At 62.2% G+C, this 55,323-nt stretch carries 55 protein-coding genes and 1 tRNA gene; 33 read left to right on the forward strand and 23 right to left on the reverse strand.

Annotated elements, in window-relative coordinates; genetic code table 11:
* Positions 1-375 precede the first annotated feature (375 nt).
* The 5 genes from BQ8482_RS20015 to BQ8482_RS20035 form a co-directional block, all read right to left on the reverse strand.
* The gene (locus tag BQ8482_RS20015; RefSeq protein ID WP_123149199.1) at positions 376-816 is read right to left on the reverse strand and encodes a hypothetical protein; all 441 of its coding nucleotides are present in this window, start codon (positions 814-816) and stop codon (positions 376-378) included.
* A 195-nt stretch (positions 817-1,011) separates the two neighbouring features.
* The gene (locus BQ8482_RS20020) at positions 1,012-2,457 is read right to left on the reverse strand and encodes an ATP-binding protein (protein ID WP_123149200.1); all 1,446 of its coding nucleotides are present in this window, start codon (positions 2,455-2,457) and stop codon (positions 1,012-1,014) included.
* On the reverse strand, positions 2,441-3,106 hold the full coding sequence (locus BQ8482_RS20025) for a response regulator transcription factor (protein ID WP_023800820.1): 666 nt from the start codon (positions 3,104-3,106) through the stop codon (positions 2,441-2,443). Before BQ8482_RS20025 ends, BQ8482_RS20020 begins: the two co-directional genes overlap by 17 nt.
* A 105-nt stretch (positions 3,107-3,211) precedes the next feature.
* A complete protein-coding gene (locus tag BQ8482_RS20030) occupies positions 3,212-3,511 on the reverse strand; it encodes a hypothetical protein (protein WP_123149201.1) in 300 nt (99 codons plus the stop codon).
* Between the two features lie 177 nt (positions 3,512-3,688).
* A complete protein-coding gene (locus BQ8482_RS20035) occupies positions 3,689-4,102 on the reverse strand; it encodes a DUF3168 domain-containing protein (protein ID WP_342210968.1) in 414 nt (137 codons plus the stop codon).
* Positions 4,103-4,289: 187 nt separating this feature from the next.
* Between BQ8482_RS20035 and BQ8482_RS20040 the strand changes: the two genes are divergently transcribed.
* Positions 4,290-4,538 carry a hypothetical protein gene (locus BQ8482_RS20040; protein WP_244602891.1) on the forward strand — a complete coding sequence of 83 codons (249 nt, stop codon included), beginning with the start codon at positions 4,290-4,292 and terminating at the stop codon, positions 4,536-4,538.
* Positions 4,539-4,586: 48 nt separating this feature from the next.
* Complete coding sequence (locus tag BQ8482_RS20045; RefSeq protein WP_123149202.1) at positions 4,587-4,778, forward strand: hypothetical protein; 192 nt, start codon at positions 4,587-4,589, stop codon at positions 4,776-4,778.
* Positions 4,779-4,850: 72 nt separating this feature from the next.
* On the opposite strand, the gene BQ8482_RS20050 is transcribed toward BQ8482_RS20045, so the two are convergent.
* On the reverse strand, positions 4,851-5,117 hold the full coding sequence (locus tag BQ8482_RS20050) for a DUF1488 family protein (RefSeq protein ID WP_077381973.1): 267 nt from the start codon (positions 5,115-5,117) through the stop codon (positions 4,851-4,853).
* The gene (locus BQ8482_RS20055; protein WP_123149203.1) at positions 5,114-5,386 is read right to left on the reverse strand and encodes a hypothetical protein; all 273 of its coding nucleotides are present in this window, start codon (positions 5,384-5,386) and stop codon (positions 5,114-5,116) included. Before BQ8482_RS20055 ends, BQ8482_RS20050 begins: the two co-directional genes overlap by 4 nt.
* 245 nt (positions 5,387-5,631) lie before the next feature.
* Between BQ8482_RS20055 and BQ8482_RS20060 the strand changes: the two genes are divergently transcribed.
* The 4 genes from BQ8482_RS20060 (at position 5,632) to BQ8482_RS38185 (ending at position 8,482) form a co-directional block, all read left to right on the forward strand.
* Positions 5,632-5,946: a co-chaperone GroES gene (locus BQ8482_RS20060; protein ID WP_123149204.1), complete on the forward strand. Its 315-nt coding sequence runs from the start codon at positions 5,632-5,634 to the stop codon at positions 5,944-5,946.
* 178 nt (positions 5,947-6,124) lie between these two features.
* Entirely contained in the window at positions 6,125-7,744 is a 1,620-nt protein-coding gene (gene groL / locus BQ8482_RS20065) for a chaperonin GroEL (protein WP_123149205.1), read from the forward strand.
* Positions 7,745-7,824: 80 nt separating this feature from the next.
* A complete protein-coding gene (locus tag BQ8482_RS20070) occupies positions 7,825-8,217 on the forward strand; it encodes a hypothetical protein (protein WP_123149206.1) in 393 nt (130 codons plus the stop codon).
* Between the two features lie 103 nt (positions 8,218-8,320).
* A complete protein-coding gene (locus BQ8482_RS38185; protein ID WP_165848639.1) occupies positions 8,321-8,482 on the forward strand; it encodes a hypothetical protein in 162 nt (53 codons plus the stop codon).
* Positions 8,483-8,501: 19 nt separating this feature from the next.
* On the opposite strand, the gene BQ8482_RS20075 is transcribed toward BQ8482_RS38185, so the two are convergent.
* Entirely contained in the window at positions 8,502-10,055 is a 1,554-nt protein-coding gene (locus BQ8482_RS20075) for a trimethylamine methyltransferase family protein (RefSeq protein ID WP_123149207.1), read from the reverse strand.
* 187 nt (positions 10,056-10,242) lie between these two features.
* Here BQ8482_RS20075 and BQ8482_RS20080 point away from each other — a divergent pair, with 187 nt between their 5' ends.
* The 5 genes from BQ8482_RS20080 (at position 10,243) to BQ8482_RS20105 (ending at position 15,989) form a co-directional block, all read left to right on the forward strand.
* Positions 10,243-10,881, forward strand: a complete 639-nt coding sequence (locus BQ8482_RS20080; RefSeq protein WP_123149208.1) for a TetR/AcrR family transcriptional regulator — start codon at positions 10,243-10,245, stop codon at positions 10,879-10,881.
* A gap of 156 nt (positions 10,882-11,037) precedes the next feature.
* Positions 11,038-13,197 (forward strand): transglycosylase domain-containing protein, encoded by a 2,160-nt coding sequence (locus BQ8482_RS20085; protein ID WP_123149209.1) that lies wholly within the window; start codon positions 11,038-11,040, stop codon positions 13,195-13,197.
* Positions 13,198-13,315: 118 nt separating this feature from the next.
* Positions 13,316-13,900 carry a DUF1214 domain-containing protein gene (locus BQ8482_RS20090; protein WP_123149210.1) on the forward strand — a complete coding sequence of 195 codons (585 nt, stop codon included), beginning with the start codon at positions 13,316-13,318 and terminating at the stop codon, positions 13,898-13,900.
* Entirely contained in the window at positions 13,893-14,441 is a 549-nt protein-coding gene (locus BQ8482_RS20095; protein WP_123149211.1) for a DUF1254 domain-containing protein, read from the forward strand. The genes BQ8482_RS20090 and BQ8482_RS20095 overlap by 8 nt, the downstream gene beginning before the upstream one ends.
* A 528-nt stretch (positions 14,442-14,969) precedes the next feature.
* Positions 14,970-15,989 (forward strand): hypothetical protein, encoded by a 1,020-nt coding sequence (locus BQ8482_RS20105; protein ID WP_123149213.1) that lies wholly within the window; start codon positions 14,970-14,972, stop codon positions 15,987-15,989.
* Between the two features lie 149 nt (positions 15,990-16,138).
* On the opposite strand, the gene BQ8482_RS20110 is transcribed toward BQ8482_RS20105, so the two are convergent.
* The 3 genes from BQ8482_RS20110 to BQ8482_RS20120 all read right to left on the reverse strand — a co-directional run bounded on the left by BQ8482_RS20110 (position 16,139) and on the right by BQ8482_RS20120 (position 19,044).
* Complete coding sequence (locus BQ8482_RS20110; RefSeq protein WP_123149214.1) at positions 16,139-16,486, reverse strand: DUF1491 family protein; 348 nt, start codon at positions 16,484-16,486, stop codon at positions 16,139-16,141.
* 79 nt (positions 16,487-16,565) lie between these two features.
* Positions 16,566-17,333: a peptidoglycan-binding domain-containing protein gene (locus BQ8482_RS20115; protein WP_123149215.1), complete on the reverse strand. Its 768-nt coding sequence runs from the start codon at positions 17,331-17,333 to the stop codon at positions 16,566-16,568.
* Positions 17,308-19,044, reverse strand: coding sequence for a PAS domain-containing sensor histidine kinase (locus BQ8482_RS20120; protein WP_123149216.1), 1,737 nt, complete (start codon positions 19,042-19,044; stop codon positions 17,308-17,310). Before BQ8482_RS20120 ends, BQ8482_RS20115 begins: the two co-directional genes overlap by 26 nt.
* 534 nt (positions 19,045-19,578) lie before the next feature.
* On the opposite strand from BQ8482_RS20120, the gene BQ8482_RS20125 reads away from it, so the two are divergent.
* Together BQ8482_RS20125 and BQ8482_RS20130 are read left to right on the forward strand one after the other, a co-directional pair.
* A complete protein-coding gene (locus BQ8482_RS20125) occupies positions 19,579-19,947 on the forward strand; it encodes a DUF5330 domain-containing protein (RefSeq protein WP_123149217.1) in 369 nt (122 codons plus the stop codon).
* Positions 19,948-20,058: 111 nt separating this feature from the next.
* Positions 20,059-20,487 carry a SufE family protein gene (locus BQ8482_RS20130; RefSeq protein ID WP_123149279.1) on the forward strand — a complete coding sequence of 143 codons (429 nt, stop codon included), beginning with the start codon at positions 20,059-20,061 and terminating at the stop codon, positions 20,485-20,487.
* 139 nt (positions 20,488-20,626) lie between these two features.
* On the opposite strand, the gene BQ8482_RS20135 is transcribed toward BQ8482_RS20130, so the two are convergent.
* Both BQ8482_RS20135 and BQ8482_RS20150 read right to left on the reverse strand, forming a co-directional pair.
* Positions 20,627-21,052 carry a Ros/MucR family transcriptional regulator gene (locus BQ8482_RS20135; protein ID WP_023800837.1) on the reverse strand — a complete coding sequence of 142 codons (426 nt, stop codon included), beginning with the start codon at positions 21,050-21,052 and terminating at the stop codon, positions 20,627-20,629.
* A 603-nt stretch (positions 21,053-21,655) separates the two neighbouring features.
* On the reverse strand, positions 21,656-21,952 hold the full coding sequence (locus tag BQ8482_RS20150; protein WP_244602892.1) for an SH3 domain-containing protein: 297 nt from the start codon (positions 21,950-21,952) through the stop codon (positions 21,656-21,658).
* Positions 21,953-22,070: 118 nt separating this feature from the next.
* On the opposite strand from BQ8482_RS20150, the gene BQ8482_RS20155 reads away from it, so the two are divergent.
* Entirely contained in the window at positions 22,071-24,221 is a 2,151-nt protein-coding gene (locus BQ8482_RS20155) for a S9 family peptidase (protein WP_123149219.1), read from the forward strand.
* Positions 24,222-24,382: 161 nt separating this feature from the next.
* Complete coding sequence (locus BQ8482_RS20160) at positions 24,383-24,766, forward strand: SET domain-containing protein (RefSeq protein ID WP_123149280.1); 384 nt, start codon at positions 24,383-24,385, stop codon at positions 24,764-24,766.
* A 40-nt stretch (positions 24,767-24,806) separates the two neighbouring features.
* Here BQ8482_RS20160 and BQ8482_RS20165 read toward each other — a convergent pair whose 3' ends face one another.
* From BQ8482_RS20165 to BQ8482_RS20180, 4 genes are all read right to left on the reverse strand, one after another.
* A complete protein-coding gene (locus tag BQ8482_RS20165; RefSeq protein WP_123149220.1) occupies positions 24,807-25,745 on the reverse strand; it encodes a cytochrome c in 939 nt (312 codons plus the stop codon).
* Between the two features lie 9 nt (positions 25,746-25,754).
* Positions 25,755-26,198: a c-type cytochrome gene (locus BQ8482_RS20170; RefSeq protein WP_123149221.1), complete on the reverse strand. Its 444-nt coding sequence runs from the start codon at positions 26,196-26,198 to the stop codon at positions 25,755-25,757.
* A gap of 203 nt (positions 26,199-26,401) precedes the next feature.
* The gene (locus BQ8482_RS20175) at positions 26,402-26,998 is read right to left on the reverse strand and encodes a superoxide dismutase (RefSeq protein ID WP_029354634.1); all 597 of its coding nucleotides are present in this window, start codon (positions 26,996-26,998) and stop codon (positions 26,402-26,404) included.
* A gap of 105 nt (positions 26,999-27,103) precedes the next feature.
* Positions 27,104-27,982: a branched-chain amino acid aminotransferase gene (locus tag BQ8482_RS20180; RefSeq protein ID WP_123149222.1), complete on the reverse strand. Its 879-nt coding sequence runs from the start codon at positions 27,980-27,982 to the stop codon at positions 27,104-27,106.
* A gap of 154 nt (positions 27,983-28,136) precedes the next feature.
* On the opposite strand from BQ8482_RS20180, the gene BQ8482_RS20185 reads away from it, so the two are divergent.
* Both BQ8482_RS20185 and BQ8482_RS20190 read left to right on the forward strand, forming a co-directional pair.
* Entirely contained in the window at positions 28,137-28,799 is a 663-nt protein-coding gene (locus BQ8482_RS20185) for a haloacid dehalogenase type II (protein WP_123149223.1), read from the forward strand.
* Between the two features lie 270 nt (positions 28,800-29,069).
* Positions 29,070-29,894, forward strand: a complete 825-nt coding sequence (locus BQ8482_RS20190) for a L,D-transpeptidase (protein ID WP_123149224.1) — start codon at positions 29,070-29,072, stop codon at positions 29,892-29,894.
* Positions 29,895-30,013: 119 nt separating this feature from the next.
* Here BQ8482_RS20190 and BQ8482_RS20195 read toward each other — a convergent pair whose 3' ends face one another.
* Complete coding sequence (locus BQ8482_RS20195; protein WP_123149225.1) at positions 30,014-31,561, reverse strand: helicase HerA-like C-terminal domain-containing protein; 1,548 nt, start codon at positions 31,559-31,561, stop codon at positions 30,014-30,016.
* A 260-nt stretch (positions 31,562-31,821) separates the two neighbouring features.
* On the opposite strand from BQ8482_RS20195, the gene BQ8482_RS20200 reads away from it, so the two are divergent.
* The 4 genes from BQ8482_RS20200 (at position 31,822) to BQ8482_RS20215 (ending at position 36,062) form a co-directional block, all read left to right on the forward strand.
* Positions 31,822-33,264 carry a methylmalonyl-CoA mutase subunit beta gene (locus BQ8482_RS20200; RefSeq protein WP_123149226.1) on the forward strand — a complete coding sequence of 481 codons (1,443 nt, stop codon included), beginning with the start codon at positions 31,822-31,824 and terminating at the stop codon, positions 33,262-33,264.
* Positions 33,261-35,384 (forward strand): methylmalonyl-CoA mutase, encoded by a 2,124-nt coding sequence (gene scpA / locus BQ8482_RS20205; protein WP_123149227.1) that lies wholly within the window; start codon positions 33,261-33,263, stop codon positions 35,382-35,384. The genes BQ8482_RS20200 and scpA overlap by 4 nt, the downstream gene beginning before the upstream one ends.
* A gap of 70 nt (positions 35,385-35,454) precedes the next feature.
* Positions 35,455-35,676 carry an AbrB/MazE/SpoVT family DNA-binding domain-containing protein gene (locus BQ8482_RS20210; protein WP_123149228.1) on the forward strand — a complete coding sequence of 74 codons (222 nt, stop codon included), beginning with the start codon at positions 35,455-35,457 and terminating at the stop codon, positions 35,674-35,676.
* Entirely contained in the window at positions 35,673-36,062 is a 390-nt protein-coding gene (locus tag BQ8482_RS20215) for a type II toxin-antitoxin system death-on-curing family toxin (RefSeq protein WP_123149229.1), read from the forward strand. Before BQ8482_RS20210 ends, BQ8482_RS20215 begins: the two co-directional genes overlap by 4 nt.
* Here the strand turns inward: BQ8482_RS20215 and greA are convergent.
* Positions 36,059-36,532 carry a transcription elongation factor GreA gene (greA, locus tag BQ8482_RS20220; protein WP_123149230.1) on the reverse strand — a complete coding sequence of 158 codons (474 nt, stop codon included), beginning with the start codon at positions 36,530-36,532 and terminating at the stop codon, positions 36,059-36,061. The genes BQ8482_RS20215 and greA overlap by 4 nt on opposite strands.
* A gap of 117 nt (positions 36,533-36,649) precedes the next feature.
* On the opposite strand from greA, the gene BQ8482_RS20225 reads away from it, so the two are divergent.
* Positions 36,650-38,023, forward strand: coding sequence for a TIGR03808 family TAT-translocated repetitive protein (locus tag BQ8482_RS20225; protein ID WP_123149281.1), 1,374 nt, complete (start codon positions 36,650-36,652; stop codon positions 38,021-38,023).
* On the opposite strand, the gene BQ8482_RS20230 is transcribed toward BQ8482_RS20225, so the two are convergent.
* Positions 38,011-39,033 carry an asparaginase gene (locus BQ8482_RS20230; RefSeq protein WP_123149231.1) on the reverse strand — a complete coding sequence of 341 codons (1,023 nt, stop codon included), beginning with the start codon at positions 39,031-39,033 and terminating at the stop codon, positions 38,011-38,013. The genes BQ8482_RS20225 and BQ8482_RS20230 overlap by 13 nt on opposite strands.
* A 106-nt stretch (positions 39,034-39,139) precedes the next feature.
* Complete coding sequence (locus tag BQ8482_RS20235; RefSeq protein WP_123149282.1) at positions 39,140-40,306, reverse strand: acetyl-CoA acetyltransferase; 1,167 nt, start codon at positions 40,304-40,306, stop codon at positions 39,140-39,142.
* Positions 40,307-40,529: 223 nt separating this feature from the next.
* Here BQ8482_RS20235 and betI point away from each other — a divergent pair, with 223 nt between their 5' ends.
* The 5 genes from betI (at position 40,530) to betB (ending at position 46,833) form a co-directional block, all read left to right on the forward strand.
* The gene (gene betI, locus BQ8482_RS20240) at positions 40,530-41,120 is read left to right on the forward strand and encodes a choline-binding transcriptional repressor BetI (protein WP_123149232.1); all 591 of its coding nucleotides are present in this window, start codon (positions 40,530-40,532) and stop codon (positions 41,118-41,120) included.
* Positions 41,117-42,646, forward strand: a complete 1,530-nt coding sequence (gene betC / locus BQ8482_RS20245) for a choline-sulfatase (protein WP_123149233.1) — start codon at positions 41,117-41,119, stop codon at positions 42,644-42,646. Before betI ends, betC begins: the two co-directional genes overlap by 4 nt.
* Positions 42,643-43,650 carry a threonine/serine dehydratase family protein gene (locus BQ8482_RS20250; RefSeq protein WP_123149234.1) on the forward strand — a complete coding sequence of 336 codons (1,008 nt, stop codon included), beginning with the start codon at positions 42,643-42,645 and terminating at the stop codon, positions 43,648-43,650. Before betC ends, BQ8482_RS20250 begins: the two co-directional genes overlap by 4 nt.
* Before the next feature lie 3 nt (positions 43,651-43,653).
* Positions 43,654-45,306 carry a choline dehydrogenase gene (betA, locus tag BQ8482_RS20255; protein ID WP_123149235.1) on the forward strand — a complete coding sequence of 551 codons (1,653 nt, stop codon included), beginning with the start codon at positions 43,654-43,656 and terminating at the stop codon, positions 45,304-45,306.
* Between the two features lie 63 nt (positions 45,307-45,369).
* The gene (gene betB / locus BQ8482_RS20260; protein WP_123149236.1) at positions 45,370-46,833 is read left to right on the forward strand and encodes a betaine-aldehyde dehydrogenase; all 1,464 of its coding nucleotides are present in this window, start codon (positions 45,370-45,372) and stop codon (positions 46,831-46,833) included.
* 28 nt (positions 46,834-46,861) lie between these two features.
* On the opposite strand, the gene BQ8482_RS20265 is transcribed toward betB, so the two are convergent.
* Positions 46,862-48,400 carry a phosphomannomutase/phosphoglucomutase gene (locus BQ8482_RS20265; RefSeq protein ID WP_244602893.1) on the reverse strand — a complete coding sequence of 513 codons (1,539 nt, stop codon included), beginning with the start codon at positions 48,398-48,400 and terminating at the stop codon, positions 46,862-46,864.
* Between the two features lie 204 nt (positions 48,401-48,604).
* Here BQ8482_RS20265 and BQ8482_RS20270 point away from each other — a divergent pair.
* Positions 48,605-48,681, forward strand: a tRNA-Pro gene (locus tag BQ8482_RS20270).
* A 125-nt stretch (positions 48,682-48,806) separates the two neighbouring features.
* Here BQ8482_RS20270 and BQ8482_RS20275 read toward each other — a convergent pair.
* The gene (locus tag BQ8482_RS20275) at positions 48,807-49,643 is read right to left on the reverse strand and encodes a universal stress protein (RefSeq protein WP_123149237.1); all 837 of its coding nucleotides are present in this window, start codon (positions 49,641-49,643) and stop codon (positions 48,807-48,809) included.
* 324 nt (positions 49,644-49,967) lie between these two features.
* Between BQ8482_RS20275 and BQ8482_RS20280 the strand changes: the two genes are divergently transcribed.
* The 5 genes from BQ8482_RS20280 to kdgD all read left to right on the forward strand — a co-directional run bounded on the left by BQ8482_RS20280 (position 49,968) and on the right by kdgD (position 55,272).
* Positions 49,968-51,530, forward strand: a complete 1,563-nt coding sequence (locus BQ8482_RS20280; protein ID WP_123149238.1) for a bifunctional aminoglycoside phosphotransferase/ATP-binding protein — start codon at positions 49,968-49,970, stop codon at positions 51,528-51,530.
* 31 nt (positions 51,531-51,561) lie between these two features.
* Positions 51,562-52,011 (forward strand): thioredoxin TrxC, encoded by a 450-nt coding sequence (gene trxC / locus BQ8482_RS20285; protein WP_123149284.1) that lies wholly within the window; start codon positions 51,562-51,564, stop codon positions 52,009-52,011.
* 13 nt (positions 52,012-52,024) lie between these two features.
* Positions 52,025-53,278 (forward strand): MgtC/SapB family protein, encoded by a 1,254-nt coding sequence (locus tag BQ8482_RS20290; RefSeq protein WP_123149239.1) that lies wholly within the window; start codon positions 52,025-52,027, stop codon positions 53,276-53,278.
* A gap of 273 nt (positions 53,279-53,551) precedes the next feature.
* Complete coding sequence (locus BQ8482_RS20300; protein WP_123149241.1) at positions 53,552-54,304, forward strand: FadR/GntR family transcriptional regulator; 753 nt, start codon at positions 53,552-53,554, stop codon at positions 54,302-54,304.
* Between the two features lie 62 nt (positions 54,305-54,366).
* Positions 54,367-55,272 carry a 5-dehydro-4-deoxyglucarate dehydratase gene (kdgD, locus tag BQ8482_RS20305; protein WP_123149242.1) on the forward strand — a complete coding sequence of 302 codons (906 nt, stop codon included), beginning with the start codon at positions 54,367-54,369 and terminating at the stop codon, positions 55,270-55,272.
* The last annotated feature ends 51 nt before the right edge of the window (positions 55,273-55,323 follow it).

Below are 55,323 nucleotides of genomic sequence, written 5' to 3' on the forward strand. Positions count from 1 at the left end.
CAGAACTTGACGCACACAACTCCCTTCGGGCTGCCGGCCAGCGGCAGCAGAACCGCCAGGCTTGCACCCAGCGTGAGAATGGCAGCTATGACCCAGAACAGCATGCTTCTTCCAATAACGGCAGAGCCCTGCCCTGCCAACACAGCCGTCCTGCGACGCTTTGACGGCAGATGCGTCGCATGTCCTTGATTGATGTCAACCGGACCTAAAGCGCGTCGCGTTCGACCGGCCTCATGCGACGCGCTTTAGGTTGTTGTTTTCATGCATGTCGTTATCGCAAAACCGCTACACACTTTACGCGAGTTCTTGTTTTTATGCGTCGTTATCGCAACACCGCTGCGCACTTTTGCGCGACATGCATTATCCGGCCGGTCGTTACGTCAATGGCGTCCAGCTGCCATCGGCGTTGCGGCAAGCGGTTCCGCGCGCGGTGGCGCCGGCAGCGCCGGTAAAGACCGTATGCGTGTATTGCCGGCAGTCCTGCGAGCCGACACGATAGGGCTGGGCAGGCACGACTTCGCCGTGATGCGCCGACCGATCGCTCTTCCATGTCACCTTGTGGCCGCTCGCCGTGTACTCGAGCGCCCTGTATTCCGCTTCCAGCGCCTTGCGCTTTTCCGGATCGCTCAAGCCGGTACCGATGGATCCGCTGACGAGGCCGCCCCCCATGGCGGAAATGATCGTCGTCGCGATCTTGCCGTCACTTGGCGGCGTGGCGGCCGGCTGCGGCGGCACCGTCGGGCCAGGGCTATTGCCCAGCGTCGTGCAGCCGGATACGGCCAGCAGTGCGGAAACGAGCGCGACGCAAATCTTCATGCCAACAACCGGTTTGAGTTAGAGCTGGGAGCCGCGCCATCGGGGAAGTCGGCGTGGCCATAGTGTCGATGTTTGTCGGAAATTTGGCCGCGGCCGACGGCTCCGGGACCAGTCGACATGCCGCAATATCACGCACCGTCGATCAATGTCGACTGGCCCCAGCAAAAGCAGACTGGCCCCAGCAAAAGCATAAGTCTAGTGAAGGCTCCGCAATCGAACCACCGCCTTCAACCCGCCCATGCTCGACCGTTCCAGAGCCAGAACGCCTCCATACTCGTTGACCAGGTCGGCGACAATGGCAAGTCCCAGCCCGGTGCCCGGCTTTGTCTCGTCGAGACGCCGTCCGCGCTTCAGCGCCTCGCGTGCCTTGTCCTCTGGAATGCCCGGGCCGTCATCCTCGATGCTGATCTCGAACAGTACACCCTCCTTGCCGGCGCCACTCTTCTTGTCGGAAACTGGCGCCACCGACACGGCGACCGCGCTCTTTGCCCATTTCATGGCGTTGTCGAGCAAATTGCCAAGCAATTCTTCCAGATCCTCGCGTTCTCCGGCAAAGACGATATCGACTGCCGGCAGCGAAAGCGAGAGAGCCGTCTGCGGATTGAGTTTTTGCAGCACGCGCACCATGCGCTGGACCAGCGGCGCCACCGGCGTGCGGTAGACGACGCTGTCGCGTTGCGCCGCAACGCGGGCGCGCTGCAGATAATGGTCAACCTGCTTCTGCATAGAGGCGGCCTGCTCGGCTATGAGCTGGCCCTTGGCGCCGCCGAGCGCCCGCCCCTCATTGATCAGCACCGCCAGCGGCGTCTTCAGCGAATGGGCGAGGTTGCCGACCTGCGTCCGCGAGCGCTCGACGATACGCTTGTTGTTTTCGATCAGCGCGTTGGTCTCGTTGGCGAGCGGCTCGATCTCGGCGGGGAAGCGACCGTCGAGCCTTTGCGCGGTTCCTTCGCGCACCATGGCGAGAGCGTTCCTGACCCGGCGCAATGGCTGCAGGCCCAGCAGGATGGCGATGGCGTTGATGGCGATCATGCCGACGCCGAACAGGGAAAGATAGGTCAGCAGGCGACGCTGGAAGGCGCCTATCTCCTGCTCGAGCTCGGTCTTGTTGCCCATGACACGGAAGCGCGCTGCGCGATTTTTCGCGTCGAGAACGAATTCGCTCTCGAACACTTCCAGTTCCTCGCCATCGATGCCTTCTGTCGCATAGCTGCGCTGGAAGCTGGCATTGAAGGGAACCTCGGCGACGCTTGGCGACAGGATCGCGTTGGTCATCGAGGAGGAGTGCAACTCACCACTCACGCCTTCCGACGCAGGCTCCACCGACCAGTACCAGCCGGAATTCGGCTCCGAGAACCGAAGGTCGCCCAGGTCGGGAGCGCCGGTCAGCGAACCGCCTTCGGACACGCCGACCGAGCCGATCAGGTTGAACAGATGCGCGGACAACAAGCTGTCGAAACCGCGCTCGCTCGCTTGGCGATAGAGGGTCGTGATCAGCGTGAAGATGACAATCAGGGTGAGTATCGCCCAGACCGTGGAAAAGGCGATCACCCGGAACGCCAGCGAACGCGGCCAGAACCGCAGTGAAAGCGGCGTTCTTGCAGTCTGTTTGAGCGGTTCCGCCTTACGCCTCCGGCTCACGCATTCGATAGCCCATGCCGCGAACGGTTTCTATCATGTCGATGCCCATCTTCTTGCGAAGCCGCCCGACAAAGACCTCGATTGTGTTGGAATCGCGGTCGAAATCCTGATCGTAAAGGTGCTCGACCAACTCGGTCCGGGACACGACCTCGCCCATATGGTGCATCAAATAGGCAAGCAGGCGAAATTCGTGCGACGTCAACTTGAGCGGCACGCCGTCGACATCGGCCTTGGAGGCCTTGGTGTCGAGCCGCAGCGGCCCGCATGTCAGCTCGGACGACGCATGGCCGGCCGCGCGCCGGATGAGCGCCCGAACCCTGGCCAGCACCTCTTCGATGTGGAACGGCTTGGTGACATAATCGTCGGCGCCGGCGTCGATGCCGGATACCTTGTCGCTCCAGCGATCGCGCGCCGTCAGAATCAGGACCGGCATCTTGCGGCCGCCGCGCCGCCAGCGCTCGACCACGCTGATGCCGTCCATCTGCGGCAAGCCAATGTCGAGCACCACGGCGTCATAGGGTTCGGTATCGCCGAGGAAATGCCCTTCCTCACCGTCGAAAGCCCGGTCGACGACATAGCCGGCATCGACCAGCGCGTCCGATATCTGCCGGTTGAGATCCTTGTCATCTTCGACGACGAGTACGCGCATGCGGGGATCATACCCTGTTGAAGATCTGGCCTGTTGAAGAGCTGCCCTGTTGAGAAGCTGGGCGTCAGATATAGGCCGATTCCAGCGCTTGGGAAACGGCAGGGATCAGTTCAGCGGAACGACGATCTCGGTGCGGCGCGGACGCTGCCCGTCCTTGCCCGGGACCAACACGACGATGACGCAGACCGGCTGGCCACCGCGCGTCGACTGCGACGCCTTGGCCAGCGTGCCGCCATTCTGCTCGGCAACCTGCTGACCGATCGCGTAGCAGTCGGAGGAAGCCAGGACGATCGGCCGGTTCTGCTCGGGCACGACGACCGGCAGCGCCGTCGCCTGCGACGCAAACAGACCGGCAGCGCAGAGCGCCAGTGTCGCGGTTCGGAAATGGGAGCGAAGCGTTTTCATGATCAGCGTCCTAACGCATCGGTGCTGAACGTGAAATGAACAGTGAACGCCTGCAACACATGCCTATCTCACCCCCCTGAAACGCGAGACAACCGACCTTATGATTTTGGCCGACCCAACCCGGCAAATTCATCCAAGCGCCAGTCTAGACTGTGTTGCAGCCAGATTGAAAGCGCGTCAGGCGTTTTCTTCCGTCACGGCGCGAAAGCGCAGCAGCCCGTGATAGGCTGAAAGGTCCTCGTCGTAACGGGCCTCGGTGAATTCGAGCCTGAGATTGATGCGGTGATGCTTGTCGAGCGCGAGCGCCGCATTCTGGAGGCGGGTGCTGACAAGGTCCATTGCATCGAGCATTTCTTTCCTGGCCTCGGACTTCGACCAGAAATGCAGCGTGAAAAGCTGCTCGGCATCGTTCTCCATGCCGGTTGTCCAGTCGTAGACGCTGGTCCGGCCGTAGGTGACATAGGGAAATGGAACATTTTCCGGGACATGATCGAACAGTTTTGCGCCGCCCAATGCCGCTGACAGGGAACCGTCACCGTTCAGCGCTTCAAATAAGGCCTTCTGCAGCGCGGCGGCCGGCGCGGTCATCATCTTCTCCCTCGCCCATCACGGCTGAGCAGGCCTTTGCGCCGCCAGCGATTCCTGCTTGCAGCGTAGCTGCATTGAAATTCTGGCGCCAGATCACGGGACCCCAATGACGCGGCCTTTCGAGTCAGGGATGTCTTTACGGTTGGTGACCTCTCCCATTTGGCATGCAAGGCGTTTAAAAAACGGTGCTATGAAGGTGCTCGGTTTTCTCCGGACATTCGAGGTTATTTTCGTGCGCGAGCCATCGCTGCTGCCTGTCTTTGGAAAGCTTGGGATCAAGCCGCCAGCAGCCATTGCTGCGGCGCCGACCGTGTCGAAGAACATGGTGATCCGCATTCGGAAGCTTTTGTCTTCACACGGGGCCCTGGCCTTGAAGCTGTCCGTCGTTGTGTGGACGGTCCTTGTACTGGCGGCAGTGTTCTTCATTACGCAGGCCTGACCAATCGACATCCATCGATCGGGGGCAGAAACGAAAAAGGATGCCGGGATGGCAAACCGCTACGCACTGCGCATGGAGCATCCGAACAGCTGGACCGTCTTCGATGTCTTCACCGGCCAGCCCGTCGAGCTGAAGCACCAGGTCATGGTTGGCATGAACACACGCGATGCGGACGCGATGGTCGATCGGCTGAACAGCCGAGACGTCAAGCGGCGGGCAAAGGCGGACGGCAAATCCTGAGCCGGCCTCAGGCGGCATTTGCGCCAAGGTAGGAATCTGGCGTGTTGGCCCCGATCGCGCAGGCGGTCGGGATTAGCGAAAATCGGCCGCGGTCAGCACATATATGCTCTTGCGAGTGCGGGCATAGGCATTTCTGGCGATTTCATGGATGGAACTGGAGGCGGTGTCGAACGCCGCCAGATAGGTGGCTTCAGCAGTTGGTGCCTCTGATGGTGCCTTCGAGATGGCATCAGTGGCGACAGAGAAGGAAATCTGGAACATGCCGTCATGGCCGACGAAGCGGATGCGTTTGCCCGCCTCGTCGTAGCTGCGGCTTCGATTGGGAAATGTCAGGCTCATGACTTGACCTCCGTTGATGCAACGTCTGCTTTCTTGACCGCCCGCGACACCCGCTTTTTCTTGGGGGCGACGGGATTGAGGGCCTCCGCGGCGCGGTCGGCCTCTTCCTTGGCCAGCCGCAACGCCCGCAATCTTGCCGTCTTAATGGTCCTGGCCTTGGCCTCGGAAACATATTCGGCCGTTGCCTGGTTGCGTTCCGCGGCTTTCTTCTGCTTCTCCATGAAGCGCGCTTCAGCTTTTTCCATGATGTTCTGGCTAGATTCCGCCATTGATAAAATCTCCTTTTGACCGAAATTATGAAAGTGAATTTCCCATCTAAAATAGGAACTCGGAACGAAAAATTCAACTTCCGGATTATTTTGAATTGGTGGAAATTCTGAAAATGAAACAGCAAAATAATACTATTCAATAGTTTCCGACAGAGCATGAATATTTTTTGGCACTCCTATCAATCGAGTGCCAACGGGCCTATAGAAGGGAGCGGCCGCCTAAGCCGGCCCCAGAAAGAGTTCCCATGAAATTCCGGCCCCTCCACGATCGCGTCGTCATTCGGCGCGCCGAAAGCGACACCAAATCCAAGGGCGGCATCATCATTCCCGACAATGCCAAGGAAAAGCCGCAGGAAGGCGAAGTGATCGCCGTCGGGCCGGGCGCGCGTGACGAAAGCGGCGCGCTGATCGCGCTCGACGTCAAGGCCGGCGACCTCATCCTGTTTGGCAAATGGTCGGGAACCGAGGTCAAGATAGATGGCGAGGACCTTCTGATCATGAAGGAGGCCGACATCATGGGCATCATCGAGAGGACCATCACTGCCAAGAAGGCCGCCTGATTGGAGCGCCGCGCGTCCTCTTGGACGCGCAAAGGACGCTCCAAGTTTTTGAATCTACGCATCGTGCTTTTCCGAAAATCGATTCCGATTTTCGAGCCGATGCTTCAGGCGGAACGCCGAAGTCTTTCTGGTTCCAAAGCGAACGGGCCTACTCCACACACAAACGGGATGAAAAATCATGTCTGCCAAGGAAATCAAATTCTCCACCGATGCGCGTGACCGCATGCTGCGCGGTGTCGAAATCCTCAACAACGCCGTCAAGGTGACGCTCGGCCCCAAGGGCCGCAACGTCGTCATCGACAAGGCCTATGGCGCACCGCGCATCACCAAGGACGGGGTGGCGGTAGCCAAGGAAATCGAGCTTTCCGACAAGTTCGAGAACATGGGCGCGCAGATGGTGCGCGAAGTGGCGTCGAAGACCAACGACCTTGCCGGCGACGGTACCACCACCGCCACGGTGCTTGCCGCTTCCATCTTGCGCGAGGGCGCCAAATTCGTTGCCGCCGGCATGAACCCGATGGACCTCAAGCGCGGCATCGACCTTGCCGTTACCGCTGTCGTCAAGGAAATCCAGGCACGCGCCAAGAAGGTCAAATCTCCCGGTGAAATCGCGCAGGTCGGCACCATTGCCGCCAATGGCGACACCACCGTCGGCGCCATGATCGCCAAGGCGATGGACAAGGTCGGCAATGACGGCGTCATCACCGTCGAGGAAGCCAAGACCGCCGACACCGAACTCGACGTCGTCGAGGGCATGCAGTTCGACCGTGGCTATCTCAGCCCCTATTTCGTCACCAATGCCGAGAAGATGCGCGCGGAGCTGGAGGACCCTTACGTCCTCATCCATGAAAAGAAGCTCGGTAATCTGCAGGCGATGCTGCCGATCCTCGAAGCCGTAGTGCAAAGCGGCAAGCCGCTGGTGATCATCTCCGAGGACGTCGAGGGCGAAGCACTGGCGACGCTGGTCGTCAACAAATTGCGCGGTGGGCTCAAGGTTGCGGCCGTCAAGGCGCCGGGTTTCGGTGACCGCCGCAAGGCGATGCTGGAAGACATCGCCGTGCTCACTGCCGGCCAGATGATCTCGGAAGACCTCGGCATCAAGCTCGAAAACATCACCATCGACATGCTCGGCCGCGCCAAGCGCGTGCTGATCGAGAAGGACACGACGACGATCATCGACGGTGCAGGCGAGAAGGCCACGATCCAGGCGCGTGTCCAGCAGATCAAGGGGCAGATCGAGGAAACCACTTCCGACTACGACAAGGAGAAGCTGCAGGAGCGGCTGGCCAAGCTCGCCGGCGGCGTCGCGGTCATTCGCGTCGGTGGTGCGACCGAGTCCGAGGTCAAGGAAAAGAAGGACCGTATCGACGATGCGCTGAACGCTACGCGCGCGGCGGTGGAAGAAGGGATCGTTCCCGGCGGCGGTGTCGCGCTGCTGCGCGCCAAGGCCGTGCTGAACGGGCTGACCGGAGCCAATGCCGATGTCACGGCGGGCATTTCGATCGTGTCGAGAGCGCTCGAAGCGCCACTCCGCCAGATCGCCGAGAACTCCGGCGTCGAAGGTTCGATCGTTGTCGGCAGGCTCATAGACAGCAAGGATCACAATCAGGGCTTCGATGCCCAGAACGAGATCTATGTCGACATGATCAAGGTCGGCATAGTCGACCCGGCAAAGGTGGTGCGGACCGCGCTCCAGGATGCCGGTTCGATCGCGGCATTGCTGATCACTGCGGAAGCCATGATTACCGACATTCCAGCCAAGGATGTCGCGCCTGCGGCCGGCATGGGCGGCTACTGACCATCGCCTAGACAAGCCTGCAGCGCCCGGCCGGAAAGGCCGGGCGACCGATCCAACATCAACCAGGAAGGAACTGTTCCGTGGCCACACAAAGCAGCAGCAAGCCATCTCTCGCGCGTCGATGGGAAGATTACCAGCCGGCCAAATCCACGCTTTTGTGGGCATGTGCGGCAACCGTCGTCGCAACGCTGATCATCGGTTTCAACTGGGGTGGCTGGGTGACCGGTGGCACCTCACGCGCGCTGGCGGCAACCGCCGGCGATGTGGCGCGCGGCGAGTTGGCCTCGGCGGTCTGCGTCGATCGCTTCAACACAGCGCCCGATGCGGCCGCCAAGCTTGTCGAGTTCAAGGCCCTGACCGACAGCTACAAGAAGCGGCAGTTCATCGAGACGGGCGGCTGGGCGACCATGCCCGGGAAAACCTCGCCCGACAAGCTGGGTGCGCAAAGCTGTGCGGTCGCTCTCGCCGCCTGATATCTTCGAGCTCTCCGAAAGAAGAGATATCTTCACGAGAGCCTGAAAGACTGCCGCCGGGGCATTTTCCCCGGCGCCAGCCCAGCGGCAAGGAGATCGATCCATGATCGCATTCGTCCCGAAGCCAAATGCGGCGGCGAAGACCAAAGTGGCTGAAGAAAGCCGCTTCGATCGCATTCGCAGACTTGCCGACAAGCACAGGAAATCCGAGGTCGGCCCGATACGCCGCGACCCGCAAAAGACCCGGGATAAGCCTCCCATGTGACGCATGTGGCTGAACTGCATCAAGAGATCGGCGCGGCCCCGTCCTCTTCCGTGCGCCGCGCTATGAATTCGTCGAGGACGCCTGATGTGGCAGCGGCAGAAGCCGGCGGCTGGAAGTCGGTCAGCAGCCGTTTCCAGATGCCGGTGGCGCGCTCGGTCGCGGTTCTTGACCCGGCCTGCGTCCAGTTGCCGAAATTCGACCAATCGGCGACCAGCGGCTCGTAGAAAGCGGTGCGGTAGCGCGCCATTGTGTGCCCGGCCGAAAAGAAATGCCCGCCCGGCTGCACTTCGGCGATAGCCTCGAAGCCGATCGCGGCCTCGTCTCCGGGCGTCGCCGCGCAGAGTTCGGCGACCGTCTGCAGTGCCTCGATATCGGTGATCAGCTTCTCGAATGAAACGCTCAAGCCGCCTTCGAGCCAGCCCGCGGCATGGATGCAGACCGTTGCACCCGCAAGCACCGAGCCCCACAGAGCGAACTGCGCTTCGTGGGCCGCCTGCGCGTCCGATATGTTGGCGGCGCTGCCGCCGCCGGACCGCCAGGGAAGCCCGGTGAAGCGTGCAAGCTGACCGGCGCCGAGCGTCGCCTTGATGTGCTCCGGCGTGCCGAACGCCGGCGCCCCGGACTTCATGTCGACATTGGAGGAGAAGGAGCCATAGACGACCGGCGCGCCCGGCTGCACGGTCTGGGCCAGCGTCAGCCCGGCCAGCGCTTCGGCGTGCTGCAGCGTCAGCGCGCCGGCCACGGTGATCGGCGCCATGGCGCCGGCCAGGCAGAAGGGCGTGATGATCAGCACCTGCCCCGACTTGGCAAAGTCGATGATGCCTTGCGCCATCGGAATGTCGAGCTGACGCGGCGAATTGGTGTTGATGACGGTGTAGCAATGAGCGCCCGAAAGGAATTCGGCCTCGGACAAGCCGCGCGCCAGCCGCAGCATCTCGAAGCCGTCCTCGACCTGCGGCGTGCCGCGCGCGAAGACGAACGGCAGCTTGTCCGACAGCGTCAGCTGCGCGCGGTTGACGGCATAGTGGCGGAAGCGGTTGTCGACGTCCTGTGGCTCGATGCAAGGTCCCAGCATGTGCAGCACGTCGAAATGCTGCACCAGCCGGATGAGATCCTCGAAAGCGGCAAGCGTTCCCGGCCGCCGGCCGCGCTCTAGATCGGTGACGTTCGGCGCCCCGGATCCCGCCAGGAACGTCATCGAGCCAAGCTCGAGCGTCAGGTCGCGGGCACGGTCACCAGCGTGCGCCCGGATCGATTTCGGCGCCGAGGCCAGCGCCGCCGCGACGATGTCGCGGCCGATGCGCACCATCTGACTGTCCTCGTCGACCAAAGCGCCGGCACGGGCAAGAATGGTACGCGCCTCCGGCAGCAGCACCTTGACGCCGAGTTCCTCGAGCACGCGCAGCGCCGTGTCGTGGATCGCCGCGACCTGGTCGGCCGAAAAGATCGGCTGCGGCAGGAACGGGTTCTTCAGCGAACGATAGTCCGGTCGGCGGCTGGTCTCGCTGCCGGCCTCGCCGGTTCGTCCGCGCCTGCGTTCGCGCCTGAGATCACGTGCGGCGTCATCGATCATGGCGGATACTCCTCATTGCCGTATTGCGCTGCCGTATTATTGCCTTGCCCTGGGATCGTAGGGAGAAGCCGCTATGACGCGCGCTGGCCCGCTCGGCCCAGTTGGTTGAGGCGGGCAGGATACTTGCACTGTACATATGTGTCTAGTACGGTTGCGTGCAGTTCCCCCTCATGCCTATTGTGCGGCCATGATCATGATTGCTCCGCAGGACGAGCCGGCGCCCGGCAACATCAAGGTGACGCGCTGGGACTGGATCAATCTTGCACTCCAGACATTGATTTCAGACGGCATCGAAAGCGTGCGCGTGCTGCCGCTCGGCCAGAAGCTCGGCGTTTCGCGCTCAAGCTTCTATTGGTATTTCGAGAGCCGTCAGGACCTGCTCGACCAGTTGCTTGCCCATTGGCGGAACACCAACACCAAGGCGATCGTCGAACGCGCGCAGCGGCCGGCCGAAAGCATCATCATGGGCGTCATGAACGTGTTCGAATGCTGGGCGGACGAGCGCCTGTTCGATCCCAGGCTCGACTTCGCCATCCGGGAATGGGCGCGTCGCTCCGACGACGTGCGCCGGGCCATCGACCAGGCCGACAATGACCGGCTAGGCGCGATCCGCGACATGTATCGCCGGCATGGCTACGACGAAGAGGATGCCTTCATCCGCGCCCGCGTACTCTATTACATGCAGATCGGTTATTATGTGCTCGACCTCAAGGAACCGGTCGAGGCGAGAGTCAGTCATCTCGCCGCCTATCTGCGCAGTTTCACCGGCCAGGAGCCAAGCGATGCTGACGTGGCGCATTTCATGCGCTTTATCGCGGCGCAGTAGCGGATGCGAGGTGGCGGAGGTGGCAGGCCCGACGCTGGTATCAACAAACTGTACCGCGAAAGTCCCCTCGCCCTTGTGAGCGGGGCCAAAATGGACAAATAGTCTGGTAGGAGTGCCGCTTCTCAGTGGGAGGCGTAGCCGCAGCCGGATCCTGGAATGGCCAGTCCTTTGAAAACACGCAAGAGAAGGGGTCCGATTGCCGCAAGACTGCTGGCGGCGGATGCGTGGTTCGATTCCTCGCTCTACGAGATCGGCTTCGAGGCGCGCCGGTTCTGGGAAGCGGCCACCATTTTTTTCCGGCGCTTCCGCGTCTCCGGCTGGCGCCGCGGCATCATCGAACTGTTGAGCGAAGGTTTCACCCTCGGCGCCGGCGGCATCGTCGTCATGCTGGCGCTTGCCTTGCCGGCCTTCCAGGAAACCGCCGGCGACTGGCGTGCCCAGGGCGATTTCGCCATCACCTTCCTCGACCGCTACGGCAATGAAATCGGCCAGCGCGGCATCATCCAGCGCGATTCGGTGCCGGTCGACGAGATGCCCGACCAGGTCATCAAGGCGGTGCTGGCCACCGAGGATCGGCGTTTCTTCGATCACTACGGCATCGACGCGCTCGGCCTTTCGCGTGCGATCTTCGCGAATGTGCGGGCGAATTCCGTGGTGCAGGGCGGCTCGAGCATCACCCAGCAGCTGGCGAAGAACCTGTTCCTGACCAATGAACGGACGTTGGAGCGGAAGGTCAAGGAAGCCTTCCTGGCGCTGTGGCTCGAGGCCAATCTGTCGAAGAAGGAGATCCTGCAGCTCTATCTCGACCGCGTCTATATGGGCGGCGGCACGTTCGGCATCGAAGCGGCCGCCGATTTCTATTTCGGCAAAAGCGTCAAGGATGTGAACCTCGCCGAAGCGGCGATGCTGGCCGGCCTGTTCAAGGCACCGACCAAATACGCGCCGCACATCAACCTGCCTGCTGCCAGGGCGCGGGCCAATGTGGTGCTGTCGAATCTCGTCGAAGGCGGCTTCATGAGCGAGGGTCAGGTGCTGCAGGCGCGGCTGAATCCGGCTGAAATCGTCGACCGCGGCGAGCAGAAGAGCCCGGATTACTACCTCGACTGGGCATTCGAAGAGGTCAAGAAGATCGCCGCGAAGTCCGGCCAGCATTCGCTGGTCGCTCACACCACTTTCGACGCCAACATCCAGAAGGCGGCGGAAGAATCTATGGAATTCCATCTCCGCCAGTTCGGCAAGGAATACAACGTCACCGAAGGCGCCATGGTGGTCATCGAAACCAATGGTGCAGTCAGGGCGATCGTCGGCGGCCGCGACTACGGTGCCAGCCAGTTCAACCGCGCCACCAAGGCGCTGCGCCAGAGCGGCTCATCGTTTAAACCCTACGTATACGCAACGGCGATGGAGCACGGCTTCACGCCGGACTCCGTCGTTTCCGGCGGGCCGATCTCCTGGGGTGCCTGGTCGCCGCACAATTACAATGACGGACGCGCCGGCAAGGTCACGCTGATCACGGCGATGGCCAAATCGGTCAACACCGTGCCGGTGCGGCTGGCCAAGAATCATCTCGGCATCAAGCCGATCAAGGCGATGGCGGAAGCCATGGGCGTCGAATCGCCGCTCGAATCGCACAAGACGATGGTGCTCGGCACATCGGGCATGACCGTGATGGACCAGGCGACAGGCTATAGCGTGTTTGCCCAGAACGGCTTCGTCGGCTCCCGGCATGGCATCACCCAACTCGTCACCCGTACCGGCGAGGTGGTTTACGATTTCGCCAAAGATGCGCCGCCGCCGCACCGTGTGCTCTCGGAACAGGCGCTGAAGTCTATGAACACCATGCTGGCGGCGGTGCCGGTGATGGGCACGGCGCGGCGCGCTGCTCTTCCCAATATCGTTTCGGCCGGCAAGACCGGCACAACGCAGTCTTACCGCGACGCCTGGTATGTCGGATTCACAGGCAACTACACGGCTGCCGTGTGGCTCGGCAATGACGACTTCACCCCGACCAACAACATGACCGGCGGCTCGCTGCCGGCGATGGTCTGGCAGCGGCTGATGGTCTATGCGCACCAGAATATCGACCTCAAGCCGATCCCCGGTCTCGATCATCCCTTCGTCGACGAAGAGATCGCCGCCAAGGCCGAGGAAGCGGAAAAGAAGAATGCCGAGCAGGCAGCGGCCGACACTGCCGCCGAGCGCCCGCCGGTGCTGTCCAGCCAAACAACGCGGGCGCTCAGGGACATCACAAGACTGTTCCAGTCAGCGCCCGTCCTACAGGCGCCTGCGACGCCGGAGACCCTGTCGGCGCTTTGACGCCGGCACGACGAGCCAGGGCATGCTCGCGCCGGCAATTCCACAGAGGTCCGCTTGCCATCGCCCCCTGCCCCGCGATATCCCCGGGCGGCACTCCTCTTTTTTCCCGCGGCTCTTCATGCTCAAGAACGCATTCCTGACGCTCCTCGCGCTTGCCATAGCCATCGGCGGCGGCGGCGGCAGCGTCTGGTACGCTCTCAAGACGCAGGGCGGCATCGGCGCGATCAGGATCGGCCCATGGACAGCGTTCCCCGATATCGGCACGAGGGCGGCGGATCCTTATTCGAAAGCCCGCGTGGCGCGCGAGGGTATCCTTGCACTCGGGCAGGCAGAAGGCCTGTCCTTTATCGCCGAGCGCGATTCCGGTGGCGAACAATTGAAACGCCAATGCGCCTATGAAATCGAAGGTGGATTTCCCGCGGCCCGGTTCTGGACCCTCTATGCCGCCGATCAATCGCTCGGGGTGGTCAAGGCCGGCAAGCCAAGGCTTGCGGCACTTCAATCACACCAGGTTCTGCGCCAACCCGACAATTCGGTAGTGATTTCCGTCAGCAACCGCCCCACACCCGGCAACTGGCTGCTTTCCGGCGGCTTCGGCCGGATGTATTTCGTGCTGACATTCTACGACACGCCGATCGCCAGCAGCACGGGTCTTTCGGATATCACGCTGCCGCAGATCCTGAAGGTCGGCTGCAATGCGTAGGCTGCTGCACGCGATCCTGCTCGGCCTGCTGGGCGCCGGCATCGTGCACATCGTCGTGCTGCTGCTCGTCCCGGAATTTTCCGAACGTGATGCGTGGTCGCGGCTGGCCATGGCCTCGGACCTCTATAGGATGACCAGGCTGGACGCCGAGGCCGGCGGTACGCCGGTGGTAAAATCCGTCGATCCGCTGTTTTATGCGGCTGCTTGCCGGTTCGATCTGTCAGAAGGGATGGTTCGGGTGAAGGCACCAGGAAACGTCCCGTTCTGGTCCGTATCGGTCTATGACCGCAGCGGCCATAACATCTACTCCTTCAACGACCATAGTGCGACCGGAAGGGTGCTGGACAGTATCGTACTGACGCCGGCGCAGATGATCGAGATCCGCAAGGAGCTCCCGGAGGAATTGCAAGGGGCAATCTTCGTCGAGGTGCCCGTCGACGAAGGCATGTTCGTCATCCGCTCGTTTGTGCCCGACGACAGCTGGAAGCCGGTCGTGTCGCGGTTTCTCGAGCAGAGTTCCTGCGAACTGCAGGCCTACTGACGTCAACCGAAATATGCTGCCGGTTTCCGGCCCAACAGGGTGCGCGGCGCTCTTTTACAGTGTTAGAGCGTCCTTTGCGCGCCCAACAGGGCGCGCGGCGCTCTAATGATGCGGAACAGGCAGCGTCCCCGACGATCCCGGCATCGTCCTTGACGAGCCCGGCTTATCTGGACCCGCGCCTGGCCGCGTCTCGCCCGTCAGCTGCCGTGGCTCGTAGCGGACGCCTGGGAAAATGATCACCGCCGCCGGCGTTCCGGTGTTTCGTTCTGCTCGATTGGTTGCCGCCGTTCGCGGCACGAAAGACAGTACCATGCCCATGGTTCGTGCATTCCTCTCGGTTGCCCCGGAGCACAACGCAACGCCTCCAATCTGATTAAGGACGGCAGTAGGTTAACGGAACGCTAACGGATCGCCGCTAATTTGATCTTTGTTCTGAGGTCAGGAAGTCCTGACCCGAGGCAAATGCGAAACCGACACAGTCCCGGTCGAGCATGGTCCAGATCGTGTCGAGTGTCAGGCGTATCCTTCGTGTCAGCTTCGGATTTCAGGCAAATCGCTATACGGGCTGAATCGGGAAAGGCCGAAAGGCTGTTCCGCGCGGCGGTGTCGGCGTTCTGTTCGCTCACCCGCCCTTCGCGCCGGGAGATCGCACAACTTGAGGATCTGACGCTTCCGCTTTTCGCCAATGTGTCGGTCGAATCGCGCCGCTATGTCGCCGCCGCCCTTTCCGAATGCGAATACGCACCCACTGCGCTGGTCCGGCGGCTTTGCGGGGAGCCGGTCGACGTTGCCGCGCCGTTGCTCATCCGCTCGCGCGCGCTGAGTGATATCGACCTCGTCGCGCTGATCGGACGGCACGGCCTGCCGCATGCGCGCGCCATCGCGCGCCGCAAGGATCTGAACCCGACCATCGCCCAGTTGATCAGGGCACTTGAAAAGCCGACGCTGGTGAGCGTGCGGCAGCAGGAGGCGGTCGCCAAGACGGCGCCTAAAAGCGCCGAAGTCATCGCGCCCAGCCCCGACAGCCAGCATGTGCCCGGCGCCGCCGCCGAGAATGCACGGCGCCGGCTGCGGTCGATGATGCGTGCCGATGATGAGAGCGGCGGCGCGACCGTCAATCCGTTCGCCGGCGCTGAAACCTATGTCAAACTGCGCGAGACGGCGCTGACCGGCAATGTCGCATTCTTCCAGACAGCACTGGCCGACGCGCTCGAAATCGATTTTTCAACGGCGCGGTCGCTCACCGCAAACCAGAACTACACGTCGCTTCTAGCCGCCCTGCGCGCGCTTGATCTCGGCGAAGAGAGGGCGTTCCTGATCACCGTCGCCGTCTATCCCACAGAGTTTCCGCACCCGCAGGCTATTCGCATCTTCCTCGACCGCTACCGACTGCTGCATCGCGACGCAGCGCTGGACAGGCTACGCGGCTGGAAGGCCGAGACACTGTCGAAGGCCATTCGCAATGCCGGACCGGTTGCGGCAAACGCCGACATCCGCAAAGCGGACAGCGACAATGCTGCCGCCAGCCCTAAAGCGCGTCGCGTTTGACCGGCCTCATGCGACGCGCTTCAGGTTGTTGTTTTATGCACGTCGTTATCGCAAAACCGCTGCACACTTTTGCGCGACATGCATTAAGGCGCGTCGGGTCTGAAAGAGATTCAAGCGAACGCTTTAAGCCTTTGTTTTCATGCATATCGTTAGAGCGACTTGACGGAAATAAGTTCCTCGACGGGAACAGCGCCGGCCTCGATCTCGACGACCCAGATGTCGGGATCGAATTTCTTCTCCCTTTCCAGTTGTGCGTCAAAAACGGCGGCATCCTCGCCGGCGCCGAGCAAACTGAAGAATCGGTCGTCGGGTTTGGCTGAATCGTAGCTCGTCTGCGGCGCCGGTCCAAACAAGGCAATCTCGCCCATGCGGCCTCGCGCCAGCACGAAGACGGCGCCGGCCTCGGTTGCGCCGCGCTTGACCACGGCGGCAAAGCCGCCGGCGCCGAAAACCCGGCGCAACAGGGCCGATACCCACAGATCGGTGGTTATGCGCATAGCAGCATTCTGGACGACATCGGACGGTACTTAGAGCGCTTTGCGTTTGGGTGAAACCAGAACCGCGCGCCTCCGCCCATCAGTTGGTCAGGCCGATCTCGCGCATCTTGACGTAAACGACCTCGTCGGGCTCGCCGGTCTCAGGCAGCCCGAACAGCGACTGGAACTCCCTGATCGCTGCCTTGGTGCGGGCCCCGACCACGCCGTCGAGTTGCATATCGTCATTGCCGAATGCCTTCAACCCAGCCTGGATCTTGATGATACGGGCGTCGGGTGCCTGCGCCGGCGCATCTGCCGGCGCCGAAGCGGAGACGGGAATCGCGGCCAGGTCGTCCGGACGAGGTGCCGGATGCGGCACGACCGTCGAGGCGGTTGGCGTGGCGCCCAGTTGATCGAGCAGAACGCTGTCGATCTCACCGGAAGCGTTGAGCCCGACCTTCTGCTGATAGGCTTGTATGGCCTTACGCGTGTTGGGGCCAGAAATGCCGTCGACCGTGCCGGAATAGAAATCCAGGTCCTTCAATATGCCCTGGATCTGCTCGACGACCGGATCGCTCTTGATCGGGGCCAAGCCCGGCCGCACGATGTTGATAGTGGTTTCGGGCTCGTCGGCGCCTGCTTGAGGAAAGTTCTCTATGCTCCTGGTCGCGAAAAACGCGCCGGCATGAGGAAAAGGCTGATACCACAGGGCGTTCGCCGAGACGTACAACAGCGTCACCAGGAAGGCGGTCGAACCGCCGACCAGAACCGGATTGCGCGAGATCAGGCTGCCGACCGCGACCGCGCCACCCTGGAAGGCATCGCCGCGGCGCTTGACCGTCTTAGGCTGTTTTGCGGAGCGAGCCATGCCTGTCCCCTTTCGTCTCCGCCTTCGCCGCAGGCATTGGCAGCACGCCGGGCTTGTCCGTCGAACGTCCCTTCGGTCCGTTCACCGGCAAGCTGATCGTGACCGTGGTGCCCTCGCCCGGCATGCTTTCGATCGACATCGTGCCCTCGTGCAGCGCCACCAGGCCCTTCACCAGTGACAGGCCGAGCCCGGTTCCCTCGAAGCGGCGCGTATAGTCGTTCTGGATCTGCATGAACGGCTTGCCGAGATTGGCAAAGTCTTCCTCGGCGATGCCGATGCCGGTGTCCCTGACCCAGAAATGCAGTCGCGAGCCGATCCGCTTGGCGCCGACGACGACATCGCCGCCATCGGGCGTGAATTTGATGGCATTGGAGACTAGGTTGATGAGTATCTGCTGCACGGCACGACGATCGGCGTTTATCTCGCCGGCATCCGGTGCGATCTGAGCCTGCAGATCGATGTTCTTTGCCTCGGCCTGCAAGCGCATCATCGACTGGCACATTTCGACCGCTTCCACGAAACGGAACGGTTCCGGCTCGGTTGCATAGGCGCCGGCTTCGATCCTCGACACGTCGAGTATTGAGGTGACGACGGCAAGCAAATGCTGGCCGGACTCCTTGACCAGGCCGACATATTCCTTCTGGCGCGGATCCTTGAAGGTGCCGAACATCTCATGCAGCAGCATGTCGGAAAAACCGATGATGGCGTTCAACGGCGTGCGAAGCTCGTGGCTGACGACCGCCAGAAACCGTCCCTTCGCCACTTCGGCAGACGCGGCCGCCTCTTTCGCAGCGGCAAGCTCTTCGCGCAAGCCGACGAGTTCGTCGTTCTCGCGCAGGACGAGCGCGAAGACGTCCTCCTGCTCCGCCCGCATCAGCTCAAGGGAAAACGGCCGGTAATTGTCCGCCATTGGGCCGTTGCCGTTTTGCGGCAGTCGGACGCGAAGATCGAGCCGACGCGCCGACGCGCCATCGCGCATATCGGCCAGCGCGCTGAGGTATGCGACGCGATCGGACAGATGGATGCGGTCGAACAGGCCGCTACCGGACAGCAGTTCCGGCTGCAGCTTCAGGATCGTGCGCGCCTTTGCCGACGCATCCAGAACCTCGCCATGCCTGCCGGCCCGCAGGACAACGGCGTCAATGATGTTTTCGAGCCGATCGTCGGTCGCCGGATCAAGCCGCGCGCCGGCCGGATTGCCAAGTCTCGCGACGCGCGGAACGACGGTGAGCGTCCAACCCAGCGGCAGCAGCCAATGCCAAGCGGTGATTTCCGCCGGGCTGAACGGGAAAACTGAACCGGCAAAAGCCTGCAGCAGGATAGCGACAAATGCAGCTATGGCGCCCCAGAGTGCGGCGCGACGAGACGCCCCGATCCACCAGGCTTCGAACGGCAGCGCCACGACAAGCATGGCGACCGGCGAGGCCAGACCGTCCGCCGCGGCAATGACACCGGCAAGAGCAAGACTGCCCATCACCAGGGCGACCTGGCCGGCGAACGCCATCTTGCCCGATGCCGCCACCAGCAAGGCGGCAAACCAGCAGAGGCCGAAAGTCGCAAAGATCGCAGCCATGGTCACGGCCGCGCCCATGCCCGAGGTGACCAGCGTGACCGCTGCGCCTGCCGCAAAGAACGGAGCGGCCAGCATGACACCGATAAACCGGCGCTGGCACCGGCGGTCGTTCTGTCCGAGGATCGACGGATGAACCATACGTTCGCAACCGGCTGCCATAGCGCCGGGCAACTCAACGTATCTGGCCCTTATCGAACTCAACTCAACGCACTCGCACCTGGTCGTGAACTGCCCTGCTTCGCAGGATTGCTTTTGTTGATCTGAAACTCGCATCCAGCGTTTAAGGAATGGATAAGGCAGGAACCGATCAATGCCCGGCCTGAGACAAATATTGGGAGGCCGGCGCGTCAAAACCTTGGCAATTGCAGCCATAGTAAATGGAGCGTTATCCGGGCGAACCGCCCTTTCGCCTCCGACAGTCGCCACCGGCACGCTGCGTTTCGGGGAAATCACTACGGAAAACAATTAGATGGATGGTTAACCTCAAGTGAAGAAAATCGGCTGGATTTGAGACAAATCCATTGCAAAATGCTTCGTTTCGAATTTGCCTAAAATTTGAGGAAAATTTTCGCTGACCGGGCAAGCCGTCCTTTGCGCGTCTATGCCACTATCGTACCCATAAGGGGTCATGCCGCACGAATGCATGATCCGGTCACAGATGAGGGCATACAGATGGGCTTTCTGATCAAAATGGCTTTCTGGTTTTCGCTGGTGCTTCTGGCACTGCCGCTGAATGTCGGCTCCGACGAGACGGGCCACCAAAGCGTCGGGCCGATCCAGGCGTTGTTTGCGGCACGCGAAGCCGTCGGCGACATTGCCGGCATATGCGAGCGCAGGCCCGATGTCTGCGAGACCGGCAAGTCCGCAATGCACACGATCACCGCCCGGGCCAAGGAGACCGCCAAGATCGCGGCCGCCATGTTGGACGACAGGACCGGCGAACCAGACACGGCGACAATGACCGGCAGCGTGCCCGAAGACATCGTGTTGCCCGCGAAAATCGACTTGCCGGCGAAAATCGATCTGCCGGCGAAAAACTAAGATATTTTTAGCGCATCTGTCACTGCACCATAGGCCGTCCGCCCGTCGTCGCCTATGGTGTTTTCCTCTTTTTCCGTGACGCGGCGTCGCCGGATGACTATATCCGAGGTGATGACCACGACGATCCAAACGATCCGCGACGACTTCTCCCTGCTTGACGAGTGGGAAGACCGCTATCGCTATGTGATCGAACTGGGCGAGGCCCTGCCGCCGTTTCCCGATGAGGAACGCAACCCTGCCAACAAGGTGCCCGGCTGCGTCAGCCAGGTCTGGCTGACCACCGAATATGGACCGGGTCCCGACCCAGTCGTCACCTTCGCCGGTGATTCGGACGCCCATATCGTGCGCGGCCTTGTCGCTATCATGCTGGCGCTGTTTTCCAGACGACCTGCCAGCGAGATCCAGAAAACCGACGCGGAAGCCACGCTGAGGGCACTTGGCCTCGACGAGCACCTGTCGCCGCAACGCGCCAATGGTCTTCGTTCCATGGTCAAGCGCATCAAACGCGACGCCGAGGCGGCGTTGAGGCAGACCGCCTGATTAGGCCGCGCGATTGCCCCGCATGACGGAGAGCCCGCACATGACGCAACGCATATCGGCTGCTCCAGCAATGCTCCGAAACCAAAACGGCGCCCGGAGGCGCCGTTGATCGTTCAACCCACGTTGGGAAGAGCCGATATCAGCGCCCCTTGCGCTTGCGGCCGAGACCCATTTTCTTGGCGAGTTGGGAGCGGGCGGCAGCATAGTTGGGAGCAACCATCGGGTAGCTTGCGTCCAGGCCCCATTTTTCACGATACTCGTCCGGCGTCAGACCGTAGTGGGTCATCAAGTGACGCTTCAGCGACTTGAACTTCTTGCCGTCTTCAAGACATACGATGTAGTCGTCATGGACGGAGCGTTTCGGGTTTACTGCCGGCTTCTGCTTGTCGGCAGGAGGCTGTTCACTGGCCCCGCCCACGCGCCCGAGGGCGGCATGGACATCGGCGATGAGGCTCGGCAGTTCGCCGACCGGCACCGGATTGTTGCTGACATAGGCGGCTACGACGTCGGCCGTCAATTCGATCAGCGCATCACTATTTCTGGAAGGTGTTTCGATAATATCCATGGCTTCCTGGCCCCAACGTGAGTTGTTTCTATCTGCGCCCTATTTTTGACAGGTCGGGCATCGCGCGAAATTTTTGCAGGAAAGAGCCTCTGCGATTCGCGTCGCAGCATCCTAATGAGCCACTAAACCAAGTAAGTCAATTCGCTTCTTGCGCTGTATTCATCGATGGCAATAAAATATTCGACGATCAGCTTCAACCTTTCGTGCACTCTGTAACTTTGCGATATTTTCTGGGCAGACCAGCAGCGGCGGACGCCCGGTCGAGTTGCCGTTACATCCATGAGAGCCAGTAAAAAAAATCTCAATGCTTGGCTATGCTTGGTTGTGGCGCAGGCTAGCTGGTTGTTTTCAGAGTCCGCAAAACCATAGGTTGCGATTTGCTGTTGCAAGCAAGCCGGAAATCAGCACCGCGGACCGGCAGTGATCCATCAATGTGGGGTGATGTATTTTCCGTAGACCCAGCCGGTTACGAAATTGCCGTTCTGTGCCGGATCATGCCAGACTTCGCACCAGCGATAGCGGATCTTCTGTTCCTGCTTCAAGCGCATGACCCCGAAAATCGGAATCGATTTTCGGAAAGGATCATGCGCAGATTCAAAGGTGCTACAGCGTCCTTTGCGCGTCCAGAGGACGCGCGGCGCTGTAGCGCGGCTGCTTGGCGATGTCGAGCAGGTTTATGCCGCCTGTGCATTTCCCGGTCATCTGCAAAACGGCACCGTTGGGATAGGCGGCCTGCTTCAGGGACGATCCCGCCGGATACTTGCGCACGTTGAGCGTGTCGCAAAACGGAACGTTGGTCACTTGCCAAGCTGCGAACACGGTTGCATGAGATTGGCCGGTAAAGGCCAAAACTGTCGAAGCGACGGCGGAAGCCGCAGCAACGTGAAAACGGAATTTCATTTTTCCCTCTCCTCCGGCTCATCTTCTGGGGCCCGGCGCAAACATATTGTCCAGCCCTTGAACCTGCACTGATCGGCGTGTTCATTCGCCATTCAAGTAACTTCCACAGCGAGACGCAATGACCCGAACCCCAGCATTTCCGACTGTCAGCCCGCCGCAACCCGAGAAGCGACCTGTCTTCGATCTCCATCATGGGGTAAGCCGGACGGACGACTATGCCTGGCTGAGAGCCGACAACTGGCAAGAGATGTTCAGGGATCCGTCCCTGCTCGACAGCCAGATCCGCGCCCATCTCGAGGGTGAGAACGCCTATCAGGCGGCGTTGATGGCCGACACCGCCCAGTTGCGGAAGCAGCTTTTCAAGGAGATGAGGGGCCGCATCAAGGAAGACGATTCTTCCGTGCCGATGAAGGATGGGCCCTACGCCTATGGGTCATCTTTCAAGCTTGGCGGCGAGCAGCCACGTTATTTCCGCACGCCGCGCGATGGCGGCGAGCAGCAGATCCTGCTCGACGGCGATCTCGAGGCCGAGGGCAAAGCCTATTTCCGTCTCGGCGGCGTCGACCATTCGGCCGATCACGGCAAGCTCCTGTGGGCGTTCGACGATAAGGGCTCCGAATTCTTCACGCTTCGTGTGCGCGATCTTACCAGCGGCAAGGAGTTGCCGGACAGGATCCCGGACACAGGTGGCGGCGGCGTGTGGGATGCCGGAAATGACGGATTTTTCTACACCCGCCTCGATCCCAACCACCGTCCTTCCAAGGTGCTGTTCCATGCCCTTGGCGACAGTCCTGAGAACGACCGGCTGATCTACGAAGAAACCGATCCGGGCTTCTTCATGAATGTCGGCGGCACGCGCTCCAACGAATGGATCATGGTCGGCATCAACGACCACGAGACCTCGGAATACCGCATCATGAGCGCCAGCGAGCCATTCGCCGAACCGAAGCTGGTTTCGCCGCGCGAGACCGGCCTGCAATACGATCTCGAAGAAGGCGGCGATATCTTCTTCATTCTCACCAACGCCGACGGCGCCAAGGATTTCAAGATCATGACGGCGCCGGCGAGCGACCCGGTGCGCGCCAACTGGCAGGAGTTGGTGCCGCACGAAGCGGGCCGGCTGATCCTTTCGGTGATCGGCTTCAAGGACCATATGGTCAGGCTTGAACGCAAGGAAGGCCTGCCGCGCATCGTCGTGCGTGACCGCAAGAGCGGCGAGGAACACCTCATCTCCTTCGACGAGGAAGCCTTCTCGCTCGGCCTGTCGGGATCCTATGAATACTACACCGAGATCATGCGCTTTTCCTACTCGTCCATGACAACGCCGGCGCAGGTCTTCGACTACAACATGCGGACCCGCAAGCGCGTGCTGCTGAAGACCCAGGAAGTTCCGTCCGGTCACGACCCGGAGCATTACGTGACCCGGCGGCTGATGGCGCCCGCAGCCGACGGCGAACTGGTGCCGATCTCGCTCATCCACCATCGCGACACGCCGCTCGACGGATCAGCGCCTTGCCTGCTTTACGGCTACGGCTCCTACGGCATCACGGTCCCGGCCGCCTTCAACACCAATTTGTTTTCGCTGGTCGACCGCGGCTTCGTCTACGCGATTGCCCATGTCCGCGGCGGCAAGGACAAGGGCTATGGCTGGTACGACGACGGCAAGCGGGCGCACAAGATGAACACGTTCACCGATTTCATCGCGGTCGCACACCACCTCGTCGCCGAGCGCTACACCGCTCATGATCGCATCGTCGCACAGGGCGGCTCGGCCGGCGGCATGCTGATGGGCGCGATCGCCAACATAGCGCCGGAATGCTTCGGCGGCATCGTCGCCGAGGTTCCGTTCGTCGACGTGCTGACCACCATGCTCGACGCGACCTTGCCGCTGACGCCGCCGGAATGGCCTGAATGGGGCAACCCGATCGCTTCGGCGGAAGACTACCGGACGATCGCCGCCTACTCGCCCTATGACAATGTCGGGGCGCTCGACTACCCGCCGATCCTGGCGCTTGCCGGTCTCACCGACCCGCGTGTCACCTATTGGGAGCCGGCCAAATGGGTAGCGCGGCTGCGCGACCGCAAGACCGGCGACAATCCGGTGCTGTTCAAGATCAACATGGACTCCGGCCATGCCGGCGCATCCGGCCGGTTTTCCAGGCTCGAGGAAATCGCCTTCACATATGCGTTTGCACTGAAGGTGGCGGGCAGGGCCGACCTTTCCACCACCGCGCCGCCCACCCTTTTGGACGCGCAAAGGGCGCTGTAGGAGCTTGATCTTGCGCACGATCCCCAACGGGGAATCGATTCCGATTTCGGGTCATGGCCTGGCTGATTTTCCGCTCGCAATTGCGATGGCCGCGCGCTACCCAATGCGCGGCTTTTCGCAGCCGCGCCGCCAAAATCATCCAGTCAAGTCAAGGGTCTGCCATGTTGCTCGTCGACGTCTATCTCGACAAATCGCCCATCCAGGGCATCGGTGTCTTTGCCAAGAACCACATCCCACGGGGCACACTGGTCTGGAAGCTCGATCCCAATTACGACCGGCGTATCCCCGTCGAGGTCTATGAGCGCGAAACCGGGTCGGTTAAAGCCTATCTCGATCGCTATTCCTACCCCGACCGGCGCGACCCGAACTACATCGTTTTCGAAGCCGACGACGCGCGCTACATGAACCATGCCGATGACCCGAATTGCGACGTCGCCACACCCGAGGAGACATATGCGTTGCGTGACATAGCGCCCGGCGAGGAGATGACCTGCGACTACAATCATTTCTTCGAAGCCGGCTTCGATTTCCTCGGCGACCGCTGACGCGCCGCCATCCCGTCCGGTTTTCGCGTCAGCTCGAAGGCTACTTGCGCGCCGGATAGCCATTGGGATGCGGCGGTATGGCCTTCAGATAGGCTGATATTGCCGCCCGGTCCTCGGGCGTCAGTTCGGCCATGTTTCTCTGCACGTCGACCATGGCGCCACCGACGGAATCGAAATCCGGCGTGAAGCCGGTTTCGAGAAAGTAGGCTATGTCGGCCTCCGACCAGTCACTGAGCCCGCCTTCACCCGAAGTAATGTTCGGCACGATGCCGCTGCCTTCGGCAGCAGTGGCTCCGGACAGCCACTCGCTCTTCCTGGTGCCGCCAGCAAAATCACGCGGCGTGTGGCATTCGCCGCAATGGCCCGGCCCTTCGACCAGGTAGCGGCCGGCCATCACCGGATCCGGCGTGCCATCGGGGAAGGAAACCACCGGCTTGTCACTCAAATAGAGACGCTTCCAGAGCCCGACGCCGCGACGGATATTGAACGGGAATCCCAATGAATTGGGCGGCGCCTTGCCGGCGACCGCCGGAAGCGTTTTCAGGAAGGCATGGAGATCGGCAATGTCGGCCGGCTTCATGCGCGCGTAGGATGCATAAGGAAACGCCGGATAGAAATGCTCGCCGCTCGGCGACACCCCCTTCATCATTGCGTTGGCGAGGTCTTCGACCGACCAGGCGCCGATACCGTCCTTGGCATCCTGCGAGATGTTCGGTGGCACGAAGGTGCCGAACGGCGTCTTGAGTTCGAGACCGCCTGCCAGTTGAAGTCGGGCATCGCCTTGTGAGCCTGGCTTCGCATGACACGATGTGCAGCCTCCGGCTTTAAAAACGCGCTTGCCCCTGGCGGCATCGCCGGGGCCGAGTTGCGCCAGGGTCTCAGTGTCGAGCCTGACCGGCGCCGACTGGAACCAGCCGGCGACAGCGCCGGCGGCGCCCAGTAGGAGGGCGGCGCCGACGAGTTTTTTCAGCCGGCGCATCGCCCGCTATCAGCCCTTCTTTATCCTGTATGTTTGGTGGCAGGTGCCACAATCGCCGCCTATGGTGTTGAACCCCGCCTTCAAGGCATCAACGTCGGCAGGGGCGGCGGCCGCCGCCGCCTTGACGTCGGCGAGATATTTTTCCTCAACCGTCTTGAAGCCGGCCATATCCTCCCAGATCTTGGGGGCAGCGGTGGTGTCGCCGGTTTCGCTGCCAGCCGGGAAAAGGGTCTCGACGTTTGCATGGAATTTCTCGGCATTCGCCTGCAGCGCCTTCAACGCCACCAGCACGGCCGCGGCGTCATAAGGGGTCTCGCCCTTGACCACTTTCGACAATTGGCCGGCGATCTTTCCACGTTCCTTCATTAGGGCCTGGCGGTCCTGGATCGGATCGGCGAATGCCGCCGAACCGGCGAAGGCGAGCATCGAGATGGCGAGGATAAGCTTTCTCATTCAATTGGCTCCATGGTGAAGATGTTTCGGGTGAAGGTCCGACTGATCGATAACGGCAAAATTGGCTTAAAAATTCCGGAAATTCGCCTCACGCTTGTGTGAATTTTCGCGACGATCGTTCTGTGCTGGAAAAGGGCGGCCGATCCCTTGAGCCAAAAAGAAAGCCCCGGTTTTGCCGGGGCTTTCTTGCAACTCAGTTAGGCCTATGCCTTTTCGTAGAGCTCGAGGACATGGTCCCAGTTGATGAGACTGTCGACGAAGGCTTCGAGATATTTCGGCCGGGCGTTGCGATAGTCGATGTAATAGGAGTGCTCCCAGACATCGACGCCCAGGATCGGCGTCGCGCCATGGACCAGCGGGTTCTCGCCGTTCGGCGTCTTCGAGATCGCCAGCTTGCCGTCCTTGACCGAAACCCAGGCCCAGCCCGAACCGAACTGAGTGGTTCCGGCGGCGATGAAGTCGGCCTTGAACTTGTCATAGCCGCCGAGGTCGCTGTCGAACGCCTTTTGCAGCGCGCCCGGCAATTTGTTGCCGCCGCCGCCCTTCTTCATCCACTTCCAGAAATGGATGTGGTTGTAATGCTGGCCGGCATTGTTGAAGAGCCCGGGGTTCTTGCCGAAGGACTGTTTCACAACCTCTTCGACCGACAAATCGCCGAGCCCGGCTTCGGCAGCAAGCTTGTTGCCGTTGTCGACATAGGCCTTGTGGTGCTTGTCGTGGTGATACTCCAGCGTCTCCTTCGACATGTAAGGCTGCAAAGCCTCGTAGTCATAGGGCAAGGCGGGCAGTTCAAAAGCCATCGGTCGTACTCCTCGTGGAAAAATCCGGTGCAATACTGGACTAACATAGGTCTGGATTGATATGGAGCAACTCCGGAATGAAGCGCCGGTTCGCTTTTTCGCCAGTCAGCCGGTCGAAGTCGAATGCGCCCAATCCCAGTAGAGTTCGCGCGCCTTCTTGGCTACAGGCCCGGGCTGAAGATTTCGATCCTCGATGCGGGTGACCGGCACGACCTTCGAATGGTTTCCCGTCGAGAATATCTCGTCCGCTTCGAGGAAATCGCGCACCGACAGCGTCTTTTCGGTGGTCTTGAACCCATACTCGTCAAGCAGCATCATCGTCCGCGAGCGGGTTATGCCGGACAGGAACGTGCCGTTCGGCGCCGGCGTCAGGACATGGCCGTCTTTGACCAGGAAAATGTTCGAGGTTCCGGTCTCGGCGACATTGCCAAGCATGTCGAGCACCAAGGCATTGTCGAAGCCGCGCATCTTGGCTTCGAGGATGGCACGACCGTTGTTGGGATAAAGGCAGCCGGCCTTGGCGTTGGTCGGCATGGTTTCGATGGTCGGACGCCGGAACGGCGAGACGGTGACCGAAAAGCCCGACGGTGGGATCATCGGCGATTCATAGAGGCAAAGGCAGAAACGGGTCGAGGCCGGATCGGCCGGCACGCCCATATAGCCACCATGCTCGGCCCAGTACATCGGCCTTATGTAGACCGCCGTCTTGCCGTCGAACTTCTTCAGCCCGTCCCAGGTCAGCCCGACGATCTTTTCGGCGCTCATGGATGGTTTGAGACCAAGCGCGATCGCCGAAGCGTTTACCCTCGCGGCGTGGCGGTCGAGGTCGGGGGCGACGCCCTCGAACCAGCGGGCACCGTCGAACACGCTGGTGCCGAGCCACATGGCATGACTGCGCGGCCCTAGGATGGCGACGTTGCCTTCGTACCAGTCGCCATCCACAAAGGTCCATGTCGCGGATTGCGCCGCAGTCGCCAGTGTCATCGCTTGGTGTCCGTTCCAGACTGTCCTGTGTCGCCATTGGAAGATGCTTTGGCGTCTGCCGTCAACGGGGATCGCTGAGATTTGTTGAGGCCAGCGCTATGTGAACTGCAATCTGTGCTTGCGCCTAGCCTTGCCTCGCCGCAAAACTGTCACCATGCACCACGCGGCTTACGTTTTCGACGCTTACGGCACGCTGTTCGATGTCCATGCCGCCGTGCGCCGTCATGCCGACCAGATCGGGCCGGATGGCCAGCTCCTGTCGGAGATATGGCGCGCCAAGCAGCTGGAATATTCCTGGGTCAGGACGCTGATGGGCGCCTACGCCGATTTCTGGCAACTCACCGAGCAGGCGCTCGATTTCGCGCTGCGCAAGGTTCCCTCGGCGGACAAGGGGCTCAGGGCCAAGCTGCTCGACGCCTATTGGCGGCTCGACTGCTATCCGGAGGTGCCGGCCGTGCTCAAGGCGCTCAAGGGGTCTGGCGCCAAGCTGGCGATCCTCTCCAACGGCTCGCCTGAAATGCTGGAGGCGGCGGTCAAATCGGCCGCGCTCGACCAGTTTCTTGACGACATCTATTCCGTCGATGCCGTCAAGCGCTTCAAGGCCGATCCGTCGGTCTACGACATGGTCACGACAGGCTGGCGCCTCTATCCGGATGCGGTGTCGTTTCAGTCATCCAACCGCTGGGACGTCGCCGGCGCCACCAAATTCGGTTTCCGGACAGTCTGGATCAACCGCTCCGACCAGCCCGAGGAATATCGGGATTTTCCGCCGGCCCTGATCCTGCCCTCGCTCGAAGGCTTGCTGGCCGGAGGCTGACACATGACCCCAAAAATCGGAATCGATTTGCAAAGGATCATGCGCAAATTAAGGGTGCTACAGCGTCCTTTACGCATCCAAATGGACGCGCGGCGCTGTAGGCCTGTTGCCTCGGCGCAACAGGGGCGGAACCGTCACAGCTTTGCCTTTGTTTGTCCACCCTCAGGCCAGAATCGGAACCGCCTATCGCGCCGGGCATTGGTAGGGCTGGCGCCGTACTGATCGGCGTATTGATGTTTGTTTCGATTTGAGACCTAAAAAAAGGCAACCATGTTCACAACCGAAATCGAGTCCTATCGCCTGAGCCGTCGCGGCTTTCTCAACGCCGCTGCACTCGGCGCCGCCTCGATTGCGGTTTCCGCCTGCACCACGGTGGGAGGGCAGCCGGTCGAGCCGCCGCCGCCAGCCAACGTCGAGCCGCCGCTCCTGGACTATGCAACAATGTACGCTCCGGTCAGCGACGGTGGGTTCGAGCTCCCGGGCATACCGTTCGAGAAAATCGACGAGCAATTTCTGCGTCAGATCGTTCCCGATCCGACCGGCCAACGGCCCGGCACCATTGTCGTCGATACGGCTGGCCACCACCTCTATCTCGTGCGTTCGGGCGGAAAAGCCATTCGTTACGGCGTCGGGCTGGGTCGCGCCGGTTTCGAATGGTCTGGCGATGCCGTCGTCCAGTGGAAGCAGAAGTGGCCGAAATGGACCCCGCCGGCCGAAATGATCGCCCGCCAGCCCGAGCTCGCAAAATACAGCGCCGAGAATGGCGGCATGCCCGGCGGGCTGACGAATCCGCTCGGCGCGCGGGCGCTGTATCTGTTCGAGGGCAACGAGGACACGCTTTACCGCCTGCACGGTTCGCCGGAGTGGTTCTCCATAGGCAAATCGGTATCATCCGGCTGCGTTCGCTTGATAAATCAGGACATCATCGATCTCTACGACCGCGTGCCCAACAAGACGCCGGTGGTCGTTACCGCCGGTGTCGGTCAGGAGCTGGTTGCCACGGCAGACCGCAAAGCCATTCCGATCGATGCGGGCGTCCCGGAAGGATCGATCCTGCTCGGCCCGGCAAGAACGATCTCGGACTCGATTTTCTGAGCTGGTCGAAAGCGCTGGAGCGGTGGACTTTCGGCGCCGCAACTTTCCGGTCCGATGCTTTTCCCTGAGCAGTCGGATTCTCGCAAAACCGGTGCCCACTTTGGTCCGATGCGGTACTTTCAGCGCCGCCCCCTTGCCAGGCTGCCGAGGATGCCGCGCACGATTGCCCGTCCGACGGATGAACCGACCGAGCGAACCACCGATTTGATCGCCGCCTCCGCCACCGTCTGGCGATTTGACGCTCGCGGCGCCGGTGCTCGCCTGCCGCCGGTGGGCTGGTGGGCGGGATCGTCATTGCCGAAGCCTGGAATGGTCCAGCGTGAGCCGCCGCTCTCCTGCTGCTGCGCCTCCGCGTCCAGCGCATCCTTGGCTTTTTTCTGCAGCATCTCGAAAGCCGATTCGCGATCGACGGTCTGATCGTACTGTCCCGCGACCGGGCTCTCGGTGATCAGCGTACGGCGCTCGTCAGGCGTGATCGGGCCAAGTCGCGACGACGGCGGGCGAACTAGCGTCCGCTGGACCATCGACGGAACACCTTTGGCTTCCAGCGTCGAGACCAGCGCCTCGCCGGTGCCGAGCTGCGTGATCACGGTTGCACAGTCGAAATCGGGATTGGGCCTGAACGTCTCGGCGGCGGTCCTCACGGCCTTCTGCTCCCGTGGCGTGTAGGCGCGCAGGGCGTGCTGCACGCGGTTGCCGAGCTGGGCTAGAACCGTTTCGGGGATATCCAGCGGATTCTGGGTGACGAAGTAAACGCCGACGCCTTTCGAGCGGATCAGGCGGACCACCTGTTCGACGCGGTCGACCAGCACCTTCGGCGCGTCATCGAACAGAAGGTGCGCCTCGTCGAAGAAGAAGACCAGCTTCGGCTTGTCGGGATCGCCGACTTCGGGAAGCTCCTCGAACAGTTCCGACATCAGCCACAACAGGAATGTCGCATAGAGCCGGGGATTCATCATCAGCTTGTCGGCGGCCAGCACGCTGATCGCGCCGCGGCCGTCGCGGGTGGTGCGCATGATGTCGGCGATCCGTAGCGCCGGCTCGCCGAAGAAGTTCGTCGCTCCCTGCTGCTCCAGGACCAGCAGCGTGCGCTGGATCGCGCCGACCGAGGGTTTTGTGACATTGCCGTAGCGAGCGCCGATTTCTTCGGCGCGTTCGGCGATGTTGGCAAGAAGCGCTTGCAGGTCCTTCAGGTCCAGCAGCAACAGGCCCTCTTCGTCGGCGATGCGGAAGGCGATGTTCATGATGCCTTCCTGCGCCTCGGACAGGTTCATCAGGCGCGACAGAAGCAGCGGCCCCATTTCCGAGACGGTTGCGCGGATCGGATGGCCCTGCTCGCCGAACAAATCCCAGAAGATGACCGGAAATTCCTGGAAATCATAAGGATCGAGCTTGACCTGCTCGGCGCGCTTGACCAGAAAATCCTGTGCCGTGCCCATCATGGCGATACCGGACAGATCGCCCTTGATGTCGGCGCAGAAGACCGGCACGCCGGCATTGGAGAAACCTTCCGCCAGAATCTGCAAGGTCACGGTCTTGCCAGTACCGGTCGCACCGGTGACCAGGCCGTGACGATTGCCATACTGAAGCAGCAGATTTTCGGCGCGCTGGTAGCTGTCATCAGGCTTTCGGCTGGCTCCTATGAAAATACTGGTGTCGTCAGCCATGTGTCCGGTCTCCGCAAACCTGAAGTGTTGAACGCCCTGGTCTATTGAAAGTAATGGGGCTCGCCGCAGGTATAATGACGCCATTGCGCAGCGACAATGGCCATGGTCGAAATTGGGCTTTTTGGAGCTTGCGGATTTTACGCATGTTTGGCAATCGGTTGACGGTTCACCGTCGCAGGACGCGTGTTGCATTGTGATATGGGACGGGGAACCGTAGACTGACGTTCCAGGCCTATCGGCCGAGAAGACGAGGAGAGCGGATGGGCGCCGGTGCCTTGAACCACGATGCCAAACTTCCGAACCCTGACCGGCAGCGGTGGCTGGCCCTTGCGGAAAAAGCCTTGGCCGGCGAATCCTTCGAGGAAAAGCTCGTATCCCATACGGACGATGGCATCCGTATCGAGCCGCTCTATGATCGTTCGGTCACCGCAGAGCCTCTCGCGCGGGCAAATCCCAGATCGCCGTGGATCGTCAGCCAGCGTATCGACGACCCCGATGTCGGCCGCGCCAAAGCCCAGGCCCTGGAAGACGTCGCACAGGGCGCCACCGGATTGTCGCTTGTCTTCGAAGGCGCGCCGAATGCGTTCGGCTACGGCCTGCCGAGGACTGCCGAGGCGCTGGAGACCGTGCTCGACGGCGTGCCGCTCAATCGCATCCAGGTCCGCATCGACGCGCATCCCTGGAGCCGCGCCGTGGCCGACTGGCTGGTTGCGTTCTTGAGCAAGCGCCGGTCGGACCCGGCAAAACTCAACCTTTCCTTCGGTATCGATCCGGCGGCGATCTTTGCCGGAACCGGCCGCTTGCGGATGTCGATCGAGGCCCTGCAGGCATCGATGCCGCAGTCCCTGGCACATTTTTTCTCGATGGGCGTTCCCGGGGTTCTGCTGGAGGCAGGCGGACGCGTCTTCCACAATGCCGGCGCCACCGAAGCGCAGGAGCTGGGCGCCATGATGGCTTCGGCGGTCTCCTATCTCCGGATGTTCGATGAGGCGCGCCAGCCGCTCGTCTATGCGGCGCCCCATATCGGCTTTGCGCTGAGCGTCGACCAGGATCAATTCGTGTCGATGGCCAAGGTCAGGGCTTTGCGCAGGCTGTGGGCACGTGTTCAGGAGGCATGCTCGATCGCCGCCTCCACCGCCAACATCCATGCCGAGACGTCCTTCCGCATGATGACTTCGGCGGACCCGGAGACGAACATCCTGCGTACTGCGATCGCCGGTTTTGCCGCGGCAGCCGGCGGGGCGGATTCGATCTCCATCCTGCCGCATACGATCGCGCACGGCCTGCCGGCGGGCTTTGCCCGCCGTGTCGCCCGCAATACGCAACTGATCATGGCCAGCGAAAGCCATATCGATCATGTCGCCGACTCTGCTTGCGGTTCGGGCGCGGTTGAAGCGCTGACCGCCGAACTCTGCGAAGCGGCGTGGGAAGAATTCCAGCGGATCGAGGCGGAAGGCGGCGTGCTGTCCAGCCTGCAGCAAGGACACATCCAGAAACGGGTTCAGGCGGCCGCCGCCCGCCGCAATGCTGCCTATCAGGCGGGCGATCGGGCCATCATCGGCACGACGCTTCACCCGTCGAAGACCGAACGTCCGGTCGAAACGCTGGCGGCGGAGCGGCGGCCTGCCGTCACCGAGGGCGTAGCGGTATGCGAGCCGCTGTTTCCGATCCGCCTCGATCAATCGATCGGAGCAGCGCCATGATCCCGGATTTCAGCCAGATCGGCTGGTCGGCGCCGCGCCGGGCGCCGATCGAGGCCAAGGGCCAGCGGATGACCCCGGAAGGGTTGGCCATCAAGCATCTGTACAACCAGGGCGACCTCCAGGGGTTACCGCATCTCGACACCTATCCGGGCCTGCCGCCATTCGTGCGCGGCCCCTACCCGACCATGTATGTCCAGCAGCCGTGGACGATCCGGCAATATGCCGGCTTCTCGACGGCGGAAGAGTCGAATGCCTTTTACCGGCGCAACCTTGCAGCCGGCCAGAAGGGACTGTCGGTCGCTTTCGACCTCGCCACGCATCGCGGCTACGACAGCGATCATCCGCGTGTTGCCGGCGATGTCGGCATGGCCGGCGTCGCCATCGATTCCATCCTCGACATGCGCCAGCTCTTCGACGGCATACCACTTGACGAGATGACGGTGTCGATGACCATGAATGGCGCGGTGCTGCCGATCATGGCGCTCTACATCGTGGCGGCGGAAGAACAGGGCGTTGCGCAGAAGGACCTCGCCGGAACCATTCAGAACGACATCCTGAAAGAGTTCATGGTGCGCAACACCTACATCTATCCGCCAAAGCCTTCGATGCGGATAGTGTCGGACATCTTCTCCTACACGTCGCAGCACATGCCGAAGTTCAATTCGATTTCGATCTCCGGCTATCACATGCAAGAGGCAGGTGCGACCGCCGACCTCGAGCTCGCCTACACGATCGCCGACGGCATCGAATATGCCCGCGCCGGTGTCGCGGCGGGTCTCGATATCGACCGTTTTGCGCCGCGCCTTTCCTTCTTCTGGGCGATCGGCATGAACTTCTTCATGGAGGTCGCCAAGCTAAGGGCAGCCCGCCTTTTGTGGTCGAACCTGATGCTGAAGAACTTCTTGCCGAAGGACGAGCGCTCGCTGTCACTGCGCACCCATTGCCAGACTTCGGGCTGGTCGCTGACGGCGCAGGACCCCTACAACAACATCATCCGCACCATGATCGAGGCGATGGCGGCGACGCAGGGTCATACGCAATCGCTGCACACCAACGCCTTCGACGAGGCGATGGCGCTGCCGACCGACCATTCGGCTCGTATCGCCCGCAACACGCAGCTCATCCTGCAAAAGGAATCCGGTACCACCCGCATCATCGATCCATGGGGAGGCTCCGCCTATCTCGAACGGCTGACGCATGACCTGGCGGCGCGCGCGCTTGCCCATATCGAAGAGGTCGAGAGCCTGGGCGGGATGGCCGCCGCAACCGAAAAAAACATACCGAAGCTGCGCATCGAAGAGGCCGCCGCGCGCACGCAGGCGCGGATCGATTCCGGCGAGCAGATACTGGTCGGCGTCAACGCCTATCGTCCGGAGACGGACATCAAAGTCGACGTGCTGAAAATCGACAACGCCGAAGTCAGAGCCCGTCAATTGTCGAAACTGCAACGGCTGAAAGGCACGCGCGACGTCGCTGCTGTCGAGAGCGCACTGAGTGCGCTGAGCCGCGCTGCGGAGAGCGGCGAAAATCTGCTGGAGTTCGCCATTCGCGCCGCGCGCGCCAACGCCACGGTCGGCGAGATTTCGCTGGCTCTGGAAAAGGTCTTCGGCCGCCATGTCGCTTCGGTCCAGACGATCTCCGGCGTCTATCGCAAGGCGCTCGGCGACAATCCGGTGGTCGACCGGCTGCAGGACAAGATCGTGGCGTTCGAGGAGAAGTCCGGCGGCAAGCCGCGCATTCTCGTCGCTAAGATGGGGCAGGACGGCCACGATCGCGGCCAGAAGGTCATCGCCACGGCCTTTGCCGATCTCGGCTTCGACGTGACCGTCGGACCGATGTTCCAGACGCCGGACGAGATCGCCAGGCTCGCGGTCGAGCACGACGTGCATATCATCGGCGCCTCGTCGCTGGCGGCGGGACATTTGACGCTCATTCCCGAACTCAAGGACGCGCTGAAGAAGCTCGGACGCGACGGCATATTGATCGTCGTCGGCGGCGTTATCCCGCCGCAGGATTACGATGCTGTGATGCAGGCGGGGGCCGCGGAGATCTTCCCGCCGGGCACGGTCATCCCCGAGGCCGCCGACCGGCTGATGGACCGGCTGTTGCAGGTTGGATGAGCCGTTATAATATATGTTGTAACGAGGGCGGGTTTCGTTATAATTGGTGTTGCAACCAAGGTGCAACGCCATGAACACGACAATCCGCAAGATCGGCAATTCCGAAGGCGTCATCCTGCCGAGGGAGCTTCTCGATCGTCTGAACCTGAAGGCTGGCGACCAGCTTCAAATCGTTGAAACCGGTGATGGCCTTGCGCTGAAGCCGGTGGACGATAGCTTCGAGCGGCAAATGAAAGCTGCCCGCGAGGTGATGGACAAATACAAAGTGGCGCTTCGAAAGCTCGCCGAATGAGCTGGCAATTCCTGAGCCGGCGCGCCGTGGAAGCGATGCACGCGGAGCAGCTGCGCCGGCATGGCGGCGCACAAGGTTTAAGAGACGAGAATGCTCTTGAATCGGCGCCCGCCCGAGCCGAGAACAAGGCGAACTATGGTGATCCATCGATCGAGGACCTGGCTGCGGCCTATATCTTCGGCACCGCCAGAAATCGCCCCTTTGTCGACGGCAACAGGCGCACGGCCATCGTCGCCGCCGGCGCGTTCCTGATTGTCAACGGCTATACGCTGACGGCCGACAACGGCACGATCTATGAATTCGTCATGGGTGTCGCCGCCGGCGAGATCGACGAGGCTGGGGCGGCGGCATTCTTCCGCGACCATGTCGTGAAGATCGAGGTCTAATTGTCGGAGAGCTTGACGATTTCCCACTCCTTGCCGTTCACCACGGCAATTTCGCCGACCTTCTTGCCGAACAAAGCCAGGGCCATCGGTGAAACATGGGAAATCGTGCCCTTGGCCGGATCGGCCTCATCCTCGCCGACGATCTTCCAGTGCACCTTCCTGCCGTCATCGCCTTCCAGCGTGACGCCCATGCCGAAGCGAACCAGGTCGCTGCCCGGTTCCGGTACGGAAAGCTCGGCGCTTTCACGCCGCGCGGTCCAGTAGCGCAGGTCGCGCGAGATGAGCGCGATGCGCTCGCGGTCGGCCCTCTTTTCCGCTCGGGCCAGATCATCGCGCAGAACAGCCAGTTCGGCGTCGATCAGCGCCAGGCCCCGTTGCGTCACCAGATTGCGGTGCGGACTGATCGGCCGCTCGCCGATGCCGGCGATGGCGTTTTCGCTATCCTCTTCGCGCGTGAAGGCTCTGCTCATTGGTTGAGCTTATGCCTCGCGCGGCGACTCCACAAGCTATTGCCGGCAAACCCGATCGGCCGATCGGTTTGGCACGATTCCTGCGGCGCGACGGCCGAACGCTGGGACTCTGTGCCGATGTTGAACAGACGAAAATTTCTCGCACAAACCGCCGGCTTTGCCGTCCTGGGCCTCTCGCTCGGCAAGGCAGCGGCAGGCAGCCTGCCCGGCATCGACAATGCCTCGATGCGCGGCTCGATCAACGCTGCCGACCTCGGCGTGCAGCTCGGCGCGCTTGACGACCAGAGCGAGGCCTTCGCCACGCTGCTGCGCGAGGCAAACGACCGCGACATGCCGGTGTTCCTGCCGCCGGGAACCTATGTCGTATCCAACCTTTCGCTGCCCAGCCGTATCAGACTTTCCGGCGTGCCGGGCGCATCGCGGATCGTCTATGGCGGCAACGGCCACCTGCTTATGGCCGAACAGGCCGAGCATATCGAATTCACCGGATTGGTATTCGACGGCACCAACCGCTGGATGGGCGATTACGCGAAAGGCCTGCTCGACCTTCGCCGCGTCGCTCACCTCGTCATCGACAATTGCCAGATCACCGGCAGCGGCAAGAACGGCCTGGCGCTCGAGCATGCTTCGGGCCGCATCGAGCGCTCGGAAATATCAGGCGCGGCCGACGCCGGCATCTATTCGGTCGAAGCCGCCGGCCTGGAGGTATCAGGCAACACCGTTTCCGACTGCGCCAATGGCGGTATCCTCGTGCACCGCCGGCAAGCGGCCGAGGACGGCACCATCGTCAGCGGCAACCGCGTCGAGCGCATTCAGGCGCGTAGCGGCGGAACCGGCCAGAACGGCAACGGCATCAATGCGTTCCGCGCCGGCAACGTCGTCATCTCGGGCAACATCGTCTCGGATTGTGCGTTTTCGGCGATCCGCGCCAACAGCGCCAGCAATCTGCATATCACCGGCAACACCTGCTCGCGGTCGGGCGAAACGGCGCTCTGTTGCGAATTCTCCTTCGAGGGGGCGATCGTCAGCAACAACATCGTCGACGGTGCCGCCAACGGCATCTCTATCGTCAATTTCAACGAAGGCGGCCGCATGGGCGTGTGTTCGGGAAACATCGTCCGCAACCTCTCGACCAGTGGCCCCTACCCTGCCGATCCACCCGGTTTCGGCATCGGTATCAACGTTGAAGCGGATACGACCGCCTTCGGCAACGTCGTCGAAAATACGCCGCTCTACGGCATGCACATCGGCTGGGGGCCATTCATGCGCAATGTGGTCGCCACGGGAAACATCATCCGCAAGGCTGGAACCGGCATCGCCGTCACCGTCGAGGGCGCCGGCACGGCGATCATCTCCGACAATGTCATCGATGGCGCCCAAAACGGCGCGATCGTCGGCCATCGCTGGGCCGAGCCGGTGACCGGCGATCTCGCCTCATCAGGCAATGCCGGCTATGCGCATCTGACCATCGAGCGCAATCATGTGCGCTGAATGCCCGATCTCAGTGCAGCAGTGGGGCGGAGTGCGCCGACCTTGGCGCCGATCCGGCTTTGGATGGGTGGATTTGCCTGTTCGATCAGCTTCTCCGCCAGTGCCTTGTCGGCGTGCAAAAGCCTGGCCATGCATGCCGCGACCATGACTTCAGCCGCGCGGCCAGCGCCATCATCGCATTTGAGCGCAATGCCAAGGCCAAGCTCCGGAAGGGCTGCGCAATAGACGCCTTCGGCCCCTCCCTTGACAAAAATCCGGCCGGGTGCGGCCTCCATCAGCGCAACATCGGCCCTGCCTGTGCCGGCGACCAGAAAGGGTTCGGCCATGCAGGCGGAAAGCAGCCGCTTTGCGGCTTTGGCGCGCACGGGTTCAAAGCCGACCCCGGTCGCCATGCGGGCAAAGCCGAGCGCGAAGCTGCGTAGCGGCACGGCATAGGTCGGGATCGAGCAGCCGTCAGTACCGCAATGATCGAAATCATGGGCGGCACCGGTCACCGCCTGCATCGCATCGCGAACCATCTCCTGCGAGGCATGGCCTGATTTGACATAGCCGCGATGGGCGATGCCGGAGTGGACGCAGGTGCAGAGAAAGCCCGCATGCTTGCCAGAACAATTGTTGTGCAGCGCGTTCGGCAAGTTACCGGCGCTGGCCAGCGCAACCGTCGCATCATGGTTCGACGGCCAATGCGCGCCGCATTCCAGCGCCGCCTCGTCCAGCCCGGCCTTCGCCAGCATCGCCCGCGCCAGTTCGACATGCGCCGGCTCGCCGGAATGCGAAGCGCAGGCTAGCGCCAGTTCGCGGTCGCCGAAACCATACGCATCGGCGGCGCCGCTTTCGACCAGCGGCAGCGCCTGGATCGCCTTAACCGCCGAGCGTGGGAACACAGGGCGGGCCGTATCGCCGATTTCCCAGACCGGCCTGCCGTCGGCATCGAAGACCGCAATGGCGCCACGATGCGCGCTCTCGACCACGGTGCCGCGCAAAACTTCGACCAGAACCGGATTCGTCATGATTTCCCCGCTGACGCATGACCTCGAAAGTCATGCGTAAAATCAAAGTGTTACAGCGTTCTTTGCGCGCCCGGAAGGGCGCGCGGCGCTGTAATGCGGGCCGCTTTTATCTGATCCGATCGAGAATGGAAACGTAGTTGGCGACCGCGGCACCGCCCATATTGAAGATGCCGCCGAGCTTGGCGCCCGGCACCTGGATGCCGCCGGCTTCGCCAACGAGCTGCATGGCGCTCAACACATGCATGGAGACGCCGGTGGCGCCGATCGGATGCCCCTTGGCCTTGAGCCCGCCGGACGGATTGACCGGCAGCCGGCCATCCTTCGCCGTCTCGCCGTCCAGCGCCAGTTTTGCGCCCTCGCCCGGTTTCGCCAGTCCCATCGCCTCATATTCGATCAGCTCGGCGATGGTGAAGCAGTCATGCGTCTCGACGAAGGACAGATCATCGAGCGTCACACCAGCCCTCTTCAGCGCCTGGTCCCAGGCCTGTTCGCAGCCTTCGAACGCCAGGATGTCGCGCTTCGACATCGGCAGGAAATCCTGCACATGCTCGTTGGCGCGGAAGGCGACGGCGCGGCGCATCTTCAACGCAGTCGCCGTGTCGGCAAGGACCAGGGCGGCGGCGCCGTCCGAAACCAGCGAGCAGTCGGTGCGTTTCAGAGGGCCAGCGACGAAGGGGTTCTTCTCGCTCTCATGCCGGCAGAACTCATAGCCGAAATCCTTGCGCATCTGCGCATAGGGATTGTCGACGCCGTTCTTGTGGTTCTTGGCGGCGATCATCGCCAGCGCGTCCGACTGGTCGCCATAGCGCTGGAAATAGGCTTGGGCGATCTTGCCGAAAACGCCGGCGAAGCCTGCCGGCGTGTCGCCCTCCTCGGGCAGATAAGAGGCCTTGAGAAGGTTCTTGCCGATTTCTGGACCTGATGTCGTCGTCATCTGCTCGGCACCGACCACCAGCACGATACGGGCGGCATTGGCGTCGATGGCGCGGATGCCTTGCCTGACCGCCGCCGAACCGGTGGCGCAAGCGTTCTCGACGCGGGTCGCCGGCTTGAAGCGCAGCCGGTCGTCGGCCTGCAGGACCAGGCTTGCGGTGAAATCCTGTGCGGAAAAGCCGGCGTTGAAGTGGCCAAGCACGATCTCGTCGACCTCGTCCGGACCGATGCCGGCATGATCGAGCGCCTCGCTAGACATCTTGGTGATCAGGCCCTCCAGCGTCTCGCCTTCGAGCTTGCCGAAACGCGAATGCGCCCAGCCGACGATGCATGCTGTCATGGTTATCTCCATCCTGCGGGCCCGGGCTACGCGATGTCGCAGCGCCTCAGCATTGTTCAAGCATGAACCGTTCCAGCGACTTCATGAAGAGGCCAGAACCACACAATCGCTTGATCTTGTGTATCTGGTCACGGCACCTGGCTTTTGCCACCAAATCAGGCTGGATTTTTGTTGATTGATCCGTCAATAAAAAATAATCTCGTCGCAACAGGCCGGAGCAAAGATGCCGAAAATCGGAATGGAGCCGTTGCGCCGCAGGGCGCTGATCGACGCGACGATCTCGGCGATCGGCGAGCACGGTTCGCTTGATGTGACGATGTCGGAAATCGCCGGGCGCGCCGGCGTGTCCTCGGCGCTTGCCCATCACTATTTCGGCGCCAAGGACGAACTTTTGCTGGCGACGATGCGGCACATCCTGGCCGAGCTGACCGCCGACATGCGGCGCGCGCTTCGATCGGCCGGCACCCCACGCCAGCGCGTTTCGGCCGTGGTCGCCGTCAATTTCTCCGACGTCCAGTTCCGGCCGGAAACGATCGCCGCCTGGCTGGCCTTCTATGTCGAGGCGCAGAAATCAGCAGCACTTCGCCGCCTGCTCAAGGTCTATGCGCGACGGCTGCATTCCAATCTGTTGAGCGGGCTGACCGGCATCCTGCCGAGAAGCGAAGCCGACCGGGTCGCCGAGGCGACAGCGGCGCTGATCGACGGGCTCTACATCAGGCGCGCGCTGAAGGACGGCGTGCCCAATGCCGCGACCGCGATCGCACTGATCGAGGATTACCTCGAAACGAAACTCAGCCGCCGGAGCGCGCAGTGACGTCAAAGCCACCCAATTTCCTGATCGTCATGGTCGATCAGCTCAACGGCACGTTGTTCCCGGATGGACCGGCGGACTTCCTGCATGCGCCGCATCTGAAGGCGCTGGCCGCTCGTTCGGCGCGCTTCAAAAACAACTACACTGCCTCGCCGCTCTGCGCGCCTGGGCGCGCCTCGTTCATGAGCGGCCAGTTGCCGTCGCGCACCGAGGTCTATGACAATGCCGCCGAATTCGTCTCGTCGATCCCGACCTATGCGCATCATCTGCGCGCCGCCGGCTACCATACCTGTCTGTCCGGAAAGATGCATTTCGTCGGGCCGGACCAGTTGCATGGTTTCGAGGAACGGCTGACTACCGACATCTATCCGGCCGATTTCGGTTGGACGCCGGATTATCGCAAGCCCGGCGAGCGGATCGACTGGTGGTATCATAATCTCGGCTCGGTGGCCGGCGCCGGCGTCGCCGAGATCACCAACCAGATGGAGTATGACGACGAGGTCGCTTTTCACGCGGTGCAGAAGCTCTATGATTTCGCCCGCGTCTCCGACGACGCTTCGCGCCGGCCGTGGTGCCTGACCGTTTCCTTCACCCATCCGCACGACCCCTATGTCGCCCGGCGGCGCTATTGGGATCTCTACGAGGACTGCCCAGCGCTTGAGCCCAAGGTGGGCTTCATTCCCTACGACAAGCAGGATGCGCATTCGCAGCGGCTCTACCGGGCGAGCGACTATGACAGCTTCAAGATCACGCCGGAGCAGATCCGCCGCGCGCGGCGCGGCTATTTCGCCAACATCTCCTATCTCGACGACAAGATCGGCGAATTGCTGTCGGTGCTGCAACGCACGCGAATGCTCGACGACACGATCATCCTTTTCTGCTCAGATCACGGCGACATGCTCGGCGAGCGAGGCCTGTGGTTCAAGATGTGTTTTTTCGAAGGCTCGGCGCGGGTGCCGCTGATGATCGCCGGAAAAGGCATACACGCCGGGCTGATCGAGACCCCAGTCTCCAATCTCGACGCGACGCCGACGCTTTGCGACTTCGCCGGCATCGACATGAGCGCGATTGCGCCATGGACCGACGGCCAGTCGCTGCTGCCGCTGCTCGACGGCAAGACGCGCACCGCACCGGTGCTGATGGAATATGCGGCCGAAGGCTCTAATGCGCCAATGGTGGCGATCCGCGAGGGTCGCTTCAAATTCATCCATTGCGAGATCGATCCGCCGCAACTGTTTGATCTTGAATCGGATCCGCTCGAGTTGACCAATCTCGCCGCCGACCCGGCGCATGCGGCTTTGGTGGCTGCATTCACCGACAAGGTTCGGGCGCGCTGGGACATGGCCGCTTTCGACGCCGCCGTCCGCGCCAGCCAGGCGCGCCGCTGGGTGGTCTATCCGGCGCTGCGCAACGGCACCCATTACCCCTGGGAATTCCAGCCGCTGCAGAAGGCTTCGGAACGCTACATGCGCAACCACATGAACCTTGACCTGCTCGAAGAGCAGAAGCGCTTTCCGCGAGGCGAATGATGACAACCCTTGTCCCCTCCCTCGATCACCTCAAACAGGCCTATGCCGCCACCGCCAAGGCGACGCAGATCACGCCGCTGCTGGAGTCAGCGGCCTTGGCCAGAGAGACCGGCGCCGCGCGCGTCTTCGTCAAGCCGGAGTCGCTGCAATGGGCGGGTTCCTTCAAGGTGCGCGGCGCCTATTGGCGGCTGAAGCGGCTTTCGCCCGATGAAGCCAGGAAGGGCGTCGTCGCCTATTCCTCCGGCAATTTTGCGCAAGGGCTGGCCGCTGCCGGCCAGGCGCTGGGCATTCCAGTGACCATCGTCATGCCGATCGACACGCCGGCCGCCAAGCGCGACGCAACGACCGGCTATGGCGCGCGCGTGGTGCTGACCGACCATGGCGAACGCGCGCGTGAGGAGGTGGCCGCCGCCACGGCGCGCGAGATCGCCGAGACCGAGGGGCTGGCGCTGCTGCATCCTTTCGACGATCCGGAGATCGTCGCTGGCCAGGCTGGTGTGGGGCTGGAGGCACTCGAGCAACTCGATACCAGGCATGCCAGCGCCGATCTTCTGTTCTGTTCGGTCGGCGGCGGCGGGCTGATCGGCGGCGTTTCGCTGGCTTTCCACTATCTGTCGCCGGCGACCGAGATCATCGGCGCCGAGCCGGAAGGTTTTAACGGCATGGGCTCGTCGCTGGCGCATGGCGTCATCGAAACCATGCCGATCGGGCCAAAATCGATATGCGACGGGCTGATGGCGCGCAAACCTGGCCACGCGCCATTCGCGGCGGTCAGAACCGCGGGCGTTCGCGGCATCACCGTCGACGATCAATCGGTGCGCCGCGCGATGCGCATCGCCTTCGAACGGATGAAGCTGGTGCTGGAACCTTCGGGCGCTGCATCGCTGGCGGCGCTGCTCGGCGGCAAGGTGGAAGTGAGCGGCAAGACCGTGCTCGTGGTGGCAACCGGCGGCAATGTCTCGCTCACCGATTTCATGACGCATATGAACGATGGGCGCATATGAACCATGCTTGAGGCGGATTTCGTCATCATCGGCGCCGGCTCGGCCGGCTCGGCCATGGCCTACCGGCTGTCGGAGGACGGCAAGCATTCGGTGATTGTCATCGAATTTGGCGGCAGCGATATCGGGCCGCTGATCCAGATGCCGTCGGCGCTGTCGATCCCGCTCAACATGAGCCTCTACGACTGGGGCTTTGCCAGCGAGCCGGAACCGCATCTCGGCGGTCGCGTGCTGGCGACGCCGCGCGGCAAGGTCATCGGCGGCTCGTCGTCGATCAATGGCATGGTCTATGTGCGCGGCCATGCTCGCGATTTCGACCATTGGGCCGAACAGGGCGCGGCCGGCTGGGGGTTTGCCGACGTGCTCCCCTACTTCAAGCGCATGGAGGACGCCAACGGCGGCGAGAATGGCTGGCGCGGCCACGGCGGCCCGCTGACCGTGCAGCGGGGCTCAAGGACCAACCCGCTCTACGGCGCCTTCGTCGAGGCAGGCCGCCAGGCCGGCTTTGAACTGACCGACGACTACAACGGCGCGAAGCAGGAAGGCTTTGGGCCGATGGAGCAGACCATTCGCGGCGGCCGCCGCTGGTCGGCGGCGAGCGCCTATCTCAGGCCGGCGCTGAGGCGGAAAAATGTAAGCCTGGTCAAGGGCTTCGCCCGGCGGGTGATCATCGAGAATCAACGCGCCATCGGTATCGAGATCGAAGTGCGCAGACGGATCGAGGTGGTCAGGGCGCGACGTGAAGTGATCGTCGCCGCCTCCTCGATCAATTCGCCCAAGCTCCTGATGCTGTCCGGCATTGGCCCGGCCGAACATCTCAGGGAATACGGCATTCAGGTGGTCGCCGACCGGCCCGGCGTCGGCCGCAACCTGCAGGACCATATGGAGCTTTATATCCAGCAAGAATCGACGCAGCCAATCACGCTGAATTCGGTGCTGAATCCCTTCTCCAAGGCGATGATCGGCGCGCAATGGCTGTTCTTCAAGTCGGGTCTCGGCGCGACCAATCATTTCGAGGCGGCTGCCTTCGTGCGCTCGCGCGCCGGTGTCGACTATCCCGACATCCAGTATCATTTCATCCCCGCCGCGGTTCGCTATGACGGCAAGGCGGCGGCGAAAGCGCATGGTTTCCAGGCGCATGTCGGGCCGATGCGATCGAAGTCGCGCGGTTCTGTCATGCTGCGCTCGCCCGATCCGAGGTCGAAGCCGGTGATCCGCTTCAACTACATGTCGCATCCGGACGACTGGACCGAGTTCCGCCACTGCATCCGGCTGACGCGCGAGATCTTCGGCCAGTCGGCATTCGACCCTTATCGCGGCAAGGAGATCTCGCCGGGCTCGCACGTGCAGTCGGACGACGATCTCGACGCCTTCATCCGCGATCATGCCGAAAGCGCCTACCACCCTTGCGGCACCTGCAAGATGGGCCGCACCGATGATCCGATGAGCGTCGTCGATCCGGAATGCCGTGTCATCGGTGTCGAAGGGCTGCGGGTCGCCGATTCCTCGATCTTCCCGCGCGTCACCAACGGCAATCTCAACGCGCCTTCGATCATGACCGGCGAGAAGGCCGCCGACCACATTCTCGGCCGCACGCCGCTGGCGCCGTCCAACCAGGAACCATGGATCAATCCGCGCTGGCAGGCATCGGACAGATAAGCCATGATCTGACGGACTGTCCGCCCGCCGGTCCCGGCGAAGGACAATTTTGGAGAAGCTCCCATGCGCGCCCAGCCAAAGGCATCGCACTATGTCAACGGACGCTACATCGACGACGAGCAGGGTGCGCCGCTGCCGGTCATCTATCCGGCAACCGGCGAGACCATCGCGATGCTGCGTTCTGCGACGCCGAACGTGCTGGAACTCGCGATCGAAGCAGCGCGTGCAGCACAACCGGCCTGGGCGCGGCTGAAGCCGGTCGAGCGCGGACGCATCCTGCGCCGAGCCGCCGATATCTTGCGCGCGCGCAACGCCGACCTGGCGCGCGTCGAGACGCTGGATACCGGCAAGGCGATCCAGGAGACGCTGGTGGCGGACGCGCCATCGGCCGCCGACTGCCTCGAATATTTCGGCGGCGTGGTCGCGGCCTTTAATGGCGAGTCCATCGATCTCGGCGGACCCTTCGCCTACACAAGGCGCGAGGCGCTCGGCGTCTGCGTCGGCATCGGTGCGTGGAACTATCCGATCCAGATCGCCGGCTGGAAATCGGCACCGGCACTCGCCATGGGCAACGCCATGGTGTTCAAGCCGTCGGAGAACACGCCGCTGTCGGCGCTGGCGCTCGCCGAAATCTATACCGAAGCCGGCCTGCCCGACGGGCTGTTCAACGTCGTGCAAGGCTATGGCGATGTCGGCGCCGGCCTCGTCGGGCACAATGTCGTCGCCAAGGTCTCGGTGACCGGCTCGGTACCGACCGGGCGCAAGGTGCTGTCGCTCGCCGGCTCGAAGATGAAGCATGCAACCATGGAGCTTGGCGGCAAGTCGCCGCTGATCGTCTTCGACGACGCCGATCTCGAAAACGCCATCGGCGGCGCCATGCTCGGCAATTTCTATTCGACCGGCCAGATCTGCTCCAACGGCACGCGGGTGTTCGTGCAGAAGGGCATCCACGACCGTTTCGTCGAGCGCCTGACCGAGCGGACCAAGAAGATCCGTATCGGTGATCCGCTCGACCAGGAAACGCAGATGGGGCCGCTGGTCTCCAAGGCCCAGCACGAGAAGGTTATCGGCTATATCGAGGCCGGCAAGCAGGATGGCGCCGTGCTCGCCTGCGGCGGCAACGTGCCCTCGCTGCAGGGTTTCGGTGGCGGCTTCTTCGTCGAGCCGACGGTCTTCACCGGCGTCACCGACACGATGCGCATCGCGCGCGAGGAGATTTTCGGGCCTGTGATGAGCGTGCTGAAATTCGACGGTGAGGACGAGGTGATCGACCGTGCCAACGATACCGAATTCGGGCTTGCCGCCGGCGTGTTCACGCGCGACCTGCCGCGCGCCCACCGCGTCATCGCCGAGTTGCAGGCCGGCACCTGCTGGATCAACGCCTATAACCTGACGCCGGTCGAAATTCCGTTCGGCGGCTTCAAGCAGTCCGGTATCGGCCGCGAAAATTCGCTGGCGGCGCTGGCGCTCTATTCGCAGCTGAAGTCGGTCTATGTCGAGACCGGGGATGTGGCGAGCCCGTATTGAGGCTCGCGGCTACTGCTGGTCAGAGACCTTAGAAGGTCTGGTTGTAGGCGCCTACCTCAGGGCTGCGGCGCAGCACCGCGTCGACGGCTTCGAACATCTGCCGGCGCCGCTCGGATGACACCGGGCTCTCCACCACGACGACGAGCTCCGGCTTGTTCGACGACGCCCGCACCAGGCCCCAGGTGCCGTCCTCGGCCACGACGCGCACGCCATTGACGGTTATCAGATCGGCGATCTTCTGGCCGGCGAAGACCGTGCCGTCCTGCTTCATTGCCTGAAAATCGGAAACGACCCGCTCGACCACAGCGTATTTCAACTCGTCGGCGCAGTGCGGCGACATGGTCGGCGTGCCGAAGGTCAGCGGCAGGGCGCGATAGAGATCGGCCATGCTGCTGGTCGGGCTGCGATCCAGCATCTGACAGATGGCGATGGCTGTGATGAGACCATCGTCATAGCCGCGCCCGATCGGCGGATTGAAGAAGAAATGGCCGGATTTCTCGAAACCGGCGATGGCGCCAAGCTCGGCCACGCGCCGTTTTATGTAGGAGTGGCCGGTCTTCCAATAGTCGGTGACGGCGCCTTCGGCGCGCAACGCGGCGTCGGTGTTGAACAATCCGGTCGACTTGACGTCGACGACGAAGGTCGAGCCGGGATGCAGTCGCGCGATGTCGCGCGCGAGCATGACGCCGACCTTGTCGGCGAAGATCTCATTGCCTTCATTGTCGACCACGCCGCAGCGATCGCCGTCACCGTCGAAGCCAAGTCCGACGTCGGCTCCCGTTTCCAGCACCTTGTCGCGGATGGCGTGCAGCATCTTCATGTCTTCGGGATTGGGATTGTAATGCGGAAACATATGATCGAGCTCGGCATCGAGCGGGATCACCTCGCAGCCGATCCGTTCCAGCGCTTCAGGTGCAAAGGCGCCGGCCGTGCCGTTGCCGCAGGCGGCGACCACCTTGAGCTTTCTCGCAATGCGCTTGTCCCGGGTCAGGTCGTCCAGATAGGTTTTGCGGAAATCCGCAACGAAGTCATAGGAGCCGCCGCCGACCAGGTCGAAGTCGCCGGCAAGCACGATCGCCTTCAATGCGCTCATTTCCTCCGGACCGAAGGTCAGCGGACGCGCTGCCCCCATCTTGACGCCGCTCCAGCCGTTTTCGTTGTGCGAGGCGGTGACCATGGCGACCGACGGCGTGTCGAGCGCGAACTGGGCGAAATAGGCCATCGGCGACAGCGCCAGCCCGATATCCCTAACCCGCGCGCCGGCGGCCATCAGCCCGGAAACCAGCGCCAGCTTGATCGCCAGCGAATAGGAGCGGAAATCATGCCCGGTCACGATGTCCGGCCCGGCGCCCAAGCGCCGGATCAGCGTGCCGAGTCCCATGCCGAGCGCCTGGACACCGATCAGGTTGAGCTCCGGCGGCTCCGCCGAGCCAGGATGGCCGAACCACCAGCGCGCATCATACTCACGAAAGCCGGACGCCTTGATCAGCGCCGAGGTTTCAAACTCGAAGGTGTTGGGACGGGCTTCACCAACGATCTTCAGGGGGCTAACGATCTTCAGGGGCAAGACAGCAAACTCCAAGCAGCTGGAATCAGAGTGGTTTCAACGCAGGTGGCCGATGCCTATAACACGAGCCTTTAGGCCGTGTTTATCCCCAGGGGACTGAAACCTGTATGACGTTAAGGCGAAAGCGGAAGAAATGCGACGGATGCGTTGCCATTGGCGCTTGCAGGAACGAAGTGCGGCGGCTATAAGCCCGCCGTCTGGTCACGGAGTGTAGCGCAGCCTGGTAGCGCACATCGTTCGGGACGATGGGGTCGCAGGTTCAAATCCTGCCACTCCGACCAGAAAAAACAAGCACTTAGCTTTTTCCCGAAGCTGCCTCCCACCTGAAACCCTACCTGAAACTCACTCGCAAGCCCAATCTTCTGCGTGTTTTCGGGCGTGAGCGCCATACCGTATTGCCCGGCGGCTAACGCGCCATAAGGATCGGCATTGACGGGTCTTCAAGCATCGAGACGGTGACGCCGCCGAAGATGCGCTCGCGCAACCGGGAATGACCATAGGCGCCCATCACCAACAGGTCGGCGGCGATGTCGAGTGCGTGCCGGCGAAGTACGTCGACGACTGAATGGTCCAGGCTGGGTAGCCGGTCGACCGTGACATTCACGCCATGCCGCGCGAGATAGGCAGCGGCGTCGGCTCCGGGTTCGGCCCCGTGGCGGTATTCGTCCTCCACCGGATCGACCATAACAAGGTGCACCTCATCGGCGCCTGGCAGCATGTCGAGAGATTCGCGGGCGGCACGCGATGCCTCCAGACCGGCGTCCCATGCAATCAGCACGCGTTTCGGCTTCAGGGTCGGCCGTGACCCCTCGGGGATGAGCAGCAAAGGCTTTCCCGAAGAAAACAACGCGCCTTCGATCGCTTTGCTTTTCAGCGTTTGGTCGGCAAGCAACTCCGGTCCAATAACCGTAATGTCAGCGTAGCGGGCACGGCGGCCGATTGTGTCGTCGACCCAGCCGGCTTCCGGATATTCGCTGGAGACATCGGCCGAAGGCGCCCTGCCGGCGAGAAATGCCGACACGGCAGCGGTTCGCTTCTTCAACAGATTCTCGTCGGCCTGACGCTGTTCGAGCCAGGCTTCTGAAACGACCGCGGCGTACTCTCCGACTGGTGGCGGCGCAGCAATGGCAACCACCAGAACAGCAAGATGGGCGCCGATCTCGTTGCATAGATCGGCGGTAAGCTTGAGATCGCCGTCTCGCTTGTTCGGTCCCGTCACGGTAAGTATCGTCCTGAAAGCCATGGTGGCTGCTCCCGATTTTGCGTCAAAGCCAAATCGTCGTTGTAATAACAGCGAGACGGCTCGGCGCGTTCCTGGCGCTGAGTGAAGAACGTCGCCACGCATCATTTGATCCGTATCAACGTGCCCACGTGCCGACGCCAACAGATTTCAGGCCGCCGGAGCTAAGAAATACGCCCCGAACACCGGAGAAGCATCATCACGGAACGCATCCATGACCTGGCTGGTTATATCCAGACGCTGCGGCAGCAAGGGCCTGATGGCGCGGAATTTCAGCGACCACGCTCGTTGGCTTCCACAGGTTAGATACAAACAAAGAGGCATCCGATGATCGTCGAGGATCAGGAATCCGTGGCCGCGATGTTGATGGACCCTGCCGCATATGGCGAGACCGGGCCGGTCGAGGCGATCGAAACCCATATCTCGCGTGTCTTCCTTGTTGGCCAGCGCGCCTACAAGATCAAACGAGCAGTCAAGCTGCCCTATGTCGACTTCTCGACCGCGGTTCTGCGGCTCGCCGCTTGCGAAAAGGAGGTCGAGCTCAACTCCAAGACCGCGCCCGGCCTCTATCTTGGCGTGCGGTGCATTACCCGAGAGTCCGGCGGCCAGCTCGCCTTCGACGGAAGCGGCGACCTGGTCGATGCGGCGATCGAGATGGTCCGCTTCGATCAGTCGAAGCTGCTCGATCGAATGGCAGTCGGTGGCGACCTGACGCCTGCGCTGATGACGGATGTTGCGCGCATGATCGTGCGCTATCATCGCGGCGCGCCGGAGGTCCACAAGGGCAGCGGATCCTCGAACCTGGCAGGCGTGCTCGCCATCAACGAAGCCGGCTTTGCCACCAGCGATGTTTTCGAGCAGGCCGAGACAAAGGCATTCACCGGGATTTTTCGCACCGCCCTCGCCCGTCATTGCGCGTTGCTCGACCGGCGGGAGACGGCAGGCAAGATCCGGCGATGCCACGGCGACCTGCATCTGCGCAACATCTGTCACTTCGACGGAGAGCCCCGCCTCTTCGATTGCATCGAATTCAATGACCAGATCGCCAGCATCGACGTGCTGTACGACCTGGCCTTCCTGCTGATGGACCTCTGGCATCGCGGCTTTCCGGAACTCGCCAACCTGGTGATGAACCGCTACCTCGACGAAGCAGACGACGAGGACGGCTTCATCCTCCTGCCGTTTTTCATGGCAGTGCGAGCCGCGGTGCGCGCGCATGTCACCGCAACCCAGATCGAGGAAGGCGGTGACAATTCCGGCGGCCTGCTTGCCGAGGCCAGATCTTATTTCGAGCTCGCTCGAACACTTCTCCAGGCAAGGCCGCCGCGGCTGATCGCCATCGGCGGCTTGAGCGGCTCCGGCAAGACGGCCGTTGCCGAGGCACTCGCCGCACATGTCGGCGCGCCGCCCGGCGCGCGCATTGTCGAGAGCGACCGCATCCGCAAAGCGATGCACGGTGTGCCGGCCGAGACGAAGCTGCCGGACAGGGCTTATCGACCTGACGTGTCGGACCGCGTCTACCGCGAAATGGCATGGCGCGCCGACCTGATCCTTTCCGAAGGCGGTTCTGTGGTCGCCGATGCCGTCTTCGACCGGCCGGCCGATCGCGACCGCATCGAGAAGGCGGCAAACGGCAGAGACGTTGCTTTCGCCGGATTCTGGCTGGAGGCGGATCCGCTTGTTCTTTGGCGACGGGTAAGCGAGCGCCGGGGTGGCCCTTCCGATGCCACCATCGATATCCTTTCGCGGCAATTGCAACGAAAGGCCACCCCGTCCACCTGGCGCAAGGTCGACGCCGATCGAAAGCTCGCCGATATCGCCGCCGAGTTGGCAAGCGTTTCGAAAGCGGCCGCTGCTGCGCAGGGTGCTCCACTCAAGACAGCATCGTAACGGCGACGCGCATAAAGATGGGTGAATGGGCATGACGCAGGAAAAACTGGTGGTTTGCGGCAAATGCGGCGGGGTCAATCGCCTGCCGCCGGCACGCAATGCCGGGGACGCGAAATGCGGAAAGTGCGGCTTCAAGCTGTTCTCGGGCCATCCCGAGGACGTCGACGCACAGAGCTTCGATCGCCAGGTCAAGCGAAGCAGCCTCCCCGTCGTCGTCGACATCTGGGCACCGTGGTGCGGCCCCTGCAAGATGATGGCGCCGGCCTATGAAGCGGCAGCAAACAAACTGGAGCCGCATGTTCGCCTGATCAAGCTCAATTCCGACAATGAGCAGGCCGTTGCAGCCAGGCTCGGCATTCGCGGCATCCCGACCATGATCCTCTTCCATGGCGGACAGGAGGTTGCGCGCACATCCGGCGCCATGACGGCGGGGCAGATCGTCAGGTGGGTCCGCGACCACCTGCCGACGGTCGCAGCCTGAAAGCCGCCACGCCATGGATTCGCTCATCGCACGGCTCGGACTGGCACTGGCGATAGGCCTCCTCGTCGGACTGGAACGTGGCTGGCGCGAGCGGGACGAACCCGATCACAGCCGGACGGCCGGAATTCGAACGTTCGGCATATCCGGCCTGCTCGGCGGCATTCTCGCAGCGCTGGCCGATGCGCTCTACGCAAGTTCCGTGCTGGTCGGCGGCTTCATCGCCTTTGCGGCAATCTTCGCCTGGTACAAGGCACGCGAGGCTGCCCATGACGAGGATTTCAGCGTTACGGCAGTGATAGCGGGCCTTGGCGTGTTCGCGCTCGGTGCACTTTCCGTCGCCGGTGATTACCGGGTCGCGGCTGCCGGAGGGGCGGCACTCGCGGCGGTCCTTGCCAGTCGCGAGGTCCTGCACGACCTTCTGAAGCGACTGACCTGGATCGAGCTTCGTTCGGCGCTGATCCTGGCGGTGATGACCGCGATCGTTTTGCCCTTGCTGCCAAACCGGACGATCGACCCGTGGGGTGGCTTCAACCCGTGGGAAATTTGGTTCCTCACGGTGCTGATGGCGTCGATATCGTTCGCTGGCTATGTCGCCATTCGCGTCCTGGGAACCACGCGCGGTCTGCTCGTCAGCTCGCTTGCAGGTGCCATCGTCTCGTCCACCGCCGTGACCATGGCGCTAGCCCGCAACGCCACATCCGTAAGCAATCCACGGCCGCTCACCGGCGCGGCTTCGCTGGCGGCGGCGGTCTCGGTGCTGCGTGTTTGCGCTGTTGTACTGATCGTCGAGCCAAGCGTGCTCGCTGCAATCGGCGTCCCGGCGATTGCCGCAGCGCTTGTCTTCGCAGCCTGCGGAGCATTCTTGTTGGTCCGCTCCGGCGGGGATCACAAAAGTGGTGCACTGGCACGCAATCCGTTCGAATTGGGCCCGTTGCTGCTGTTCGCTCTGCTCTTTGCGGTTGTCGCCACCGCGAGCGCTGCATTGGCTGCTCAATTCGGCGGGCGCGGCTTGCTGGTGAGCTCGACGCTTGCAGGTACGTTCGATGTCGACGTCTCGGTGCTCAGCGCATTGCGCCTGGTCAAGCAATCGATCCCTGTCGAGACCGTGGGCCAGGCGGTGCTCGCGGCGCTGGCGGCAAACGCGATCGGTCGCCTGTTGCTGGCGGCATTTATCGGCCCGGTCAGGTTTTGGTTGCCGCTGGCCGGCGCAACCCTGATCGCCGCAGTGGCCGGCTATGGCGCGATGTCGCTGCCGCCGATCTTCTGACAACGCCATCCCAGCCCTTTGATGCGGATCAAGGCCAAGTCTGGTCGCCGCGTTATGAAACTCCGCCAGAGGAGTTCGCCTGTGGCCGCATCAGCAAAGATGCCAACGAAAAGCGAGCCAGGCGACGTCACGGCCGACACGCGGAGCGCGACAGAACCCATATGATGATCCAAACACATTCGACCTTGGATGACAAATTTTCATATGATGACCTCGCTTTTACCCTGCGCCGGGAGTATGCAATGTCTTGACCCGGCAAAGTTTGGAGGACCCATGCAGCAGGCCGAACATCGAACGTCCCGCAGGTCGTTCGTTTCTCAGGTCGCAGATGCGCTGCGCGGCCAGATCGAAGCCGGCTTTTATGCGCCTGGCGACAAATTGCCGACAGAACCCGCGCTGATTGACCGGTTCGGGTTCAGCCGCACTGTCGTCCGGGAGGCCATTGCCGCGCTTCGCGCCGACGGGCTGGTGGAATCGCGGCAAGGCGCCGGCGTCTTCGTTCTCGGCCCGAAACCCGTCGACGAGGGATTGAAGCTCTTCACCGACGAAACGAACAAGATCTCGGACATCATCGAAGAGCTCGAGCTACGCATCGGCATCGAAGTCGAGGCAGCGGGCCTTGCTGCAGCCCGCAGTTCGCCGGCGCAGGAGGCCGAAATCGAGGCCCAGGTCGAAACGTTCGCCGATCTCATGGCGCAAGGACAACCCACCGACGAGGCGGACTTCCAGTTCCACTTGGCGATTGCCACCGCAACCAACAACGCCAGGTTCAAGGCATTCCTCGAACATATCGGCCGGCGGATGATCCCGCGGGTGAAGTTCAAGACGATGATGGGCGGGATCGATCCCTTGCCCAATCGCGACCATCCAATTCTGGAGGAGCACAGGGAAATCGCGGATGCGATTCTCGCCCGCGACCCGGAAAAGGCACGTGAGGCGATGCGCCGCCATTTGGTGACGGGGATTAAGCGCTATCGTGCCCTCACCGTCCGGCGCTCGACAAATCAAGACAACAACAGCAGTTGACTCGTCCGCATACTCATCATATGAATCTTGATGACATCGTATTAATTGTGGGATGAGTTCCTTTGTCGCCAGATGAAATCAAGTCGCGTGTCGCTTCAGGGCTGCTGTCGTTTCCGGTCACACATTTCAACGAGGATTTCAGCCTCAATCTCGAAAGCTATCGCGCGCATGTGGAATGGCTGTCGGGGTTCGGTGCCGCTGCCCTGTTCGCGGCCGGCGGCACGGGTGAATTCTTCTCCCTGTCGCCGGAAGAGGTCGCCGACGTTACCCGTGCAGCCAAGGATGCCTCGGGAGACGTGCCGATCATCGCCGGCTGCGGCTACGGCACGGCGCTCGCCACGGAAATCGCCCGCCGCGCCGAGGCTGCGGGAGCCGACGGTCTCTTGCTTCTGCCTCACTATCTGATGGAGGCCTCGCAAGAGGGGATATTCCGGCATGTCAAAGCCGTGTGCCAATCCACCGGCCTAGGCGTCATCATCTACAACCGTGCGAACTCGGTCGCCAATGCCGACACGGTTGCCCGCCTTGCTGACGCGTGCCCAAACCTCATCGGGTTCAAGGACGGCACAGGCAAGATCGATCTTGTCCGCCACGTCACCGCAAAGCTCGGCGATCGGCTCTGTTACATCGGTGGCATGCCCACCCATGAGCTGTTTGCCGAAGGCTTCAACGGCGCCGGCGTGACGACTTATTCCTCTGCGGTGTTCAATTTTGTACCGGAATTGGCACAGCGGTTCTACAGGGCGATGCGAACAAGCGATCGCGCCGCCATGGAAGAAATCCTGCACAGCTTCTTCTTCCCCTTCGCGGCTTTGCGCGATCGAGAACAAGGTTATCCGGTGTCGATCATCAAGGCAGGCGTCGAACTCATAGGACGGACACCCGGCCCGCTCCGTCCGCCGCTGACGGATCTGATGCCTCAGGAAAAAGACATGCTGCGCGGACTGATCGCGAAAATCGCCGCCTAGTCGCTGGGAGATCGGCAAATTGTCGGACGAACGCGCCGAGGAGGTTCGCCC

This window comes from Mesorhizobium delmotii, from assembly GCF_900149755.1.
In the GTDB taxonomy this organism is placed as follows: Bacteria; Pseudomonadota; Alphaproteobacteria; order Rhizobiales; family Rhizobiaceae; genus Mesorhizobium; species Mesorhizobium delmotii.

Excerpts from the sequence above, each read along its gene's own strand:
- BQ8482_RS20015 (WP_123149199.1), bottom strand. The coding sequence starts at position 816 with ATGAAGATTTGCGTCGCGCTCGTTTCCGCACTGCTGGCCGTATCCGGC.
- BQ8482_RS20025 (WP_023800820.1), bottom strand. The coding sequence starts at position 3,106 with ATGCGCGTACTCGTCGTCGAAGATGACAAGGATCTCAACCGGCAGATA.
- BQ8482_RS20030 (WP_123149201.1), bottom strand. The coding sequence starts at position 3,511 with ATGAAAACGCTTCGCTCCCATTTCCGAACCGCGACACTGGCGCTCTGC.
- BQ8482_RS20035 (WP_342210968.1), bottom strand. The coding sequence starts at position 4,102 with ATGATGACCGCGCCGGCCGCCGCGCTGCAGAAGGCCTTATTTGAAGCG.
- BQ8482_RS20040 (WP_244602891.1), top strand. The coding sequence starts at position 4,290 with ATGAAGGTGCTCGGTTTTCTCCGGACATTCGAGGTTATTTTCGTGCGC.
- BQ8482_RS20045 (WP_123149202.1), top strand. The coding sequence starts at position 4,587 with ATGGCAAACCGCTACGCACTGCGCATGGAGCATCCGAACAGCTGGACC.
- BQ8482_RS20050 (WP_077381973.1), bottom strand. The coding sequence starts at position 5,117 with ATGAGCCTGACATTTCCCAATCGAAGCCGCAGCTACGACGAGGCGGGC.
- BQ8482_RS20055 (WP_123149203.1), bottom strand. The coding sequence starts at position 5,386 with ATGGCGGAATCTAGCCAGAACATCATGGAAAAAGCTGAAGCGCGCTTC.
- BQ8482_RS20060 (WP_123149204.1), top strand. The coding sequence starts at position 5,632 with ATGAAATTCCGGCCCCTCCACGATCGCGTCGTCATTCGGCGCGCCGAA.
- groL (WP_123149205.1), top strand. The coding sequence starts at position 6,125 with ATGTCTGCCAAGGAAATCAAATTCTCCACCGATGCGCGTGACCGCATG.
- BQ8482_RS38185 (WP_165848639.1), top strand. The coding sequence starts at position 8,321 with ATGATCGCATTCGTCCCGAAGCCAAATGCGGCGGCGAAGACCAAAGTG.
- BQ8482_RS20075 (WP_123149207.1), bottom strand. The coding sequence starts at position 10,055 with ATGATCGATGACGCCGCACGTGATCTCAGGCGCGAACGCAGGCGCGGA.
- BQ8482_RS20080 (WP_123149208.1), top strand. The coding sequence starts at position 10,243 with ATGATCATGATTGCTCCGCAGGACGAGCCGGCGCCCGGCAACATCAAG.
- BQ8482_RS20085 (WP_123149209.1), top strand. The coding sequence starts at position 11,038 with ATGGCCAGTCCTTTGAAAACACGCAAGAGAAGGGGTCCGATTGCCGCA.
- BQ8482_RS20090 (WP_123149210.1), top strand. The coding sequence starts at position 13,316 with ATGCTCAAGAACGCATTCCTGACGCTCCTCGCGCTTGCCATAGCCATC.
- BQ8482_RS20095 (WP_123149211.1), top strand. The coding sequence starts at position 13,893 with ATGCGTAGGCTGCTGCACGCGATCCTGCTCGGCCTGCTGGGCGCCGGC.
- BQ8482_RS20110 (WP_123149214.1), bottom strand. The coding sequence starts at position 16,486 with ATGCGCATAACCACCGATCTGTGGGTATCGGCCCTGTTGCGCCGGGTT.
- BQ8482_RS20115 (WP_123149215.1), bottom strand. The coding sequence starts at position 17,333 with ATGGCTCGCTCCGCAAAACAGCCTAAGACGGTCAAGCGCCGCGGCGAT.
- BQ8482_RS20120 (WP_123149216.1), bottom strand. The coding sequence starts at position 19,044 with ATGGTTCATCCGTCGATCCTCGGACAGAACGACCGCCGGTGCCAGCGC.
- BQ8482_RS20125 (WP_123149217.1), top strand. The coding sequence starts at position 19,579 with ATGGGCTTTCTGATCAAAATGGCTTTCTGGTTTTCGCTGGTGCTTCTG.
- BQ8482_RS20130 (WP_123149279.1), top strand. The coding sequence starts at position 20,059 with ATGACCACGACGATCCAAACGATCCGCGACGACTTCTCCCTGCTTGAC.
- BQ8482_RS20135 (WP_023800837.1), bottom strand. The coding sequence starts at position 21,052 with ATGGATATTATCGAAACACCTTCCAGAAATAGTGATGCGCTGATCGAA.
- BQ8482_RS20150 (WP_244602892.1), bottom strand. The coding sequence starts at position 21,952 with ATGAAATTCCGTTTTCACGTTGCTGCGGCTTCCGCCGTCGCTTCGACA.
- BQ8482_RS20155 (WP_123149219.1), top strand. The coding sequence starts at position 22,071 with ATGACCCGAACCCCAGCATTTCCGACTGTCAGCCCGCCGCAACCCGAG.
- BQ8482_RS20160 (WP_123149280.1), top strand. The coding sequence starts at position 24,383 with ATGTTGCTCGTCGACGTCTATCTCGACAAATCGCCCATCCAGGGCATC.
- BQ8482_RS20165 (WP_123149220.1), bottom strand. The coding sequence starts at position 25,745 with ATGCGCCGGCTGAAAAAACTCGTCGGCGCCGCCCTCCTACTGGGCGCC.
- BQ8482_RS20170 (WP_123149221.1), bottom strand. The coding sequence starts at position 26,198 with ATGAGAAAGCTTATCCTCGCCATCTCGATGCTCGCCTTCGCCGGTTCG.
- BQ8482_RS20175 (WP_029354634.1), bottom strand. The coding sequence starts at position 26,998 with ATGGCTTTTGAACTGCCCGCCTTGCCCTATGACTACGAGGCTTTGCAG.
- BQ8482_RS20180 (WP_123149222.1), bottom strand. The coding sequence starts at position 27,982 with ATGACACTGGCGACTGCGGCGCAATCCGCGACATGGACCTTTGTGGAT.
- BQ8482_RS20185 (WP_123149223.1), top strand. The coding sequence starts at position 28,137 with ATGCACCACGCGGCTTACGTTTTCGACGCTTACGGCACGCTGTTCGAT.
- BQ8482_RS20190 (WP_123149224.1), top strand. The coding sequence starts at position 29,070 with ATGTTCACAACCGAAATCGAGTCCTATCGCCTGAGCCGTCGCGGCTTT.
- BQ8482_RS20195 (WP_123149225.1), bottom strand. The coding sequence starts at position 31,561 with ATGGCTGACGACACCAGTATTTTCATAGGAGCCAGCCGAAAGCCTGAT.
- BQ8482_RS20200 (WP_123149226.1), top strand. The coding sequence starts at position 31,822 with ATGGGCGCCGGTGCCTTGAACCACGATGCCAAACTTCCGAACCCTGAC.
- scpA (WP_123149227.1), top strand. The coding sequence starts at position 33,261 with ATGATCCCGGATTTCAGCCAGATCGGCTGGTCGGCGCCGCGCCGGGCG.
- BQ8482_RS20210 (WP_123149228.1), top strand. The coding sequence starts at position 35,455 with ATGAACACGACAATCCGCAAGATCGGCAATTCCGAAGGCGTCATCCTG.
- BQ8482_RS20215 (WP_123149229.1), top strand. The coding sequence starts at position 35,673 with ATGAGCTGGCAATTCCTGAGCCGGCGCGCCGTGGAAGCGATGCACGCG.
- greA (WP_123149230.1), bottom strand. The coding sequence starts at position 36,532 with ATGAGCAGAGCCTTCACGCGCGAAGAGGATAGCGAAAACGCCATCGCC.
- BQ8482_RS20225 (WP_123149281.1), top strand. The coding sequence starts at position 36,650 with ATGTTGAACAGACGAAAATTTCTCGCACAAACCGCCGGCTTTGCCGTC.
- BQ8482_RS20230 (WP_123149231.1), bottom strand. The coding sequence starts at position 39,033 with ATGACGAATCCGGTTCTGGTCGAAGTTTTGCGCGGCACCGTGGTCGAG.
- BQ8482_RS20235 (WP_123149282.1), bottom strand. The coding sequence starts at position 40,306 with ATGACAGCATGCATCGTCGGCTGGGCGCATTCGCGTTTCGGCAAGCTC.
- betI (WP_123149232.1), top strand. The coding sequence starts at position 40,530 with ATGCCGAAAATCGGAATGGAGCCGTTGCGCCGCAGGGCGCTGATCGAC.
- BQ8482_RS20250 (WP_123149234.1), top strand. The coding sequence starts at position 42,643 with ATGATGACAACCCTTGTCCCCTCCCTCGATCACCTCAAACAGGCCTAT.
- betA (WP_123149235.1), top strand. The coding sequence starts at position 43,654 with ATGCTTGAGGCGGATTTCGTCATCATCGGCGCCGGCTCGGCCGGCTCG.
- betB (WP_123149236.1), top strand. The coding sequence starts at position 45,370 with ATGCGCGCCCAGCCAAAGGCATCGCACTATGTCAACGGACGCTACATC.
- BQ8482_RS20275 (WP_123149237.1), bottom strand. The coding sequence starts at position 49,643 with ATGGCTTTCAGGACGATACTTACCGTGACGGGACCGAACAAGCGAGAC.
- BQ8482_RS20280 (WP_123149238.1), top strand. The coding sequence starts at position 49,968 with ATGATCGTCGAGGATCAGGAATCCGTGGCCGCGATGTTGATGGACCCT.
- trxC (WP_123149284.1), top strand. The coding sequence starts at position 51,562 with ATGACGCAGGAAAAACTGGTGGTTTGCGGCAAATGCGGCGGGGTCAAT.
- BQ8482_RS20290 (WP_123149239.1), top strand. The coding sequence starts at position 52,025 with ATGGATTCGCTCATCGCACGGCTCGGACTGGCACTGGCGATAGGCCTC.
- BQ8482_RS20300 (WP_123149241.1), top strand. The coding sequence starts at position 53,552 with ATGCAGCAGGCCGAACATCGAACGTCCCGCAGGTCGTTCGTTTCTCAG.